We start from the raw sequence: 57,671 nt of genomic DNA, 5'->3' as shown, positions 1-57,671 counted from the left end.
ACGGCGCTTCCCCGGGGCGGCCACCGGCCGGATCGTGCCAAGCGATGTGGCGGGCGAGGGGGTACGGCTAGCATGACCGGGGCAGTGGTGAGCGGCACGCGGGTGCCGTCCGTGGGAAGACAACAGGCAGGAGGGCGGGTCCTGGTGCAGAAGGCGAAGATCCTCCTGGTCGACGACCGGCCGGAGAACCTGCTGGCGCTGGAGGCGATCCTCTCGGCGCTGGACCAGACGCTGGTGCGCGCGTCCTCCGGTGAGGAGGCGCTGAAGGCGCTGCTCACGGACGACTTCGCGGTCATCCTGCTGGACGTCCAGATGCCGGGCATGGACGGCTTCGAGACCGCCGCCCACATCAAGCGCCGCGAGCGCACCCGGGACATCCCGATCATCTTCCTGACGGCGATCAACCACGGCCCGCACCACACCTTCCGGGGGTACGCGGCCGGTGCGGTGGACTACATCTCCAAGCCGTTCGACCCGTGGGTGCTGCGCGCCAAGGTGTCGGTCTTCGTCGACCTCTACATGAAGAACTGCCAGCTCAAGGAGCAGGCCGCGCTGCTGCGGCTGCAGTTGGAGGCGGGCGAGGCGGCCAGTCTCGGCGGCGGGCTGCTGGGTGAGCTGTCGGCCCGGCTGGCCGCGGTCGAGGAGCAGGCCGAGGCGCTGACCAAGCAGCTCGACGACTCCGCGGATCCGGGTGCCGCCGCGACCTCGGCGCACCTGGAGCGCAAACTGGCCGGCCTGCGGGCGGCGCTCGACGCCCTGCGCCCCGGCGCGAACTGAGCGGCGCACCACCCCCCTGCGCCCCGGTGCGCCCGCCGGGTGGCGCGATGACGGCCGGTCCGGTGACCGCCCGTCAGGCGATCAGGTGTTCGGCGACACGCTCCGGGCCGGAGCGGTCGGGCGTGTCCAGCCGCCCCGGCCGCCGGTAGGCTGCTGACCCATGGCCACACGTACGCCCGGCAGCGCGGCACGCAACCCGAAGCCCGGGCCGGCCAAGAAGGCACCGGCCGGCCGGACACCCGCCAAGAAGGCCGCTCCCGCCGCCAAGAAGGCGGCGCCGGCGGCGAAGAAGGCCGCGGCGCGCAAGAGCGCCGCCAAGCCCCCCGCGGCCCCGCCGCCGCCCCCGCCGCGCCCGATACTCTTCCGGGCCGTCCGGGCCGTCTGGCTCGGCCTCGCGCACGCCGTCGGCGCGGTCTTCCGCGGCTTCGGCGACGGCGCCAAGAACCTGCACCCGGCGCACCGCAAGGACGGCCTGGCGCTGCTGCTGCTGGCGCTCTCGCTGGTGACCGCGGCCGGGACGTGGTTCAGCCCGCAGGGCTGGCTCGGCGAGGTCGCCACCAACGTGGTCTCCGGCCTGTTCGGCCGGCTCGACGTGCTGATCCCGTTCCTGCTCGGCGCGGTCGCGGTACGGCTGATGCGCCACCCCGAACTCCCCGAGGCCAACGGGCGGATCCTGATCGGCCTGTCCACCCTGGTGGTCGGCGTCCTCGGCCTGGTCCACATCGGGTGCGGCGCCCCCGGCATGGGCAGCGGCGCGACCCGGATACGGCTGGCCGGCGGCATCCTCGGCTGGGCCGCGTCCACCCCGATGATGGCGGCGGCCGGGCCGCCGCTCGCGGTGCCGCTGCTGCTGCTGCTCGCCTTCTTCGGGCTGCTGGTGCTCACCGCCACCCCGGTCAACCGGATCCCCGAGCGGATCCGGCAGGCCGGGGTGCGGCTCGGCGTGGTCGAACCCGCCCTCGCCGACGGCCCGGAGGGCGAGGCGCTGTCCGGCGCCCGGGACCTGTCCACCGAACCGCCCGAGGACGCCGACCCCGACGCCCTGCCCTTCACCATCGAGGACACCGACGGCGACGAGCTGTCCCGCCGCCGGACCCGCCGGCGCCGCAAGGACGAACCGGCCGAGGAGCCGGTCTCGTTCGAGAAGGACCCGTACCGGACCAGGGACCTGGCCGCGGGCGTTGCGGCCGACCTGGACGGCGCGCTCACCTGGGGCGTGCCCGGCAGCCCGGCCGTGGCGAGCATGATCCACCAGGTCCGGGACAACACGGCGCCGCCCGAGGAGCCGGCCGTGCCGCCGGCCCGCAGCGCCGGCGCACCCGAGGAGCACGGCCCGGCCCCGGCCCGGATGGAACAGCTCCGGCTCGCCGGCGACATCACCTACGCGCTCCCGCCGCTGGACCTGCTGGACTTCGGCGCCCCCGCCAAGTCCCGCTCCAAGCTCAACGACGAGGTGGTCGCCCAGCTCACCGGCGTCTTCGCCGAGTTCAAGGTGGACGCCAGGGTCACCGGCTTCACCCGCGGCCCGACGGTGACCCGCTACGAGGTCGAGCTCGGCCCCGCGGTCAAGGTCGAGCGGATCACCGCGCTGGCCAAGAACATCGCCTACGCGGTGGCCAGTCCGGACGTGCGGATCATCAGCCCGATCCCCGGCAAGTCCGCGGTCGGTGTGGAGATCCCCAACCGGGACCGGGAGATGGTCAACCTCGGCGACCTGCTGCGCTCGCGCGCGGCCGCCGACGACGACCATCCGATGGTGGTCGGCATGGGCAAGGACGTCGAGGGCCACACCGTGATGGCCAACCTCGCCAAGATGCCGCACATCCTGGTGGCCGGCGCGACCGGCGCCGGCAAGTCCTCCTGCATCAACTGCCTGATCACCTCGGTGCTGGCCCGGGCCACCCCGGACGAGGTCCGGATGGTGCTGGTCGACCCCAAGCGGGTCGAGCTGACGGCGTACGAGGGCATCCCGCACCTGATCACGCCGATCATCACCAACCCCAAGAAGGCCGCCGAGGCCCTGCAGTGGGTGGTGCGCGAGATGGACCTGCGCTACGACGACCTGGCGGCGTTCGGCTTCCGGCACGTGGACGACTTCAACGCGGCGGTGAAGGCCGGCACCGTCAAGCCGCCGCTCGGCAGCGAGCGCGAGCTGACGCCGTACCCGTACCTGCTGGTGATCGTCGACGAGCTGGCCGACCTGATGATGGTCGCGCCGCGGGACGTCGAGGACTCGGTGGTGCGGATCACCCAGCTGGCCCGGGCGGCCGGCATCCACCTGGTGCTGGCCACCCAGCGGCCCTCGGTGGACGTGGTGACCGGCCTGATCAAGGCCAACGTGCCGTCCCGGCTGGCCTTCGCCACCTCGGCGATGGCCGACTCCCGGGTCATCCTGGACCAGCCCGGCGCCGAGAAGCTGATCGGCAAGGGCGACGCGCTGTTCCTGCCGATGGGGGCCAGCAAGCCGGTCCGGATGCAGGGGGCGTTCGTCACCGAGGCCGAGATCGCCAAGATCGTCCAGCACTGCAAGGACCAGATGACGGCGGTCTACCGGGACGACGTCACGGTCGGCGGCGGCCCGAAGAAGGAGATCGACGAGGAGATCGGCGACGACCTGGACCTGCTGATCCAGGCCGCCGAGCTGGTGGTCTCCACCCAGTTCGGTTCGACCTCGATGCTCCAGCGCAAACTGCGGGTCGGCTTCGCCAAGGCGGGGCGGCTGATGGACCTGATGGAGTCGCGTGGGATCGTGGGCCCGAGCGAGGGCTCCAAGGCCCGCGACGTCCTGGTCAAACCGGACGAGCTGGACGGGGTGCTGATCACGCTCCGGGGGTGACCTCCGGGGTGGGCGACGCACCCGGCTCACTCGTTCGGAGGAACCTCCCGGCCGGTGGCCGGGAGGCGGGGAACCGGCCGCAGGGACCGGGCGTCCATCGAGGCACGGACGCCCGGGCCGCCGCGGCGTCTGACCGGATGTCAGCGGCCGAAGGGCCCGGATGCCCGTTCGGGCCCGTCCGCTTGAGAAACGTTCCTCCCCCGCCCCTAGACTGTCTTCTCAGCAGGTGGCCAACGCTCGAAAGGCGCGCCCAGTGACCATCGGCAAGTCCCCTCGTCGCGACAGCCGCGGACCCTCCGCGCCCAGCGCCGTGCCCGGCCAGAGCGGCAGCGGCGAGTACCCGGCGGACCCGTCCGTGGGCGAAGGCTCCGGCGGGCAGCCGGGCATCGGCGCGCTGCTGGCCTCGGCCCGGCTCGCCGCGGGCCTGACGGTCGACCAGGTCAGCGCCGCCACCCGGGTCCGGGTCCCGATCGTGCACGGCATCGAGGAGGAGGACTTCAGCCGCTGCGGCGGCGACGTCTACGCCCGGGGCCACATCCGCGCCATCGCCCGGGCCGTCGGCGTCGACGGCGACGCGCTCGTGGTCCGCTACGACGCCGCCCACGGCGGCGCGCCCGGCCCCGCGCGCGCCACCCAGCTGCTGGACACCGGCCCGATCAAGGTGACCGACCACCGGCGGCCGAACTGGACCGCCGCCATGATGGTGGCCATCGCCGCCGTGGTCGCGCTGATCGGCTTCAACCTGTTCACGGACGGCTCCGGCGAGGCCGGCGCCGGCTCCGCCAGCGAGCCGCTGCCCAGCAGCGCCGCCGCCCCGGTCACCGCCTCCGCCCAGCCGCCCGCCCCGGCCACCAGCGCGCCGGCCGCGATCGCCGCCGCCCCGGTCGACAAGGTCACCGTGAAGCTGGTCGCCGAGAAGGACAAGAGCTGGGTCACCGCCAAGGACGGCAAGGGCAAGTCGCTCTTCTCCAACAACCTCGACGCCGGCCAGGACCAGACCTTCACCGACCCCGCGAAGATCACCCTGGTGATCGGCAACGCGGGCGCCGTCCACGTGTACGTCAACGGCAAGGACCTCGGTCCGGCCGGGACGGACGGGCAGGTGGTGCATCTCACCTACACCCCCGGTGACCCGCAGGCGGGCTGACCGGGAACCGGCCGCGAGGCCGGACGATCTAGGCATACGGGCTCCGGGGCGAACGGCACCGGGGCCCGCGCGTTAATCTTGGCGTCATGCCTGAACCCCGCACTGTCGCCCTGGTCACGCTCGGATGCGCCCGCAACGAGGTCGACTCCGAGGAACTCGCCGGGCGACTGGAGGCCGACGGGTGGCGGCTGGTCGACGACGCCGCCGACGCCGACGTCGCCGTGGTCAACACCTGCGGGTTCGTCGAAGCCGCCAAGAAGGACTCCGTCGACGCCCTGCTGGAGGCCAACGACCTCAAGGGCCACGGCCGCACCCAGGCCGTGGTCGCGGTCGGCTGCATGGCCGAGCGCTACGGCAAGGAGCTCGCCGACGCCCTGCCGGAGGCCGACGGCGTCCTCGGCTTCGACGACTACACCGACATCTCGGACCGCCTGCAGACCATCCTGTCCGGCGGCCACCACGCCCCGCACCTGCCGCGCGACCGCCGCAAGCTGCTGCCGCTAAGCCCGGTGAAGCGCCAGGAGGCCGCCGCCGAGGTCGCGCTGCCCGGCCACGGCGCCCCCGAGGACCTCCCCGATGGCGTCGCCCCCGCGTCCGGCCCGCGCACCCTGCGCAAGCGCCTGGACGACAACCCGGTCGCCTCGGTCAAGCTGGCCTCCGGCTGCGACCGGCGCTGCTCGTTCTGCGCCATCCCGGCCTTCCGCGGCTCCTTCATCTCGCGCCGCCCGTCCGACGTCCTGAACGAGGCCGTCTGGCTGGCCGGACAGGGCGTCCGCGAGGTCGTCCTGGTCAGCGAGAACAACACCTCGTACGGCAAGGACCTGGGCGACATCCGGCTGCTGGAGACGCTGCTGAGCGAGATCGCGGCGGTCGAGGGCGTCGAGCGGGTCCGGGTCAGCTACCTGCAGCCGGCCGAGATGCGGCCCGGGCTGATCGACGTGATGACCGGGACGCCCGGCGTGGTGCCCTACTTCGACCTGTCCTTCCAGCACTCCGCCCCGGCGGTGCTGCGCCGGATGCGCCGCTTCGGCTCCACCGACCAGTTCCTCGGGCTGCTGAAGACCATCCGGGACAGGGCGCCGCAGGCCGGCGTCCGGTCCAACTTCATCGTGGGCTTCCCCGGCGAGAGCGAGGAGGACTTCGCCGAGCTGGAACGGTTCATCACCCACGCCGGCCTCGACGCGATCGGCGTCTTCGGCTACTCGGACGAGGACGGCACCGAGGCGGCGGGCTTCGACGGCAAGCTGCCCGAGGACGTGGTCGCCGACCGGCTCGCCAAGCTGTCCCGGCTGGCCGAGGAGCTCACCGCGCAGCGCGCCGAGCAGCGGATCGGTGACGAGGTCGAGGTGCTGGTCGAGTCGGTGGAGGACGGCGTGGTCGAGGGCCGGGCCGCGCACCAGGCCCCCGAGACGGACGGCCTGACCACCCTGCTCGGGGCCGAGGACGCGGTCGTCGGCCGGTTCTACCGGGCCAGGGTCACCGGCACCGAGGGCGTCGACCTGGTCGCCGAGGTGCTGGACGCGGAGCAGGCCGGCGCCGGCCGGACGGAGGCGGCCGACGGGGCCGGGTCCCAGGGAGCCGGGGTATGACAAGAAGCGGGCCCGGGGCCCCGACCGCGACCGGCCCCGACCGGTCGGCGGCCGCGCCGCCCCCGCCCCCGGGCATCTGGAACATCGCCAACGTGCTGACGATGGCCCGGCTGCTGCTGGTGCCGGTCTTCGTCGCGCTGCTGTTCGCCGACGGCGGCCACAACCCCAAGTGGCGCGCGGTCGCCTGGGCCGCCTTCGCCATCGCGATGATCACCGACCTGTTCGACGGCGAACTGGCCAGGCGCAAGGGACTGATCACCGACTTCGGCAAGATCGCCGATCCGATCGCCGACAAGGCGATCATGGGCGCGGCGCTGATCGGCCTGTCCGTCCTCGGCGACCTGCCCTGGTGGGTCACCGCCGTGATCCTGGCCCGCGAGCTCGGCATCACCCTGATGCGCTTCTGGGTGATCCGCTACGCCGTCATCCCGGCCAGCCGGGGCGGCAAGCTGAAGACCCTCACCCAGGGCATCGCGGTCGGCATGTACGTGCTGCCGCTGACCGGCTGGCTGGCCACCGCACGGGCCGTGCTGATGGCCGTCGCGGTGCTCCTGACCGTCGGCACCGGGCTGGACTACGTCGGGCAGGCGCTGCGGCTGCGCCGCGAGGGCCGGGCCGCGGAACGGGCCGGCCGGTGAACGAGCGGGCGGCCGAGGCGCACGCCGCCCTGCGGGAGCGCGGCGCGACCCTGGCGGTCGCCGAGTCGCTCACCGGCGGGCTGCTGGCCGCGGAGCTGGTCGCGGTGGCGGGCGCCTCGCAGACCTTCCGCGGCTCCGTGACCGCCTACGCCACCGACCTGAAGGCGTCCGTGCTCGGCGTGGACGAGGGCCTGCTGGCCGTCCACGGCGCCGTGCACCCGGTGGTGGCCCGCCAGATGGCCGACGGCGTACGCCGGCTCCTGCGGGCCGACTACGCCCTCGCCACCACGGGCGTGGCGGGCCCCGACCCGCAGGACGGACAGCCGGTCGGCACCGTGCACCTGGCCGTCTCCGGGCCCTCGGGAACATTGACGGCCTCTGTGAGGTTGTCAGGTGACCGCACGGTCGTCCGGCGGACCGCGGTGACGGCGGCACTGGAACTGCTGCTGGAACACCTAGCGTCCGCGGAGCCGTCCCGCTGAGGTTTGCTGAAATCGCTGAACTGGCCGCCTCGCCGGGGGGATCGTGTTAGATCGGATGGTCCGGCTGGGCAGATACCAGTCAGGGGACGCGCTGCGCGGCCCCGGCCGGACGCCCCGCGAGGGGAACCGGCGGGGTCCTACCGGGGTCCTTGCGGGGAACAGACAGGGGAGGGGGCAGCCTTGCAGCCCAGAGTGAACACGACCATGGTCCCCGCACGCGATGCGGACAAGGCGGTACGGTGGGGGCGTGACATCTCGATTCGCAGTCCGAGGAGGGAGGCACCGATGATCCTGCTCCGTCGCCTGCTGGGCGATGTGCTGCGTCGGCAGCGCCAGCGCCAGGGCCGCACACTCCGCGAGGTGTCGGCAGCTGCCAGGGTTTCGCTCGGCTACCTCTCCGAGGTGGAGCGGGGGCAGAAGGAGGCCTCGTCCGAGCTGCTCTCCGCCATCTGCGACGCGCTCGACGTCCGGATGTCCGAAGTCATGCGCGAGGTCAGCGACGAGCTGTCGCTCGCCGAACTTGCGGCGATGGCCACCCTCTCGGAGGGTGATCTGCTGAGGCCGGTCCTCGAACCGGTGTCGCTGCCGGCTCCCGGGGTCGACCGGGCCGGAACCATGTCGTCCAAGGCTGCCGCCATGGACGTGGTCGCGGCCTGACCCGGTCTCGCCCTCCCCGCGCCCTGCGCGGGGCCGAGCGAAGGAGACCGGAGTGCGGCGTACCTGGTCGGACCGTGGGTTCTCGTACCGCGCGTGGTCGTGGCGTGGGTGGTCGTGCCGTGCCCGGCCGATGTGCGAGGCCGGTGTGAAGGCGTTGCTCCGGTCGGTGGCCGGGCGGCCCGACGGCCTTGGTGCCGCTCTGCTGCTGGCGACCGTCGCGGGGCTGTGGGTGCTGCTCACCGGTGGTGCGGCCGGGCTCGGTGGTGCCGCGCTCGGCATGCTCGCCGGCGGCTGGGGCCTAGGCCTGGTCCCCGTGCACAGCAACCGACTGCTCACCGGGCCGCGGCGCCGCCCGCCCGGCGATGCCCCGGCCGGAGTTGCTCCGGCCGACGCTGCTCCGGCCGATATCGGTCCGGCCGATCCAGCCCTTCTGACGGCCGAGGACGCTTCCCGGCCCTGACCGGGTCCTGCCGGGCCCGCTCCCTCGAACGGCCCTCGGGCCGGGCTAGCGCGGGGCTCGTACCGCGCTCGGGTCGTGCTCGGGCATCCTCGGGCCGGGCTCGGGGCCTGCTCGGGCCGCGTGGCGCCCCGGAGCGGGGCTGGGGTGCGTCCGCGAGGCTCCGCCGGGGTGGTGGAGCCCTCCCCGCCTCCGGCGGTGAGTCGCCGCCCGGGTGGTTCAGCCGCGGAGGCGGTAGCCGCGCGGGGTCGGGTGGAAGCCCGCCTCCTCCAGGAGCCGGCCCAGCGGTGAGGTCAGGGCGCTCTCGCCGTTGGCCCGCTCGACCGTGACGCTGCCCAGCGCACCCCGGCGGACGGCCTCCGCCAGCGCGGCGGTCGCGAGCCCCGCCTCGCCCCAGGCCAGCAGCGACTTTCCGCCGCGCTCCACGTACAGCGACAGCTCCCCGTCGACCAGCACCACCAGGGCGCCCGCCTTGCGGCCCGGCCGGTGCGCGGCCACCGTCTTCGCCGGGCCGGGAGCCGTCGGCGGCTCGGGCCAGGGCAGCGCGGCGCCGTACGCGTTGGCCGGGTCCGCCGCCGCCAGCACCAGGATCTGCGGCGGCTCCGCCGAGGCGGCCGCCGTCCACCCCTCGGAGCCGGCCCGCTCCAGCCGCCCGTTGACCGACCGCAGCCGGTCGGCTGCGCCGTCCATCGCGAACTGGGCGCCGCCCAGGCCCTCCACGAAGTACCCCCGGCGGGCCCGGCCGCGCTCCTCGAACGCCGACAGCACCCGGTACACCCCGGCGAAGCCGCCCGGCACCCGCTCGGCGGCCACCGCGCCCCGGGTGAGCAGGCCGTGGCGGTCCAGCAGGTTCTGGGCCTGTGCGGCGGCCCGGGCGGTCGGCTCGGCGTCGTACGCGGGCAGCAGCGACCAGCGGCCGACGGCGGTCGGCGGGCCCGGGCGCAGCGTGCCCGGCCGGTTCAGGGCCCGTCCGGCGCCGCCGTAGCGGCCGCGCGGGGTGGCCCTGGGCGCCCGGTGGGCCGTCGACCCGGCGGTGCGGCCGGAGCCGAGCAGGGCGCGCAGCGGGGCGAGGGTGTCGTTGGTGACGTAGCCGGCCCAGACCAGGTCCCACAGGGCTTCGGTGAGCTCGCTCTCCGGGGTGTCCGGGGTGCGTTCGGCCAGCTGGCGGAAGAACAGGCCGTAGCCGCCGGCCAGCGCCTCCAGCAGGGTGGTGTGGACGGGCGTCAGCGCCGGCTGGACGGGCTCGGGGCGGATCAGGTGCGCGTCCTCGGGCAGGTGCAGGCCGATCCAGCCGTCCTTGCCCGGCAGGGCGCCGGCGCCGGACCAGCCGATCTCGCCGGCCGCCATCAGCTCGTCGAGCAGGCCGGGGGTGTAGTCGGCCAGCCGGGCCGGCAGGATCAGCTTCTCCACCGCGGAGGCGGGCAGCGCCGTGCCCTGGAGCTGTTCGACCACCCGCAGCAGGCCGTCGGGGCCGCGCAGGCGGTGGCCCGCCAGGTGCTGCCACTGCGGCAGGAACGCCGCCAGCGCCCGCGGCGGGACCGGCTCGACCTCCTGCCGCAGCGCGGCCAGCGACCGGCGGCGCAGCCGGCGCAGCACCTCGGCGTCGCACCACTCGACGGTGGCGGTGTGCCCCTCGACCGGCCGGAACTCGCCCTGGACCAGCCGGCCGGCGGCGGTCAGCCGGTGCAGGGTGCCGGTCACCACGGCGGTGCCGAGCCCGAACCGGGCGGCCGATTCGGCGGCGGTGAACGGGCCGTGGGTGCGCGCGTAGCGGGCCAGCAGGTCGCCGAGCGGGTCCTTGACCGGCTCGGTGAACGCCTCGGGGACGCCGACCGGCAGCGGGGTGCCGAGGGCGTCCCGCAGCCGTCCGGCGTCCTCGATCGCGGCCCAGCGCTGCTCGCCGCCGACCCGGACCTGGATCAATCGGCGGGCGGCCTCCAGCTCCAGCGCCCACAGCGGCTCGGCGCCCCGGGCGGTCAGCTCGGCCTCGCTCAGCGGGCCGAGCAGCCGCAGCGCGTCGGCGACGCCCTCCGCGTCCTTGATCCGGCGCTCGGGGGTGAGCCGCTGGAGCTCGGCCTCCAGCTCGGCCAGGACGGCCGGGTCCAGCAGCTCCCGCAGCTCGGCCTGGCCGAGCAGTTCGGACAGCAGCCGGGAGTCCAGCGACAGGGCGGCGGCGCGGCGCTCGGCCAGCGGGGAGTCGCCCTCGTACAGGAACTGGGCGACGTAGCCGAACAGCAGGGAGCGGGCGAAGGGTGACGGCTCCGGCGTGGTGACCTCGACCAGGCGTACCGCGCGGGACTCCAGATCGCCCATCAGCTCGACCAGGCCCGGCACGTCGAAGACGTCCTGGAGGCACTCGCGGACGGCCTCCAGCACGATCGGGAAGGAGCCGTACTCGCCGGCCACCTCCAGCAGCTGGGAGGCGCGCTGGCGCTGCTGCCACAGCGGGGTGCGGCGGCCGGGGCTGCGGCGCGGGAGCAGCAGGGCGCGGCCGGCGCACTCGCGGAAGCGGGAGGCGAACAGGGCCGAGCCGCCGACCTGGTCGGTGACGATCTGCTCGATCTCGGTGCGGTCGAAGAGAACGGCGTCGGCGCCGACCGGGGCGTCGTCGGCGGGCGCGCGGTCCGTGGCGGGCCGGTCGACGGGGAAGTCGAGCAGGTCGGCGTCGGGCAGGCGGAGCACGATGCCGTCGTCGGCGTGCATCACCTGCGGGTCGAGGCCGTGCTTCTCGCGCAGCCGGGCGCCGATCGCCAGCGCCCAGGGGGCGTGCACCTGGGCGCCGAAGGGGGAGTGGATGACGATCCGCCAGTCGCCGAGCTCGTCCCGGAAGCGCTCGACCACGATGGTGCGGTCGTCCGGCAGGTGGCCGCAGGCGGCGCGCTGCTCGGTGAGGTAGGTGAGCAGGTTGCCCGCCGCCCAGTCGTCGAGGCCGGCGGACCGGAGCCGGGCGGTGGCGGCGGCCGGCTCCAGGCCGCCGAGTTCGCGGACGAAGGCGCCGAGGGCGCGGCCGAGCTCCAGCGGGCGGCCGAGGGTGTCGCCCTTCCAGAACGGCAGCCGCCCCGGGATCCCCGGTGCGGGGGAGACCAGCACCTTGTCGTGGGTGATCTCCTCGATCCGCCAGGAGGTGGTGCCCAGGGTGAACACGTCGCCCACCCGGGACTCGTAGACCATCTCCTCGTCGAGCTCGCCGACCCGGCCGCCGCCCTTCTTGGGGTCGGTGCCGACGATGAAGACGCCGAACAGGCCGCGGTCGGGGATGGTGCCGCCGGAGGTGACGGCGAGCCGCTGGGCGCCGGGCCGGCCGGTGACCGTGCCGGCGACCCGGTCCCAGACCAGGCGGGGCCGTAGCTCGGCGAAGGCGTCGGACGGGTAGCGGCCGGCGAGCATGTCCAGGACGGCGTCGAAGGCGGACTGCGGGAGGGTGGCGAAGGGGGCTGCCCGGCGGACCAGGGTGAGCAGCTCGTCGACGTCCCAGGTGTCCAGGGCGGTGATCGCGACCAGCTGCTGGGCCAGTACGTCGAGCGGGTTGCGGGGGATCCGCAGCGCCTCGATCCGGCCGTCCCGCATCCGCTCGGTGACCACGGCGGACTGGACCAGGTCGCCCCGGTACTTGGGGAAGAACACGCCGGTGGAGACGGCGCCGACCTGGTGGCCGGCCCGGCCGACCCGCTGCAGGCCGGAGGCGACCGAGGGCGGCGACTCGACCTGGACCACCAGCTCGACCGCGCCCATGTCGATGCCCAGCTCCAGGCTGGAGGTGGCGACCACGGCGGGCAGCCGGCCGGCCTTCAGCTCCTCCTCGACCAGGGCGCGCTGCTCCTTGGAGACCGAGCCGTGGTGCGCCCGGGCGAGCACCGGTGGTGCGCCGGCGGCCGCGCCGGAGCCGCCCATCAGCTGGGCGGGGGCGTGCGCGGCGGGCAGGGCGGCGCCGGTGGCGCGCTCGACGGCGATCTCGTTCAGGCGGTTGCACAGGCGTTCGGCGAGGCGGCGGGAGTTGGCGAAGACGATGGTGGAGCGGTGGGCCTGGACCAGGTCGACGATCCGCTCCTCGACGTGCGGCCAGATCGAGGCGCCGCCCTGGCCGGGCGGGGCGCCGGCGCGGGCCGGGTCCTCGGCGGGGGCGGGCAGCTCGTCCAGGTCGGCGACCGGGACCACCACGGAGAGGTCGAACACCTTGGCGGAGGGCGGTTGGACGACCGCCGCGCCGCGCTGCGGGCTGAGGAAGCGGGCCACCTCCTCGACCGGGCGGACGGTGGCCGACAGGCCGATCCGGCGGGCCGGGTGGTCCAGCAGTTCGTCCAGCCGCTCCAGGGTGAGGGCCAGGTGGGCGCCGCGCTTGGTGCCGGCGACGGCGTGCACCTCGTCCAGGATCACCGTGTCGATGCCGCGCAGCGCGTCCCGGGCGGCACTGGTGAGCAGCAGGAACAGCGACTCCGGGGTGGTGATCAGGATGTCCGGCGGGTGGCTGGCGAAGCGGCGCCGGTCCGCGGCCGGGGTGTCGCCGGAGCGGATCGCCACCTCGACCTCCGGCTCGGGCAGGCCGAGCCGGACCGCGGCCTGGCGCAGTCCGGCCAGCGGGCCGCGCAGGTTGCGCTCGACGTCGACCGCGAGGGCCTTGAGCGGCGAGATGTAGAGCACCCGGCAGCGGCGTTTCGGATCGGCCGGGGGCGGGGTGCTGCTGAGCCGGTCGAGGGCGGAGAGGAACGCCGCCAGCGTCTTGCCGGAGCCGGTCGGTGCGACCACCAGGACGTCGGTCTGCCGCTGGATGGCGGCCCAGGCCCGGGTCTGGGCCTCGGTGGGCGCGTCGAAGGCACCGGTGAACCAGGCCCGGGTGGGCGGGGCGAAGCCGGCCAGCGGGTCGGGCGATCCGCCCTGGCCCGGCGATCCGTCCTGCGGGGCCTCGGTGTCGTCGTGGGGCGCCATGCCCCCATGGTGCCTGCCGCCACTGACAGCCGACGCCCGGACGGGCGGTGGGCGGCGGGTCATGGGCGGCAGGTCATGGGCGGGCGGCGGGCGCGCCGGGCGGCGCAGTCCAGGAGGGCGAGTCGGACATTCTGCTCATATGGTGATGATCCAGACGTCCCGCCCGGCCGTCCGACCGCCGCCCGGGCCGGCCCGACGAGCGGAGGCCGCACGATGGAGCAGGTGAGCCCGGCCGGCGGGGACCACGCCCGGCACCGTCGCGGCCCGGCCCGGATCCTGCTGGCCATGCTGCTGACCGCCCTCCTGCTCGGCGGCGCCGTGCCGTACGTCTCGGGATCGGGCCACGGCTACCTCAGCTACCTGGTGCTCGCCGACCGGCAGGACGCCGAGGGCGCCGAACTCGCCGCCGAACAGGCCACGGCGGCCGGCGGCCAGGTGGTCCAGGACTACCCGCAGATCGGCGCGGTGCTCGCCTACGCCACCGGCCAGTTCGCCGAACGCCTGCGCGGCCGGCCGGGCATAGCCGCCGTCGGCGCCACCCGGACGGCGGCCGTGCCCGGACCGCCCCGGCCGCTCGACGGCACCAGCGACTTCCGCCCCGCCTCGGACAGCGCCCCGGCGCGGGGGGCGGCCCGGGGCCCGGCCGGCGACTCGACCGACGACTCGACGGCGACCGTTCCTGATCCGGCCGAACAGAGCGACTGGAACCTCGGCATGATCGGCGCCACCGAGGCCCCGGCCCGCTTCGCCACCCTGCTGCGCTCACCCGGACTGGCCCCGGTGGCTGCCCGGACCGCCGGCGCGGCGCCGCTGCCCTCGCCGCAGACGCTGCACGGCGTCCTGGTCGCGGTGCTCGACTCGGGCGTCGACGACACCCACCCCGACCTGCGCGCCGCGGTCGACCCGGAGGCCTCCGCCTCCTGCGCCGACGGCCGGCCCGACGCCCGGTTCGGCGCCTGGCGGCCCGACCCCGGGGTGACCGAGAGCGGGCACGGCACCCACGTGGCCGGCATCGTCGGCGCGGCCCGCGACGGCCACGGCGTGACCGGCGTCGCCCCCGGCGTACGGATCGCCGCGGTTCGGCTGCTCGGGCCGCTCGGCCAGTACTACGCCGAGAACATCGTCTGCGGCATGCTGTGGTCCGCCGACCACGGCGCGAAGGCCGTCAACGACAGCTACTTCGCCGACCCGTGGAAGTACAACTGCCCCGAGGACCCCGACCAGGCGGCGCTGATCGCGGCCGTCGGCCGGGCGGTGGCCTACGCCCAGAAGCAGGGCGCCGTGGTGGTCGCCTCGGCCGGCAACGACGGCCAGGACCTCGGTTCCTCCCGCCCCGACCGGCGCAGCCCCAACGACCGGCTGTCCGGCCCCGGCCAGGACCGGCTGCTCGGCACCGAGTGCATCCGGCTGCCCGGCGAACTCCCCGGCGTCCTGACGGTGAGCGCCGTCGACCGCCGCGGCCTGCCCGCCGGCTACTCCAACTACGGGCGCGGCCGGATCTCGATCGCGGCCCCCGGCGGCGACCCGGACGGCAGCTCCCAGAGCGCGGTCGTCTCCGACTGGCCCGGCGGGCAGTACGCGGCCCTGGCCGGGACCTCGATGTCGGCCGCCCACGTCACCGGCGCGGCCGCCGTCACCGCCGCCGTCCACCCCGAGTGGGGCCCGGCCGAGGTGGCCGACCAGCTGACGGCCGCCGCGGCGGCCGGCTGCGAGCGGGCGGCCGCCGTCTGCGCGGACCCGGCGTACCGGGAGTACTACGGCGCCGGGGTGCTGGTGCTGCCGGACTGACCGGCGAGGAGCGGCCCGCGGGCGAGGACCGGCATGAACGGACCGGCACGGGCCCGGCCCGCGGACCGGGCGGGAAAACGGGGGGCGGGGGCCGGGCCCGGTGGGGCAGGATCGGGCGGTGTCCACGTACCTGATGACCGATCGGCTGGTGCTACGCCCCTTCACCGGTGCCGCCGCCGACGTCGACCTGCTGACGGAGCTGAACTCCGACCCCGCCGTGATGCGGTACCTCACCGGTGGCCGGCCCGTTCCCCGCGAGGTGGTGGAGCGGGAGGTGCTGCCGGGCTACCTCGACACCTACCGGCGGAACCCCTCGTTCGGGCACTGGGCCGCGATCGATCGCGCCGGCGGGGAGTTCCTCGGCTGGTTCGAGTTCCGGCTGGACCCGGCGCCGGGCCCGGACGGGCGCCAGGAAGGCGGCCGGGACCAGGGCCGGGACGTCGAACTCGGGTACCGCCTGCGGCAGGCCGCGTGGGGGCGGGGGTACGCGACCGAGGGTTCGCTGGCGCTGATCCGGCACGGATTCACCGCACTCGGCGTGGCGCGCGTCCACGCCGTCACCATGGCCGTCAACCGGGGTTCGCGCCGGGTCATGGAGAAGGCCGGTCTGCGGCTGGTGCGGACCTTCCACGAGGACTGGGACGAGCCCGTCGAGGGGGCCGAACACGGCGAGGTCGAGTACGCGCTGGAGCGCGCCGACTGGCGGCCCTGACCGGGCGGTGGCCCGGTTTGGGATACTGGGGCCATGAGGCTGACGGAGTTCTGGCGACGGATGTACGAGCACTTCGGCGAGGCCTACGCCGAGTCGTTCGCGCAGGACCACCTGATGAGCGAACTCGGCGGACGGACCGTCCGGCAGGCGCTGGCGGACGGCTGGGAGGCCAAGGACGTCTGGAAGGTCGTCTGCCGGACCCAGGGGGTGTCGGCGCTGCTGCGCTGACGGCCACTGCCGGGCGTATGGCCCGCGGGTGGGTGTACAGCTCCGGCCGACGCACCCGGGGTGAGCGATCCGTCCGGTTTCTCCCGGTTGATGGGTGAGACTGGCCCGGTGGTGAGCAGCTCGGAGACCCAGCAGACCCAGCAGACCCAGCAGGCCGCGGATCCCGCCCCCGCGCGCCGGTCCCCGGTGCCCCGGACGTCCGACGGCCGCACCCGGCTGACCGGCGGGGCGATGCCCAGGTGGCTGCCCCGGGCGCTGGTGCTGGCGCTGGTGCTGGCCGGGCTGTTCAAACTGGCCGACTGGGCGTTCCACCAGCTGATCGACCTGTTCGTGATGCTGCTGGTGTCCTTCTTCCTGTCGCTCGCGATGGAACCCGCGGTGGACCGGATGGCGGCCCGCGGGGTGCGGCGGGGGCTCGGGACCTTCCTGGTCTTCATCGGCCTGGCGGTCGCCGTGGCGGGTTTCCTGGCCGCACTCGGCACCCTGCTGGTGGACCAGGTCACCCAGGTCGCGGGCCGGCTGCCGCACCTGCTCGACGATCTGATCGAGTGGATCAACCGGACCTTCCACCAGAACCTGTCGCTGGACCAGCTCCAGCACCAGGTGCTGCAGGACTCAGGCACCATCGAGAAGTACGCCCAGCAGGCCGCCGACAACGCCTGGGGCGTCTCCAGCACCGTGATCGGCGGGCTGTTCCAGGCCTTCACGGTCGGGCTGTTCACCTTCTACTTCACCGCCGACGGCCCCCGGGTACGCCGCACGGTCTGTTCGCTGCTGCCGCCCGACAAGCAGGGCGAGGTGCTCCGGGCCTGGGAGATCGCGCTCGCGAAGACCGGCGGCTACCTGTACTCCAGGGCGCTGCTGGCGCTGGTGTCGACCGTCGCGCACTGGATCATGTTCCAGATCCTGGGTCTGCCGTACGCGGTGGCGCTGGGCGTCTGGGTCGGCGTGATGTCGCAGTTCGTGCCGACCATCGGCACCTACATCGCGGGCGCGCTGCCGGTGCTGGTGGCGCTGACCGTGCAGCCGTCGGACGCGCTCTGGGTGCTGGCCTTCGTGATCGTCTACCAGCAGGTCGAGAACTACCTGCTGCACCCCAGGATCACCGCGCGGACGGTGGACGTGCACCCCGCCGTCGCGTTCGGCTCGGTGATCGCGGGCGCGGCGCTGCTGGGCGCGGTCGGCGCACTGATCGCGATCCCGGCCGCCGCGACCCTGCAGGGCTTCGTCGGCACCTACGTGCGGAGGTACGAGGTGACCACCGATCCGCGGATCGACCGGGGAACGGCGTGGCGGGAGCGCCGTCGGCTGGCCGCCCGGCGGCTGCGGCGGATGGTCGGGGCCCCGGACACGGAGGAGCCGGCGGGCGGGGGCGACCTCGGGTCGCAGGGTGAATCCGCAGGTCAGGGGGTGGGCGGCGGGGAGAGGTAGGGCGGAACGCGGCAATCGAACAGGTGTTCCCTATACTCGGGCATGACGAGTTTTCCACAGGCGGAGCCCGATCGGGGCCGATTGTCAGTGGGACGCGCTAGCGTCGAGGACGATGAAGCGCACAGCACAGAACCCGAGGGTGGAAGCCATGGCAGCAACGGACCGCGAGAAGGCTCTTGAAACCGCGCTCGCCCAGATCGAGCGGCAGTTCGGCAAGGGCTCGGTGATGCGCCTCGGCGACCAGGCCCGCACGCCGATCGACGTGATCCCGACCGGATCCACGGCGCTGGACGTCGCGCTCGGGGTCGGCGGCATCCCGCGCGGCCGGGTGGTCGAGATCTACGGCCCGGAGTCCTCCGGCAAGACCACCCTGACCCTGCACCTGGCCGCCAACGCCCAGCGGCTCGGCGGCACCGTCGCGTTCGTCGACGCCGAGCACGCGCTCGACCCGGAGTACGCGCGCAAGCTCGGGGTCGACACCGACGCCCTGCTGGTCAGCCAGCCGGACACCGGCGAGCAGGCGCTGGAGATCACCGACATGCTGATCCGCTCCGGCGCGATCGACCTGGTGATCATCGACTCGGTCGCGGCGCTCGTGCCGCGGGCCGAGATCGAGGGCGAGATGGGTGACTCGCACGTCGGTCTGCAGGCCCGGCTGATGAGCCAGGCGCTGCGCAAGATCGCCGGTGCGCTCAACCAGTCGAACACCACGGCCGTCTTCATCAACCAGCTCCGCGAGAAGATCGGCGTGATGTTCGGCTCGCCCGAGACCACGACCGGTGGCCGCGCGCTGAAGTTCTACGCCTCGGTCCGCCTGGACATCCGCCGGATCGAGACGCTGAAGGACGGCACCGAGGCGGTCGGTAACCGCACCCGCGTCAAGGTGGTCAAGAACAAGGTCGCCTCGCCGTTCAAGCAGGCCGAGTTCGACATCCTCTACGGCGTCGGCATCAGCCGCGAGGGCGGCCTGATCGACATGGGCGTGGAGCACGGCTTCATCCGCAAGTCCGGCGCCTGGTACACCTACGAGGGCGACCAGCTGGGCCAGGGCAAGGAGAACGCCCGCAACTTCCTGCGGGACAACCCGCAGCTCGCCGACGAGATCGAGGCCAAGATCAAGGGCAAGCTGGGCATCGGTCCGAAGACCGAGACCCCCGCCGACGCCGAGGGCGGTGCGCCGGCGGCTGCCGAGGCCGCCGCCCCCGCCGCCGCGCCGGCCAAGGCCGCGGCGAAGAAGACGGCGGCGGCCAAGGCCTGAACCGTTGACGTACCACCCCGAGGACCAGTCACCGGGCCGCTCCGAGGAGCCCGGTGACTGGGGACCGCCCGACTGGTTCGCCGCCGTCGCGGAGCCCGCACCCCCGGCGGAGCCCCGATCCGCGGCCCGGTCAGGGGACCGGCCTTCAACGGGCGGCGAGGCCGTGCCGGAGCTGGATCTGTCGGAGCTGGTGTCCGCCTCGCAGTTGCCGGGCGGGCGCCGGCGTCGGCGCAGCGCCCTCCAGGAGGAGTCGGCCGACGGGTCGCCGGACGGGTCGGCGGGCGTGCGGGCCACGGCGCGAGGCCGGGCACGGGCCGGCACGTCCGCGGACGCGGACGGGCCCGATGCCGACGGCGGCCCGGCGGGGCGCCGTGGCCGGTCGGGGCGTCCGGGAGGCGGGTCCGGCCGGCGCGAGCGGGACCACCACGACGAGCGGGACGAGCATGAGGACCGGCGCGAGCGGGGCCGGCCAGCGGGGGCGCCCGATGCCGAGTCGGCCGACCCGGAGACCCGGGCGCGGGACATCTGCCTGCGGCTGCTGACCGGGGCGGCGAAGACCCGCAAGCAGCTCGGGGACGCGCTGCGCCGCAAGGAGATCCCCGAGGAGATCGCCGAGCAGGTGCTCGACCGCTTCGAGGAGGTCGGGCTGATCGACGACGGCGCGTTCGCGAACGCCTGGGTCGAGTCCCGGCAGGACCGCCGCGGCCGGCGCGCGCTGGCCCAGGAACTCCGTACCAAGGGGGTGGCCGGGGAACTGGTCGAGCAGGCGGTCGCCCAGGTGGAGGCCGAGGACGAGACCGACTCCGCCCGGGCACTGGTCGACCGCAAGCTGCGGGCCACCCGGGGACTGGACCGGCAGGCCAGGATCCGTCGCCTGGTCGCGATGCTCGCGCGGCGGGGTTACCCGGAGGGGCTGGCGTTCCGAGTCGTGCTGGCGGCGCTGGCCGACGAGGGCGGGGCCGGTGGTGCAGGCCGGGCCGGTGAGGACGACGACAGCGGTGACGACTCCGGGGCATGGTGACGTCACCTCAGATCACCGAAGTCAACTCTCGATCGCATCTTGACCGTTTCGTAACCTGCGCCTAGCCTCGCAAGCAGTGAGGGATCACTCCGACCATCCCGTCGGTGCGCCGGGCCGTGCCATCGGCCGGAGTCGGTTCCGTACAGTCGTCCGCCCCGTGCGGTCCCCGGTCGACTCCCTCACCGCCGCCACGGCAGAGTGTGCGCAGGGACGGGGGAGTGACTCGGATGACGATCGCGACTGATGCCGGTTCGGGGCCCGTCATGCTGGTGACCGGCCTGGTGCTCGCGGCGGCGCTCTGCCTGGTCCTGGCGGCCGGCTGGCTGATGCTGCGCCAGCGCCGCGCGGAGCTGGACCGGCGCGAGGAGCGGCTGGCCGCCGAGCTGCGGCGCCTGCACCAGCAGGAGGACGAGCTCGCTGCGCGCTCGGCCGAACTGGTCGTCGCCCAGGCCGAGCTGCGGGAACTCGACACCGGCCACCGGCAGGCGCTCGAGCGGATAGCCGGGCTGACGGCGCGCCAGGCCAAGGCGGAACTGGTCCACGAGGTCGAGGACGAGGCCAGGCACGAGGCCGCGGTGACCGTCCGGGAGCTGGAGCGGCAGGCCAGGGCGGAAGGCGAACTGCGGGCCCGGGAGATCATCGCGACCTCCGTCCAGCGGCTGGCCGTGGAGCAGACCGCCGAGTCGGTGACCACGGTCTTCCGGCTGCCGAACGAGGACATGAAGGGCCGGATCATCGGCCGTGAAGGGCGCAACATCCGCGCCTTCGAGACGGTCACCGGCGTCAACCTGCTGGTCGACGACACCCCGGGCGTGGTCCAGCTCTCCTGCTTCGACCCGGTCCGGCGGGAGGCCGCGCGGCTGACCCTGGAGACACTGGTCGGCGACGGCCGCATCCAGCCCGCCCGGATCGAGGAGGTCCACGAGCGCAGCCGGACCGAGATCGAGCGGCTGTGCGTGCGGGCCGGTGAGGACGCGCTGCTGGCCGTCCGGATCGGCGAGATGGCCCCGGAACTGGTCCGGGCGCTCGGCACGCTCCACTACCGGACCTCCTACGGGCAGAACGTCCTCGGGCACCTGGTCGAGTCCGCCCACCTGGCCGGGACGATGGCCGCCGAACTGGGGGTGCACGAGGGCCTGGTACGGCGCGCGGCGCTGCTGCACGACGTCGGGAAGGCGCTCAGCCACGAGGTGGTGGGCAGCCACGCGGCGGTCGGTGCGGAGTTCGCGCGACGGCACGGGGAACCGCCGGAGGTGGTACACGCCATCGAAGCGCACCACGGCGAGGTCGACCCCGCAACGGTCGAGGCGGTGCTGGTGCAGGCGGCCGACGCCTGCTCGGGCGGGCGGCCCGGGGCGCGGCGCGAGTCGGTGGAGACGTACGTGCGGCGGCTGGAGCGGCTGGAGGAGATCGCCCGCGGCCACGACGGGGTGTCGAAGGTGTTCGCGATGCAGGCGGGGCGCGAGGTGCGGGTGATGGTCCAGCCGGAGGTGGTGGACGACCTGCGCGCGCAGGTGATCGCCCGCGAGGTGGCCCGGCAGGTCCGGGAGGAGCTGACGTACCCGGGGCAGATCAGGATCACGGTGGTGCGGGAGAGCCGGGCGACGGAGTTCGCCCGGTGAACACGCCCTAGCTCCCCGCGCCCGCCAGCGCCCCCGGGCCGCCCCGCGCGTTGTCGGCCAGGGCCAGCAGCGCGTCGGCCCGGCACCCCTGGGTGGCGCCGACCAGGTGCCCGTCGGGCCGGACCAGCAGCACGGTGTGCGGGTCGGCGCCCGGGTACTGCTCGGTGACCAGCACCTCGGCCGGTACCGGCAGCGCCGTCGCGACCTCCGCCAGCCGCGGCATCAGCCCCGCGCCCAGCCAGTGCCGGGACGCCCAGACCGCCGTCCCGGGCGCCACCAGCAGCAGCAGGAAGCCGCCGCCGAGCCGCGAGCGGAGCTGGTCGGGGGTACCTTCCATGGTCACCACCGGCAGGTCCGGCACCAGCACCCCGGGCGCGGTAGCGGGCAGGCTCTCGGTGAGCGAGGTGCCCCGCCCGGGCCCCCGCTGCACCGGTACCCGCCCGGGTACGCCGGAGGGCGCGGCCGGGTACGCGGGCGCGCCGCCGAACCGTCCGGTGCCGAGCTGACCGTCCGCCAGCAGCGGCGCGTGCTTGCGGAAGGACCCGGTGAGCAGCGAGCGGCGGGTCTGCTGCCAGCCGCGCAGCGGTCGCAGCAGCGGCATCGTCTGGTCGACCGCGCGCAGCCGCGCGCCGACCGCGCCGCGGCGCTCGGTCTCGTACCCGTCCAGCAGGGAGCCGCCGGGCTGCGGCCCGCCGGAGTGCAGGTGCCAGGCCAGGGCGAGCCGCCAGGCGAGGTTGTCGGCGTCGCGCAGTCCGTCGGTCAGGTTCTGCATGCCGAGGGCGCCGTGCAGGTGGGCGGCGTCGCCGGCCAGGAAGCAGCGGCCGGAGCGGAACCGGGCGGCCAGCCGCTGCTGTGCGGTGTGGTCGGCGGCGGCGAGCAGCTCGTAGCGGGGCAGTTCGCCGCACCAGCCGGTGAGGGTGGCCTTGACCCGGGCGAGCAGGGTGTCGCCGGTGACGATGCCGGGCCAGGTGGCGTGCGGGTCGACGGGTTCGCTGGGCTGCGGGCGGCCCGGGGGCAGCCGCCAGTCCAGGCGCCACAGGCCGTCCGGCAGCGGGCGGGCGCAGGCCTCGCGGTCGCCGCGCCACGGGGGTTCGCGGTGCAGCCGGGCCTCGCCGGCGAACGGCAGGTCGACCCGGACGGTCGCCACCGCGTGCCGGTCGACGGCCGGCCGCCCCGGAAAGCGGATCTTGAGCAGCCGGCGGACGGTGGAGCGTGCGCCGTCGCACCCGACCAGGTGGCTGCCGCGCCACCAGGTGCGGGTGCCGTCCTGGGTGTGCTCGGTGCGGACGCCGACACCGTCCCGGTCCTGCTCCAGCTCGGCCACCCGGCTGTGCGGTACCAGCTGGATCAGCGGGGTCGCGGTGACGGCGTCCCGCAGACCGCGCTGCAGGCGGTGCTGGGCCAGGTGCAGCACCGGGGAGTCGGCCAGGGGCAGCCGCAGCACCTCGGAGCGGCGGCGCCAGATGGTGAACGCCTCCCAGCGGGCGGCGTCCGACTCGGCCCGGGAGTAGCCGATCCGTCCGAGGAAGGCGGTGGTCTCGCCGCCGAGCACCACGGTGCGCGGGCTCTCCGGGCACAGCCCGGCGCCCTCGTCCAGCACGATCGAGGGCACCTCGTTGCGGGCCAGGGCGAGGGCCAGGGCCAGGCCGACCGGCCCGGCCCCGACCACGATCACCGGGTCCACGTCGAAACCTCCGCGCGGCGGGCGCGACGGGGCCCGGCTTCAGTGCTCAGGGCTGGGGAGGCTCCGGGTGGTGTCACGAAGAGCAATGCAACAGATCACCCGGGTGTCCGTCAAGCAGCGGCAGGTGTGCGCCGGTTCGTGCCGCGACGGCCGCGCGCCTCGATCCACTTGGCCAGCGCGGTGAGCGCCAGGCACATCGCGATGTAGATCGGGCCGATCACCAGGACCACCGGGATGTACGGGTAGCCGTCCGGGGTGGAGGTGTTGCTGGCGATCAGCTTGCCGGCGTAGAGCAGCTCGCTGTAGGTGATCACGTAGCCGAGCGAGGTGTCCTTGAGGGTGACCACCAGCTGGCCGATGATGGCCGGCAGCATCGACCGGACGGCCTGCGGCACCAGGATGGTCATCATCACCGAGGTCTTGCGCAGGCCCAGCGCGTAGGCGGCCTCGGCCTGCCCGCGCGGGACGGCGTTCACGCCGGAGCGGATGATCTCCGCCTGGACGGCCCCGTTGTAGAGGCTGAGGCCGACCACCAGGGCCCAGAACGGATCGGCGCTGAACACCGCCCGGTACAGCGCGAAGATCATGATGAGCAGCGGCATCGCCCGGAAGAACTGGACGACCGCGGTGGCCACGGCCCGCACCGGCCGGTGGTCGGAGAGCCGGCCGGCCGCCAGCAGCGCGCCGAGGACCAGCGAGAACAGCGCGGACAGGCCGAAGACCTTCAGGGTCTCCAGCATGCCGTCGACGATCCGCTGCTGGACCCTGGCGTACTCGAACGGCGACCACATCGCGGCCGAGAACTGGCCGGCGTCGGCCAGGCTGGAGTAGGCGAACCAGAGCAGCGCGGCGATCCCGACGACCGAGAGCACCCCGAAGACGCGGTAGCGCAGCCGGGCCCGCGGGCCGGGCGCGTCGTACAGGACGGAGGCGGAACCGGCGCTCATCGGGCCACCGCCATCCGCTTCTCGGCGAAGCTGAACAGCTGCTGGACGGAGAAGCTGATGCACAGGTACGCCAGCGCCACCCAGAAGAAGATCCCGAAGATGGCGTACCCCTTGTCGGTCATCGTCTGTTGCCAGTTGTAGAGCTCGGCGACGCTGAACGCGCCGGCCACCGCGGAGTTCCTCGGCAGGGCGATGAAGATCGAGCTCATCGGGGACATCACCGAGCGGACGGCCTGCGGCAGGATCACCAGGCCGAGCGTCTGGCCGAAGCCCATGCCCAGGCTGCGGGCGGCCTCGGCCTGGCCGAGCGGCACGGTGTTGATGCCGGCCCGCAGCACCTCGCAGACGAAGCTGCCGGTGTACGCGCTGAGCGCGATCACCGCGAAGGTGAAGGAGTCGAGGTGCACGTCCAGCCGCGGGAGCCCGAAGGTGACCGCGAAGAACAGCAGGGTCAGCGGGGTGTTGCGGAAGATGTTGACCCAGACGGTGCCGAACACCCGCAGGGCCGGCACCGGGGACACCCGGAAGGCCGCCAGGACTATGCCGAGCAGCAGGGCGAGCACCGCGCTGACCGCGCTGAGCTCGACCGTGCGCAGGAAGCCGTCGCGGAACAGCGCGAGGTTCCCGTCCTCGAACAGAACACCCATACCGGCGGCCCTCCTCTCATTGGTGGTTACGTGGTGGCGCGTGGCGGGCGGGCGAGCCCGTGAAGGTCCGTGAGGACCCGGCCCGTGAAAGACCCGGCTCCCCGCCCCGGCGCCGGCCGGCACCGGGACGGGGAGCCGGGGTGGGATCAGTACCGCTCGAGCGCGGGGACGGCCGGGGCGGCCGAGCCGGAGAGGCCGAGGGTGGCGTCGTAGGCCTTCTTCCAGTCGCCGTTGTCCTCGTGGGCCTTCAGGGCGTCGCTGATCGCGTCGCGCAGCGCCTTGTCGTCCTTGCCGAGGCCGACGCCGTAGTTCTCGGTCGAGAAGGTCTTGCCGACCACCTTGAGCTTGCCGGCGTTCTTCGCGGCGTAGCCCTTGAGGATCGAGTCGTCGGTGGTGACCGCGTCGACCTCGTCGGTGAGGAGCTTGTCCACGCACTGCGAGTACGAGTCGTACTGGGTGACCTTGGCGCCGTACTTCTTGATCTGGTCGACCGAGGTGGAGCCGGTCACTGTGCAGACGTTCTTGTCCTTGGTGCTCTCCGGGCCGGTGATGGAGGTGTTGTCCTTCTGCACCAGCAGGTCCTGGCCGGCGATGTAGTACGGGCCGGCGAAGGAGACGCTCGCCTTGCGCTTGTCGTTGATGCTGTAGGTGCCGACGTAGAAGTCGACCTGGCCACCGGAGATCGCGGTCTCGCGGTTGGCGGAGGCCACCGTCTGCCAGGTGATCTGGTTCTCGGCGAAGCCCAGGTCGGCGGCGATCATCTTGGCGATCTCGATGTCGAAACCGCTGCGGGTGCCGGTCTGGACGTCCTCGAAGCCGAGGAACGGCTGGTCGGACTTGGCGCCGATGGTGATCTTGCCGGCCTTCTTGGCCTTGGTCCACGCGGGCGAGGCGTCCAGCTTGACGTCGGACTTCACGGTGTACGTCGGCAGCTGCGGCTTGGCGCTGCCGGCCGCGTCGTCGTTCGGCGAGCCCTCCTTGCCGCAGGCGGCGACGGCCGTCAGGGTCAGCACGGACAGGGCGACGGCGATGGTGCGACGGGTCCTCATGAGGGTTCGTACTCCTGGGATCTGGCCACGGGTCAACCGGGCACTGGGGTCGGGAGAGTTCCGCTGGGCGCGGCGGTCCCCCTTCGGTCCGCCGTGCCGGGTCGGCACTGACGCTAGATCACGTGGCCCACTCAGTGGTGCAGGATCTTCGACAGGAAGTCCTTGGCCCGGTCGGTGCGGGGGGCGGTGAAGAACGCCTCCGGGGTGTTCTCCTCCACGATGCGGCCGTCCGCCATGAACAGGACCCGGTTGGCGGCGGAGCGGGCGAAGCCCATCTCGTGGGTCACCACGACCATCGTCATGCCCTCGGCGGCGAGCGAACGCATCACCTCCAGCACCTCGTTGACCATCTCCGGGTCGAGGGCCGAGGTGGGCTCGTCGAAGAGCATCACCTTGGGCTTCATGGCCAGTGCGCGGGCGATCGCCACCCGCTGCTGCTGGCCGCCGGACAGCTGCGCGGGGTACTTGTCCGCCTGCGCGCCGACCCCGACCCGCTCCAGCAGCTCGCGGGCGGTCGCCTCGGCCTCGGGGCGCTTGACCTTGCGGACCTTGACCTGGCCGAGGACCACGTTCTCCAGCACGGTCTTGTGCGCGAACAGGTTGAAGCTCTGGAACACCATGCCGACCTCGGCCCGGAGTTCGGCGAGCGCCTTGCCCTCGGCGGGCAGCGGACGGCCGTCGATCAGCACGGTGCCCGCGTCGATGGTCTCCAGCCGGTTGATGGTCCGGCACAGCGTCGACTTGCCGGAGCCCGAAGGGCCGATCAGCACCACGACCTCGCCGCGGGCGATCTCCAAGTTGATGTCCTGGAGCACGTGCAACGCGCCGAAGTGCTTGTCGACGCCGCTCAGCACCACCAGGGGAGCCGGCCCGGTGACGGAGTCGGTGACAGTCTTCTCGGTCATCGCGCCTTGCTCCCTCGTGTCCGGTCCCAGGGGTGAACTCCCTTGGGCTGCGCCGCCGGTGCCGGGACGGTGGTCCCGGTACGGCCGGTCGGCGCTTGGTACCGGGGGCCGGAGCCGGCGGAGCCCGCGGCCCCCGGTGGGGCGACCTTAGGAAAGCCGACGATGCCATGTCAGCCGATCTGAGCGGAACTTGAGCATCACGATCCGGCCACACCCACCGTCACGGCGGATCCGCGGCCGGCCGGCGGGGAACGGGACGGACGGATCGGCCGGGTGCGCGGGCGGCCGGCCCGCCGCCGGACGGGTACCCGCGGCCCGCCGTCCGCCGTGCCGTCCGCGTGCCGTCCGCGTGCCGTCCGCCGTGCCGTCCGCCGGCCCGGCGGGACGGTCGCGGGGGACCGCTCCCGCCCCGGTGGATCACCGCCGGAACGGGGGCGTGGCCGAGACCACCGTGACAATGGTGGACCGGGGCCGGAGAATACTGCGATCCGGTCGGTGAAGGCCGGGCCGCGGTCCCGCGGCAGCCACCCGCGGGCTACCGGCCGGTCACCCCGGCGGACAGCCCCCGTCGGACAGCTCCCGCCGGGACGCGGGCAAGGAACGAGTGAGAGGAGTGCGATGCGCCTGCTTCTGGTCGAGGACGACGACCGGGTCGCCGCCGCGCTGAGCGCCGTCCTGGGCCGGCACGGCTTCCAGGTCCGGCACGCCCGCAGCGGGCACGAGGCGCTGGACGCCCTCGTCCCCGACGGCCAGGACCCCTACCGGGTGGTCCTGCTCGACCTCGGCCTGCCCGACCGGGACGGCTTCGAGGTGTGCAGCCGGATCCGGGCCGCCAGCAGCGTTCCGGTGATCATGGTGACCGCCCGGGCCGACATCCGCTCCCGCATCCACGGCCTCAACCTGGGCGCCGACGACTACGTCACCAAGCCGTACGACATGGGCGAGCTGCTGGCCCGGATCCACGCCGTGGCCCGCCGCGGGGTGGCCGCCGCGTCCGCACCGGCGGACGGGACGCAGGAGGCGGCCCCGCGCGGGCCGCTGGAGGCCCGCGGGGTGGTGATCGACCGCGAGCGCCGCCGGGTCAGCGTGCAGGGCCGGGACGTGCCGCTGACCCGCAAGGAGTTCGACCTGCTCGCGCTGCTCGCCCAGAGCCCGGGCGTGGTCTACCGGCGCGAGCAGATCTTCAGCGAGGTCTGGCGCAGCGGCTGGGAGGGCAACGGCCGGACCCTGGAGGTGCACATCGGTTCGCTGCGCACCAAGCTCGGCCTGCCCGGCCTGGTGGAGGCCGTCCGCGGGGTCGGCTACCGGCTGATCCCCGAGCAGCCGGCCGACGGCCCGGCCGAGGCCGGACCGACCGTCGACACCGACGCGGACACCGACACCGCCGGGCGCGGCGAAGCGGAGCGCTGACCACCACGTGCGCACCCGCCTGCTCAGCATCCTGCTCACCCTGATGGCGGCCGTCCTGGCCGCCCTCGGGGTGCCGCTGGGCTATCTCTCGGCGGCCTCCGAGCAGAGCGAGGTGGTGGTCGACCGGATCGACGACGCGGCCCGTTTCGCCCAGGACCTCCCCACCCCTGGCCGGTCCAGCGGCATCAACACCGCGATCAAGGGTGACTACCAGCCGGTGGCGGGCGACACCGGCCGGCTCAGCGCGCTGAACGGCGAGGTCACCCGGTACCACGAGCTGTACGGCATCAGGATCGGCATCTTCTACCGCGACGGCGACGCCGTCGCGGTCGCCCCGCACGGCTGGCAGGCCACCACCGGTCCCGGCGCCGAGGCCTTCCAGGAGGCGCTGGACGGGCGGCGCAGCCACAACCCGCGCCAGGTCTGGCCGTGGAACTCGGACGACACCCTCACCGTGGCACTGCCGGTGGTCCGCGACGGCGACGTGGTCGCCGTGGTGATCACCGAATCGCCCACCGGGCCGCTGCGCGCCAGGGTGCTGCAGAAGTGGATGGTGATCGCCGGCGGGGAGGTGCTCGCCATGATCGTGGCCATCCTGTTCGCGGTGCTGCTCACCGGCTGGGTGCTGCGCCCGGTCCGCACCCTCGACCGGGCCACCCACGACATCGCGACCGGCCGGATGAACGCCCGGGTCGCGCCCAGCGGAGGACCGCCGGAGCTGCGCCGGCTGGCCCGCTCGTTCAACGAGATGGCCGACCACGTGGTGCTGGCCATGGACCAGCAGCGGGCCTTCGTCGCGGACGCCTCGCACCAGCTGCGCAACCCGCTGGCCGCGCTGCTGCTGCGGGTCGAGCTGCTCGGCCTGGAGCTGCCGGAGGGACACGACGCGGAACTCGGCGCGGTCCGCGAGGAGGGCACCCGGCTGGCCCGGGTGCTGGACGACCTGCTGGGCCTGGCCACCGCCGAGCACGCCAGGCCCGAACCCGAGCCGGTCGACCTGACCCGGCTGGTGATGGCCCGGGTCGACGCCTGGCGCCCGACCGCCGAGCAGCGCGGTCTGAGCCTGGAGCGGCGCTCCCCGGCGCTCGCCCACGGCCTGGCCGATCCGATCGGCTTCGGCAGCGCGCTGGACGCCGTGCTGGACAACGCGCTCAAGTTCGCGCCCGCCGGCTCGGCGGTCACGGTCGCCGTCGAACTGCACAAACGCGAGGTGGTGGTGAGCGTCACCGACCACGGGCCCGGCCTCACCGAGGAGGAGCTGGCCAGGATCGGTGACCGCTTCTGGCGCAGTTCCCGGCACCAGAACGTGGACGGCTCCGGCCTCGGCCTGTCCATCGCCCGCACCCTGCTGCTGGCCGGCGGCGGTTCGCTGGACTTCGCACCGGCCGAGCCGACCGGGCTGACGGTCGCCCTCACCGTCCCCAGGCAGCGTCCGGGCCGCTGAGACGCCCGCCGAGGCCTTCGTCGAGCCTTTCGGGTGGCGCGTCGGGCGTCAGGGTTTGACCGAGGTGTAGTAGCGGCGGGCGCCCTCGTGCAGCGGCAGCGGGTCGGTGTAGACCGCGGTCCGCAGGTCCACCAGCTGCGCCGCGTGCACCTGGGCGCCGATGGTGTCGCGGCTGTCGATCACCGCTCTGGTCACCCCCTGGACCAGGGCCGGGTCCACGTCGTCCCTGGTCACCAGCAGGTTGGGCACGGCGACGGTGGGCACCGGGGTGTCGGCCGGCCGGATGCCCGGGTAGGTGTTGGCGGGGATGGTGGCCGCCCGGTAGGCGGCGGCCCCGCCGCCCTCCTGGCGCTGCAGCGGCTCGGCCAGCTCGGCCAGCGGCACGATCCGGATCGGGAAGCGGCCGGCCAGGTCGGTCAGCGCCGCGGTGGGCAGTCCGCCGGACCAGAAGAACGCGTCCAGCTGGCCGCCCCTGAGCTGGTCGGCGGCGTCGCCCACGCCGAGGCCGAGCGGCACGATGTCGTGGTCCGGGTCCAGCCCGGCCGCGCCCAGCAGCCGCCGGGTGACCAGGTTCACCCCGGACTTGCCCTGGCCGACCCCGACCCGCAGCCCGCGCAGGTCGGCGACGTGCTCCACCTTGGACCCGGCCGGGACCACCAGCTGGAGGTAGTCGTCGTACAGCCGGGCGATGGCCCGCAGCTTGGGCTTGCCGGGCTTGTCGAAGGAGGTCACCGCGTCCGCGGTGGCGATGGCGAAGTCGTCCCGGCCGGCCACCACCCGCTCCAGGTTGTCGACCGAGCCCTGCGAGTTGTCCAGCCGCAGGTGCAGGCCGGGGACGCTCTCCCCGACGTACCGGCGCAGCAGCTGCCCGTACAGGTCGTAGACCCCGCGCGGGACCCCGGTGGCGAAGCCCGCCTCCCGCTGCGGCCGGCCGCCCGAGCCGGCGTCGGAGACCCGCCAGCCGGTCAGCACCGCGGCCACCACCAGCAGCAACGCCACCACCACCGGCACCGGGCGGCTGCGGAGGGCGGCGCGCACGGCGGCGCCCGGTCGGGCGGGGAGCGGAGTGTCGGCCATGCAGGGATACTGCCAGGCCCGGCGGCCGGACGGGAGGCCCGGCCGGTGCCCTTACCCTTGCAGTTGTGGGTATGGAGGAGAGCTTGCGAACTTACAAGGTCGTCACGTACGGCTGCCAGATGAACGTCCACGACTCCGAGCGGCTGTCCGGGCTGCTGGAGGAGGCGGGGTACGCCAAGGCCGACCAGGACGGCGATCCCGACCTGGTGGTCTTCAACACCTGTGCCGTCCGCGAGAACGCCGACAACAAGCTGTACGGCAACCTCGGCCGGCTCGCTCCCGCCAAGCAGAGCCACCGGGGCATGCAGATCGCCGTCGGCGGCTGCCTGGCCCAGAAGGACCGCGACACCATCGTGCGCAAGGCGCCGTGGGTCGACGTGGTCTTCGGCACCCACAACATCGGCCACCTGCCGGCCCTGCTGGAGCGGGCCAGGATCGAGCAGCAGGCCCAGGTGGAGATCCTGGAGTCGCTGGAGACCTTCCCCTCCACGCTGCCCACCCGCCGCGAGTCCGCGTACGCGGCCTGGGTGGCGATCTCGGTCGGCTGCAACAACACCTGCACCTTCTGCATCGTCCCCGCGCTGCGCGGCAAGGAGGAGGACCGCCGGCCCGGCGACATCCTCGCCGAGGTGGAGGCGCTGGTCGCCGAGGGCGTGGTCGAGGTCACCCTGCTCGGCCAGAACGTCAACTCCTACGGCTCCGACCTCGGCGACCGCGAGGCGTTCTCCAAGCTGCTGCGAGCCTGCGGGCAGATCGAGGGCCTGGAGCGGGTCCGGTTCACCTCCCCGCACCCGCGCGACTTCACCGACGACGTGATCGCGGCGATGGCCGGGACGCCGAACGTGATGCACCAGCTGCACATGCCGCTGCAGTCCGGTTCGGACACCGTGCTCAAGGCGATGCGCCGCTCGTACCGGCAGGAGCGTTTCCTCGGGATCATCGAGAAGGTGCGCGCCGCGATGCCCGACGCCGCCATCTCGACCGACATCATCGTGGGCTTCCCCGGCGAGACCGACGAGGACTTCGAGCAGACCCTGCACGTGGTCCGCCAGGCCCGGTTCGCCAACGCCTTCACCTTCCAGTACTCCAAGCGGCCCGGCACCCCCGCGGCCGAGATGGACGGGCAGATCCCGAAGGCCGTGGTGCAGGAGCGCTACGAGCGCCTGGTCGCCCTCCAGGAGGAGATCTCCTGGGAGGAGAACAAGAAGCAGGTCGGCCGCCGGCTGGAGATCCTGGTCGCCGAGGGCGAGGGCAAGAAGGACGACCGGACCGACCGGCTCTCCGGCCGGGCCCCCGACAACCGGCTGGTGCACTTCCCCCGGCCCGCCGAGCCGGTCCGCCCGGGCGACATGGTCACCGTGGAGATCACCTACGCGGCCCCGCACCACCTGCTGGCCGAGGGCCCGACGCTGGCCGTGCGCCGTACCCGGGCGGGCGACGCCTGGGAGAAGCGGCAGGCCGCCCCGGCCGCCAAGCCGGCCGGGGTGATGCTCGGGCTGCCGAGCATCGGCGTCCCCGCACCCTCGCCCGCCCCGGCGGGCAGCGGCTGCGGCTGCGACTGAGCGCAACGGCTCCCGGCGGTGCCCGGCCGGTGCGGCCGGGCACCGCTAGAGTGATCGACATGCTGGTCGCCGCCGCCGTCTGCCCCTGTCCGCCGCTGCTCGTCCCGGTGGTCGCCGCCGGGGCCGCCCCCGAGCTCGAACCGCTCCGCGAGGCCTGCCGGGCGGCGGTCGGCGAGCTGCTGGCGTCCGGTGCCGAGCTGATCGTGGTGGTCGGGACCGGCCCGCGGGCGGAGGTCTGGACCGAGGGCGGGGTCGGCACCTTCCAGCGGTACGGCGTCGAGCTGGCCGCTCGGCTGCCGCTCGGCGGCCCCGGCGAGGGCGAGCTGACGCCGGCGCTGACCGTCGGTGCCTGGCTGCTGGAGCAGTCCGGTGCCACCGTGCCGACGCACGCCTGCGCGGTGCCTTCCGACACCGCCCCCGACCGGCTGCTGGGCCTCGGCAAGGGTCTGGCGGACCTCGCCGACCGGGTCGGCCTGCTGGTGATGGGCGACGGCAGCGCCTGCCGCTCGGTCAAGGCGCCCGGCTACCTGGACGAGCGGGCCGAGGGCTGGGACGCCGCGGTGGCCGCGGCCCTGGGGTCGGCCGACACCGAGGCGCTGGCCGCGCTCGACGCCGGCCTCGCCGCCGAACTGCTGGCCGAGGGCCGGGCCCCCTGGCAGGTCCTGGCGGGCGCCGCCGAGGGCGCCGGCCTCCGCGGCCGGCTGAGCTACGACCACGCGCCCTACGGCGTCGGCTACTTCGTCGCCTCCTGGCACTGAGGGGCGACTCAGTCCTTCGGCTTGGCGGCGAAGTCGTCCACGGCGTGCTTGGCCTTGGACGCGGTGTTCTCGATCTTGTCGCTGTACTTGTGCTTGGTGGCCTTGTCCACCGCCGAGCCGGTCTTGTCGACCATCTCGTCGATCTTCTGGTTGTGCTTGCCCGCGAGCTCGCCGGCTTTCTCCTTGAGCTCCTCGGCCTTGCCCTTGAAGCTGTCCATCAGACCCATGTCGCTCTCCCTGTCCGAGGCCGTCGCACCTGATCCGTCGCCGGGACCTGCCCGGACGTCCGCCGCTGCAAACCTCACATACCTCTCCATATGCATCTGAAACACCCGAACCGGTGGCCGGCCCGGCCCGGCCCTTTGCGAGACTTGGAACCGTGACCAGCACCCACCCGCTCCCGCCCCGCGTCGTCTCGGTGGTCGGCGCGACCGCCGCCGGCAAGTCCGACCTGGCGGTCGCCATCGCCCGCAGCCTCGGCGGCGAAGTGATCAACACCGACTCGATGCAGCTCTACCGCGGCATGGACATCGGCACGGCGAAGCTGACCGTCGAGGAGCGCGGCGGCATCCCGCACCACCTGCTGGACATCTGGGACGTCACCGAGGCCGCGAGCGTGGCCGAGTACCAGCGGCTGGCCCGGGCCGAGATCGACCGGCTGCTGGCGGCCGGCCGCACCCCCGTCCTGGTCGGCGGCTCGGGGCTGTACGTCCGGGCGGCCATCGACGAGATGGAGTTCCCCGGCACCGACCCCGCCGTGCGGGCCCGGCTGGAGGCCGAGCTGGAGGCGGACGGCCCCGGCCTGCTGCACCGGCGGCTGGCCGAGCTGGACCCGCCCGCCGCGGCGGCGATCCTGCCGAGCAACGGGCGCCGGATCGTCCGCGCGCTGGAGGTCATCGAGATCACCGGGCTGCCCTTCACCGCCAACCTGCCCGGCCACACCGCCGTGTACGACGCGGTGCAGATCGGCGTCCAGGTGCCGCGTCCGGAACTGGACGAGCGGATCGGGCTGCGGGTCGACCGGATGTGGCAGGCCGGGCTGCTCGACGAGGTGCGCGCCCTGGAGCTGGCCGGTCTGCGCGAGGGCCGCACGGCCGCCCGCGCGCTCGGCTACCAGCAGGTGCTGGCGCACTTCGCGGGGGAGTGCACCGAGGACGAGGCGAAGGCCGAGACGGTCCGGGCGACCAGGCGGTTCGCCCGCAGGCAGGAGTCCTGGTTCCGGCGGGACGACCGGATCCACTGGCTCTCCCGGCCGGCCGGGACCGACCCGGTGGCGCTGCTGGAGCGCTCGCTGGAGCTGATCGCGGATCACCCGGCGGCCTGACCCGGCCCTCCCGGGGACGGTTTTCGGCCATCGGCCCGTGCAGGTGCACCGGCAGCCGCAGAATCGTCGCGAACCGGGGGTTACAGGCCGATCACGTCCTGGCCACGGATCACCCGACGACCCCCGCGAGGTCCTGTCGGCGACCCTGGACATGCCATCATCGGTAGCACCTGGGGTCGGACGCATCCGCTCGGCCCCACCGTCCGCGAGCCCGTCAGCTCGTGTCGAAGCGTCAGGGGGAGGCCGCGTGTCGACCGGTACCGGCCCCGAGACCGAGCAGCTGCCCGGCGACGCCCAGCGCGTCGACGACCAGCTGCCGGAGCTCGTGGCGCCGACCACCTCGTACGCGGTGGCCCTGCCCGTCCTGGACCAGCTCACCGGCGTGGTGCACGAACGCGAGATCCGCCCGCGCCGCCGGCTGCGCTGGTGGCAGCTGCTGCCGATCGTGGTGATGGCCACCCTCGGCTCGCTGATGTTCGCCTTCCCGCTCGCCTTCGGCCCCGACAGCGCCTCCCCGATGATCGGGATGCTCGGCCTGCTGCTGACAGCGGCCTCCACCGGCTGGGGGGCGATGGCCGCCCGCCGGGTCGGCTACAAGTGGCCGGGCGTGCCGCGCCGCGGCAGCGGCCGACGGGCCGGCTGGCGGGCGATCCTGGTCTACACCCTGGTGGCCTGCGTCGCGGTGGCCCTCGCGGTCTGGCGCGTGGTCCAGCTCCGCGGCTGACCCGGTTCCGCCCCGGCCGTCCGTGGGCCGGACCGACCGCCCGCGCGGATGGCCGGATCAGTACGATCGTGGCGTGAGCGATTCCACCCCGGCGGGCCTGCCCTTCCTCAAGGGCCACGGCACCCAGAACGACTTCGTCATCCTCCCCGACTTCGACGGCCGGCTCGACCTCGGCCCGGCGCAGGTCGCGCTGGTCTGCGACCGGCGGGCCGGGATCGGCGGCGACGGGATGCTGCGGGTGGTCCGCTCCGCCGCCGACCCGGCCGCGGCACACCTGGCCGACCGGGCCGAGTGGTTCATGGACTACCGCAACTCGGACGGCTCGATCGCCGAGATGTGCGGCAACGGCGTGCGGGTGTTCGCCCGCTACCTGGTGCAGGCCGGCCTCGCGAAGCCGGGCCCGCTGGCGGTCGCCACCCGGGCCGGGGTGCGGCAGGTCTCGGTGGCCGAGGACGCGCCGGACGGCACCCCGGGCGAGGTCACCGTGGACATGGGCCGGGCCGCGCTGCCCGGGCCGGACGGGATCGAGGTCGCGGTCGGCGCCCGCCGCTGGCCGGCCCTGAACGTCAACATGGGCAACCCGCACGCGGTCGCCTTCGTGGCGGGCCTCGACGACGCGGGCGAGCTGTACACCGCGCCGCTGACCAGCCCGGAGGGGGTCTACCCGGAGGGTGTCAACGTCGAGTTCGTGGTCGACCGCGGCCCGCGGCACGTCGCGATGCGGGTGCACGAGCGGGGCTCCGGCGAGACCAGGTCCTGCGGCACCGGCGCGTGCGCCGTCGCGGTGGCCACCGCCCGGCGGGACGGCGCCGACCCCGCCGTCACCGGCGAGCCGGTCGCGTACACCGTGGACGTGCCGGGCGGCCGGCTGGTGATCGAGGAGTTCCCGGACGGCCGGGTCGAGATGACCGGTCCCGCCGTGATCGTCGCGTCCGGCACCCTGGACCGGGCCTGGCTGGGCCTGCCGGCGAGCTGAGGACGCCGCACCGCGGGCCGAGGGGGAGTGCGGCCGCTTTGCCCCGTTCTGTTGTCCGTGAATCCCCCTGATCGGGTGATTCGGCTGACGGAGTGGGAGCAGGCGGTCGCGGAACGTGCTGTGCTCGGTAGCATGGACCACCGGGTCGGACTTCGCTCCGGTGATCGCTGCCGGAGGTGCAGATGACCATCGAAGCCGGCCAGCACGGGGCCGTCCCGTACACCGTGCCCAAGCGCCCGCTGCCCCGGCTCAGCCGGGCCGCACTCGGCCGGGCCGGCCGCGCCGCCCTGCTGGCGACCGGCCGGGGCCCGGTCCCGGACGCGATCGAGCCGATCGTGCAGGCCCACCGGGTGCACCATCCGCAGGCCGACCTCGCCCTGCTCGGGCGCGCCTACCGGACGGCCGAGGAGAGCCACCGCGGGCAGACCCGCAAGAGCGGCGAGCCGTTCATCACCCACCCGCTCGCCGTCACCATGATCCTCGCCCAACTCGGCGCCGGGACCACCACCCTGGTCGCCTCGCTGCTGCACGACACCGTCGAGGACACCGAGGTGACGCTGGATCAGGTCAGCGCCGACTTCGGCCCCGAGGTGGCCTACCTGGTCGACGGCGTCACCAAGCTGGAGAAGGTGGACTTCGGCGCCGCCGCCGAGGCCGAGACCTTCCGCAAGATGCTGGTGGCCACCGGCGACGACGTCCGGGTGATGGTGATCAAGCTCGCCGACCGGCTGCACAACATGCGGACGATCCGTCACATGAAGCCCGCCAGCCAGGTCCGGATCGCCAAGGTCACCCGGGACGTGCTGATCCCGCTCGCCGACCGGCTCGGCATCCAGGTGGTCAAGGCCGAGCTGGAGGACATCGTCTTCGCCACCCTCCACCCGGAGGAGTACGCCCGCACCGGCGCACTGCTGGACGCCCACGGGGCCCGCCCGGACGGCGTCCTGGAACCCTTCGCCCGGGCGCTCGCCCGGCAGCTGACCGAGACCGGGGTGCCGGCCTCGGTCACCGTCCGGCCGCGCCACCACGTCTCGGCGCACCGGGTCCTGCTCGGCCGCAGCGCGGTGGCGGGACCGGACGGCCGCCCGCAGGGACTGCTCCCCTCCGACCTCGGCCGGCTGCTGGTGGTGGTCGAGGAGAAGGCCGACTGCTACGCCGTCCTCGGCGAGCTGCACACCTGCTGGACCCCGCTGCCCGGCGAGTTCAAGGACTTCATCGCCGCCCCCCGGTTCAACCTCTACCAGGCGCTGCACACGGCGGTCTCGCTGCCCGGCGGCGAGGTGGTCGAGGTGCTGGTGCGCACCCGCCGGATGCAGCGGGTGGCCGAGTTCGGGGTGGTCGCGCTCGGCGACCCGGACCAGGCGGATCCGGCGCAGGGCGGCCCGGACGACCCGGAGTCCGACCGCACCGACCCGGCCCGACCGGGCTGGCTCAGCCGGCTGCTCGACTGGCAGCAGGAGGCCCCGGACCCGGACGCGTTCTGGTCGGCGCTGACCGCCGACCTCTCCGACGACCGGGAGATCACCGTCGTCACCGAGACCGGCGGGACCCTGCAACTGCCCGCCGGGGCGAGCTGCGTGGACGCCGCGTACCTGCTCGGCGAGGAGAGCGGGCACCGATGTATCGGGGCCCGGGTCAACGGCCGGCTCACCGCGCTGTCCACACCGCTGCGCGACGGCGACGTGCTCGCCGTCCTGACCGGCGGCGGTGACGCCTCCGGCCCGGACGCCGGGTGGCTGGAGTACACCCGCACCCCGGGGGCGCGGCTCGCCATCGAACGCTGGCTGGCGGACCACCCGGCCGGCGCGCCGGTGGTGGAGGCCGGCCGGCCGGCCGGGCAGCCCGTCTCGCCGGACCGGCCCGCCGCCGGGCCCGCGGGTCCGCCCGCCTCGGTCGCGGGCCGTCCGGGTGGGCCGGTCCGCCTCGCCCGCTGCTGCACCCCGGTACCGCCGGACCGGGTCACCGGCTTCGCGATCCGCGGCGGCGCGGTCGCGGTGCACCGCGCCGGCTGCCAGGTCGGCGGGCAGATGCGCGAGGCCGGCCGGGAGGGGCTGGAGACGGCCTGGATCCCCGGTGCCGAGCCGGCCGGCGGGTACCGCGCCACGCTGTACGCCGAGGCGCTCAACCATCCCCGGCTGCTCGCCGACCTGACCGGGGTGATCTCCGCCGAGGGCGTGGACATCGTCTCCGCCGAGGTCGGGCCCCCGACCGAGCTGCGGGTCCGGCACAGCTACACCGTCGTCCTGCCCGCGGCCGGTGCGCTGCCGGCGGTGATGCGGGCGATGCTGCGGGTGTCCGGCGTGTACGACGTGTACCGGCCGGGCGGGGGTAATCCGGATGACCCCGGCGGGCCCGGCGTGCGACCATCGTGGGGAATTCACGGCCGGTCCGCGGCGTTGACGCAAGGCAGCAGTAGTGCCGGTGCGGCCCGCGGTCCGCAGGGGTAGCCCGTCCTCGGTGGTTTTCCGAGCGGTCAAGGGGCAGACTCCTGGTGTGTCCGCCATCGGGCGGATCCAGCCGGCCTCCGACCAGCAAAAGGATGAGATGACCTCCACGTTCGACAGCCGCACCCCGGCGGGCAGCTCCCGCCGACTCACCGACATCAAGGCCGACGCCCTGATGGACGAGGACCTCGCGGCGATCGACGAGGACCTCGGTTCCTACGACGGCGACCAGTACGACCGCTCCGAGCGCGCCGCCCTGCGGCGTGTGGTGGGCCTGTCCACCGAACTCCAGGACGTCACCGAGGTCGAGTACCGCCAGCTGCGGCTGGAGCGCGTGGTGCTCGTCGGTGTCTGGACCAGCGGGACGGTCGAGGAGGCCGAGAACTCGCTGGCCGAGCTCGCGGCCCTGGCCGAGACGGCCGGTTCCGAGGTGCTCGACGGTGTGATCCAGCGCCGCGACAAGCCCGACCCCGCCACCTACATCGGCTCCGGCAAGGCCCGGGAGCTGGCCGACATCGTCGCCGCCACCGGCGCCGACACCGTGGTCTGCGACGGTGAGCTCACCCCCGGCCAGCTGATCCAGCTGGAGGACGTGGTCAAGGTCAAGGTGGTCGACCGGACCGCGCTGATCCTGGACATCTTCGCCCAGCACGCCAAGTCCCGGGAGGGCAAGGCGCAGGTCTCGCTGGCACAGATGCAGTACATGCTGCCGCGTCTGCGCGGCTGGGGTCAGTCGCTGTCCCGGCAGATGGGTGGCGGTGGCTCGGGCTCCTCGGGCGGCGGCATGGCCACCCGTGGTCCCGGTGAGACCAAGATCGAGACCGACCGGCGCCGGATCCGCGAGAAGATGGCGAAGCTCCGCAAGGAGATCGCCGAGATGAAGAAGGGCCGCGACACCAAGCGCCAGGAGCGCCGTCGCAACCACGTCCCCTCCGTCGCCATCGCGGGTTACACCAACGCCGGGAAGTCCTCCCTGCTCAACCGGCTCACCGGTGCGGGCGTCCTGGTGGAGAACGCGCTGTTCGCCACCCTGGACCCGACCGTGCGCCGGGCCCAGACGCCGAGCGGCCGGGTCTACACCCTGGCCGACACCGTCGGCTTCGTCCGGCACCTGCCGCACCACCTGGTCGAGGCCTTCCGCTCCACCATGGAGGAGGTCGCCGACGCCGACCTCATCCTGCACGTGGTGGACGGCTCGCACCCCGAGCCGGAGACCCAGCTGGCCGCGGTGCGCGAGGTGATCGTCTCGGTCGAGGCACAGAACGTGCCGGAGATCGTGGTGATCAACAAGGCGGACGCCGCCGACCCGCTGGTGCTCCAGCGGCTGCTGCGCCGCGAGCCGCACGCCCTGGTGGTGTCGGCCCGCACCGGGCAGGGCATGGACGAGCTGCTCAAGCTGATCGACGACGAGCTGCCGCGCCCGGCCGTCGAGGTGCAGGTGCTGGTCCCGTACACCCGGGGCGACCTGGTCTCGCGGGTGCACGCGGAGGGCGAGCTGCTCTCCACCGAGCACACCGGCGACGGCACCCTGGTGCACGCCAAGGTGGCGGCCGAGCTGGCCGCCGAGCTGGAGCGCTACGCGGTGGCCGTCCGGCGCTGAGCCGCTTCCGCTTCCGTACGCGCGACGCACGCGGGCCCGGACCCCCTCGGGGGTGCCGGGCCCCTTGCGTGTCCGGGCCGGGTCCCCTCGCGGCCGGGCCCCCGCGCTCAGGTCGCCACGCTCAGGTCCTCGTGCGGCCGGTCACTGGTTCTTGCTGACGTAGGTGAAGACCTTCTCCGCCTCGCTGCCGAGGGTGGGGCCGGCCAGGAAGGTGCCGGCGTCGTTGCCGACCGAGGTGTTGCTGATCAGGGCCGGCCTGCCGCCGCGCTGGGCGAACCAGCCGCCGCCGCTGGCGCCGCCGGTCATGGTGCAGCCCATCGCGTTCATCGGCGGCCGGGCCGCGTCGTAGACGTACGGGGTCAGCTTGACCCGGGAGTCGCAGTGTTCCAGTTCCAGGCCGTCGAAGGGCGCGTCGGCCGGGTAGCCGTAGGCGGAGGCGGCGGTGACCTGGTCGGCCGGGGCGTTGAACCAGACCGGGACCGAGCCGCCGATGGTCTCCTCCAGCGAGCGGCCGTCGCCGTCCTCGTTGCGCACCCGGACCACGGCGAAGTCGTACTGGCTGGCCGGGCCGCCCCGTTCGTCGCCCTCCTCGCTCCAGCCGGGGCCGGTCAGCCCGCTCTCGACGGTCCACACGCCGTACGGCGCGAGCTGGCTGAGGGTGGCCTTGCGGCCGCCGCTGGCGGCGCCGGCGCGGTTGTACGAGGGGACGAAGCTGATCTTCTTGAACCAGCTGCCGCCCTTGCCCTCGTGCACGCAGTGCGCGGCCGTCCAGACCAGGTTGCTCCTGCCGGGGCGGGCCGGGTCGGCGACCACCGTGCCGGAGCACTCGGCGTCCGCGGTGGGGCTGACGCTCATGAAGATCTTGCCCACCACGGCGGTGCCCGGGCTGTAGGGGTGCTTCTCCGCGGCCGCCGGGATGGCGGGCGGCAGCTGGACCTCGGAGCGGCTCGGGGACTTGGCGGCGGCGATGTTGGCCTCCTTGGGCTTGACGCCCTTGGCGGCCTCCATCCGGACCTGGTCCCAGTAGCCCTTCAGCACCTCGGGCTTGAAGCCGTGCTCCTTGGCCCAGTTGGCGAGGTCGTCCGCGCTCCAGTTCTTCAGGTCCTTCAGCGAGTCCGGCAGCTTGAGGCCCGGCTTGGCACTGCCGGACGCGGCGGCCGAGGCCGGAGCGGCGGCCGGCGGCGCGGCCTTGGGGGCCGCGTCGTCCTCGCAGGCGGTGGCGGTCAGGGCCAGCACGGTGAGCAGGGCGGCCGAGGCCGCGGCGGAACGCCGGTGGGTGGATGACATGTCGGTGGTCCCCGTTGCGTCAGTGGGAGTCGGTCGGGTGGGCGGGCTACTTCCTGGAGAGGTAGTCGAGCGCCTGGCGGGCCACGCTCTCCAGGTAGGGGCCGTTCAGCGAGGTGTGGTCGAGGGTGCCGATCGAGGTGTTGCTGACCAGCGCCTGCCGGCCGTCCGGCCCGGTGGCGAACCAGCCGCCGCCGCTGGCACCGGAGGTCATGGTGCAGCCGATGGTCAGCATCGCGGGCCGCGCCGGGTCGAAGGACAGCTGCCCCGGCGGGCCGGCGTCGCAGCGGTCCAGTTCCTGGCCGTCGAAGGGGCGGCCGACCGGGTAGCCCCAGGCGGAGACCGAGAGCTTCTCGCGCGGGGCGTCGAACCAGACCGGGACCGCGGTGCCGACCACCTCCTCCAGGGACTTCCCGGAGCCGTCCGGGTTGTGCACCTTGAGCACCGCGAAGTCGTACTGGTTGGCCGAGTTGCCGGAGTGCCCGCCCTCGGCCGTCCACTGCGGCGAGGTGATCACCCGGTCCGCCCACCACTGGCCGAGCGGCGCGACCTCCGGCAGGGTCGCCTTCCGGCCGCCGCTGGCGGCGCCCGAACTGTTGTAGGCGGGCACGAAGATGATGTTCTTGAACCAGTCGCCGTCCTTGCCCTCGTGCACGCAGTGCGCGGCTGTCCAGACCAGGTTGCTCCTGCCGGGGTGGGCCGGGTCGGCGACCAGGGTGGCGGAGCACTGGCCGGTGCCGCCGGCCGGCGCCGTCATGAAGACCTTCCCGGAGGCGGCGTACTGGGTGTACGGGCGGGGCACCGGTACGGCCTCGACGACGGCCGGCACGGGGGACGCGGCCGGGCCGGCGGAGGCGGTGGCGGTCCCGGTGGGGGCTGTGGTGGCAGCGGCGGTGGTGGGGCCGCCGGGTGGTGCGGACGGCGGTGCGGCCGAGGCCGGGGAGGGCTGCTGCGCCGGGGCGCCGCCCATGGTGTCCGGGTCCCAGACCCCGCCGGCCTCCGGGTTGCGGAAGACGTGCCGGGAGGCCCAGCGGTCCCAGTCCTCGAAACGCCAGTGCTTCAGCTCGTCCCAGCTGCGGGGCAGGCCCGAGGCGCGGGTGCCGTCACCGTCCGGGCCGCAGGCCGGGACGGTCACCAGGACCGCGAGGGCCAGCGCGGCGGCGCCCGCCCCGCGGCGTATCGATGCCATCGTCTCGTTGCCCCCGGATCCTCGGCCGACGTTCCCCCGGGGCAGTCTCCCATCCGGCCGGGGCGGCGGGGCGGGCCGTGTCGGGCTGTTGACGAGTGGTCACCGATTCGTGACTGCCTACCGCCATCAGGGTGACGGCGGTCACCCGCAGGGCTGAGTGATGGGTCGTCATTCACCGGAAGGAGTGACCCGATCTTGTGCTCGCGCAGGCGGGATAGGTAGCCCTTACCTGTACTCCAGCCCGTCCGAAGGAGCAGCCTTGAGCACCGCCCTCACCGGAGCCCCGCCGGCCGTACCGTTCCACCCGGCCGTTGCGGCCGTACCGGCCGTCCCGGGGGAGCCGGTGCTCGACCCCGACCCGCTGCTCCACCCCGACCCGGCCGTCGCCGCCGAACAGGCCGCCACCGAGAGCCTGCTGCGGTGCTGGACCCGGGAGACCGGCGCCCGCCCCGACGGCGACGGACGGCTGCGGATCGCCGTCCTCGGCGGGGCCGCTGAACTGACCGCACCGGTCCGGCACTGGTCGCGCTGCGGCTGGCACCGGTTCGGCCGGATCACCGTCACCGCCGGCAGCGGGACGCGCAGCCCGGTGGACGCCGTCACGGTGGCCGCCCTGCTGGCGGGCGCCGCCGCCGAACGTCCCGAAGCCGGGCAGATCGCCGACCTCGCCGCCCGGGTGGCCGACTCGGCCGGGCGCACCGCCGAGTTCCTGGCCCACCGCAGGGCCGCCCCCGCCACCGCACCGACCCCGTTCCTGCGGACCGAGCAGTCCCTGCTGCTGGGCCACCCGCTGCACCCCACCCCCAAGAGCCGCGACGGCCTCGCCCCCGCACAGAGCGCCGCGTACTCGCCCGAACTCGACGGCAGTTTCCGGCTGCACTGGTACGCCGTCGACCGGGAACTGCTGGCCGCCGACTCCGCCGGGCAGCCCGCCGAAGCGCTCACCGCCCGGCTGCTCGGCCGCCCCGACCTGCTGCCGCCCGGCACCGCCGCACTCCCGCTGCACCCCTGGCAGGCCGGGGAGCTGGCCCGGCGCCCGGCCGTCGCCGGGCTCCTCGAGGCCGGTCTGCTGCACGACCTCGGCCAGCACGGCGGACCCTGGCACCCCACCTCCTCGGTCCGTACGGTCTGCCGCCCCGGCACCCCGTGGATGCTCAAGCTCTCGCTCGCGCTGCGGATCACCAACTCCCGCCGGGAGAACCTCCGCAAGGAACTGCACCGCGGCCTGGAGGTGCACCGGCTGCTGGAGGCCGGCCTCGGCGCCGAGTGGCGGGCCGCGCACCCCGGCTTCGACATCGTCCGCGACCCCGCCTGGATCGGCGTCGACCACCCCGCGCTCGGCGACCCGGGCGGCCTGGACACCGTGCTGCGCCGGCAGCCCTTCGGCCCCGCCGACCGCGCCCTGTGCGTGGCCGGCCTGATCGCCGAACAGCCGCTGGAGCGGATGCACTCCCAGCTCTCCGACATCCTGCGCGAGCTGGCCGCCCGCACCGGCGACGCGCTGCCCGCCGTCACCGCCGAGTGGCTGCGGCGCTACCTGTACGCCGTGGTGCTGCCCGTGCTGTGGCTCGACGGCCGGGCCGGCATCGCGCTGGAGGCCCACCAGCAGAACAGCCTGGCGCTGCTCGACGCGGCCGGCTGGCCGGTCGGCGGCCGCTACCGGGACAACCAGGGCTACTACTACCGCGCCTCGCACGAGCGGCGCCTCACCGCCCGGCTGCCCGGCCTCGGCGCGCACAGCGACACCTTCGTGGCCGACCAGGTCGCCGACGAGCGGTTCGCCTACTACCTGGGCATCAACCACCTCCTCGGGCTGGTCGGCGGACTCGGCTCGCAGGGCCTCGCCGACGAGGGCGCCCTGCTCGCGGTGGTGCGCACCTTCCTGGCCGGGCCCGCCGCGGCCGCCACCGGCTCCTCACTCCCCGCCCACCTGCTGGACTCGCCGACCCTGCGCTGCAAGGCCAACCTGCTCACCCGGCTGCACGGCCTCGACGAACTGGTCGGCCCGGTCGAGACCCAGTCCGTCTACGTGACCATCGCCAACCCGGTGGCGGTGGCGTGACACCCACCGGCCCACCCACCGGCCCGCCGCCAATCGGCCCGCCCACAGGCCCGCCGTCCGATCCGCCGTCCGATCCGCTGGACGGCGTCGCCCACTGGGGGCCGATGCCCACCGCCGCCGGCGAGTTCCGGCTGCGCCCGGTCCGCCCGGCCACCGACCTCGCCCTGCTCACCCGGTGGATGAACGACCCGGCCGTGGACGCCTACTGGGAGCTGGCCGGGCCACCCGCCACCACCGCCCGGCACCTGCGCGCCCAACTCGACGGCGACGGCCGCAGCGTCCCATGCCTCGGCCTGCTGGACGGTGTCCCGATCGGCTACTGGGAGGTCTACCGGGCCGATCTCGACCCGCTCGCCCTGCACTACCCGGCCCGTCCGCACGACACCGGCGTGCACCTGCTGCTCGGCCCCGCCGAGGCGCGCGGCCGCGGACTCGGCAGCCTGCTGCTGGCCGCACTGGCCGACCGGATCCTGGCCCGCCGCCCGGCCTGCGAGCAGGTGGTCGCCGAGCCGGACCTGCGCAACACCCCCTCGGTGCGGGCCTTCCACCGGGCCGGCTTCGACCAGGCCGCCGAACTGCGGCTGCCCGGCAAACGGGCCGCGCTGATGGTCCGCCGCCGCGCCGGCTGACCGCCGTTCCGGCCGGCCGCACCCGGCCGATCCGCGCCCCGGCCCCGACCCCTCTCCCCGAACTGGATGGCATGGACAACCCGCAGCCCGATCCGTACGACCTCCTGGGTGTCGGCATCGGCCCCTTCAACCTGTCCCTCGCCGCACTCGCCGACCGGGCCGACGGCCTGCGCACGCTGTTCTGCGAGGCCCGGCCGGAGTTCCGCTGGCACCCCGGCATGCTGGTCGACGGCGCGCGGATGCAGGTGCCGTTCCTGGCCGACCTGGTCACGCTGGTCGACCCGACCAACCCGTGGTCCTTCCTCAACTACCTGCGCGACCAGCAGCGGCTGTTCCCGTTCTACTTCGCCGAGCGCTTCCAGCTGCCCCGCCGCGAGTACGACCACTACTGCCGCTGGGCCGCCGAACGCCTGCCCAACTGCCGCTTCGCCACCGAGGTCACCGCCCTGCACTGGGACGCCGCCGAGCGGCTCTACCGGGCCGAGACCGCCGCCGGGCCGCTGCACGCCCGCGCCGTGGTGCTCGGCGTCGGCACCGGGCCGGTCAGCCCCGAGGCCTTCGCCGGGCTGGCCGGCCACCCCATGGTTCGGCACAGCGCCGACTACCTGCAGCAGCGGCCGGCCCTGGCCGCCGCCCGCGACATCACGGTGATCGGCTCCGGCCAGTCGGGCGCCGAGGTCTTCCTCGACCTGCTGCGCACCCGCGGCGACGACGGCACCCGGCTGCGCTGGCTCACCCGCAGCCGGGCCATCGCCCCGATGGAGTACTCCAAACTCGGCCTGGAACACTTCACCCCCGACTACACCCGCTACTTCCACGGCCTGCCCGCCGACACCCGGGACCGCCTGGTACCGGCCCAGTGGCAGCTCCACAAGGCCGCCAGCGCCGAGACCCTGGCCGCCGTCCACGACCACCTCTACGAGCGCACCGTCGGGTGCCCGCTGGACGCCGACCCGGTGGAGATCGTCCCCGGCACCGCCGTCACCGACGCCCAGGCCGGCCCCTGCGGCGGACTCGAGCTGCGCTGCCGGCACACCGACTCCGGTGTCCAGCACCTGGTCCGCACCGACGCGGTGGTGCTCGCCACCGGCTACCGGGCCGTCCGCCCCGCGCTGCTCGACCCGATCGCCGCCCTGATCGACTGGGACGACCAGGGCCGCTACCGGGTCGACGCCGACCACCGGGTGGCCACCCGCCCGGGTCTCACCGGCGCCCTGTACGTCCAGAACGCCGAGCTGCACACTCATGGGGTCGGCGCCCCGGACCTCGGTCTGGGCGCCCACCGCGCCGCCGTCATCCTCAACGCCGTCGCCGGAAGGCCGGTCCACCAGCTGCCCACCCGCACCGCCTGGACCAGCTTCGCCCCGCCCACCGCCGCCCTGCTCCCTCGACCCCAGGAGGAGAACCGTGCCGCAGCCATCCGCTGAGCAGCCACTGAGGCTGCCTCCGCACCTCACCCAGGAGCACTGGCAGCGGGCCGGGCGGCGGCTGCTCGCCAAACTGCTCGGCGAGTTCGCGTACGAGGAGCTGATCACCCCGGTACCGGACGGACCCGGGGACGGCGACCGGTACGTCCTCGAACTCCCCGGCGCCGCCTACCGGTTCCGGGCCCGCCGCGGCGCGTACGGCAGCTGGCAGGTCGACCCGGACTCGGTGCACTGCCCGCCGGAGGGGGACGCCGACCCGCTGCGCTTCGTCCAGCGGGCCCGGCACCTGCTCGGCCTGACCGGCGACACCGCCGGCCACCTGGTCCGCGAACTCACCGCCACCCTGATCGCCGACACCCGCCTGCTCGGCACCGAACTCACCGCCGCCGAACTCGCCGGACTCGGCCACGTCGAACTGGAGGGCCGGCAGAGCGGCCACCCCTGGATCGTGCCCAACAAGGGCCGGATCGGTTTCTCCGCCCAGGACGCCGCCCGCTGGGCGCCCGAGGCCCGCACCCCCGCCGAGCTGCCCTGGATCGCCGTGCACCGCAGCCTCGCCGAGTTCCGCGGCGCCGCCGACCTCTACGAGCGCGAGCTCGACGCCCCGGACCGGCTGCGCGCCCCGCTCGGCGACCGGGCCGGCGAGTACCTGCTGCTGCCGGTCCACCCCTGGCAGTGGGACGAGGTGGTGGTGCCGCTGTTCGCGCCCTGGATCGCCGACGGCCGGATCGTCCCGCTGGGCGGCGACGGCGACCTGCGGCTGCCGCAGCAGTCCATCCGCAGCTTCTTCAACCTCACCCGGCCCGAGCGCTGCACCGTCAAGCTGCCGCTCTCCGTCCTCAACACCCTGGTCTGGCGCGGCCTGCCGACCGACCGCACACTGGCCGCGCCCGCCGTCACGGCCTGGGTGCACGGCATCCGGGACCGCGACCCGTTCCTGCGCGAGGAGTGCCGGGTGGTCCTGCTCGGCGAGATCGCCTCCGTCACCGTCGACCACCCGCTCTACCGCGATCTCCCCGAGGCGCCCTACCAGTACAAGGAGCTGCTCGGCGCGATCTGGCGGGAGTCCCTGGACGGCCACCTGGAACCCGGCGAGCGCGGCCGCACCCTGGCCGCGCTGCTGCAGACCGGCTCCGACGGCCGCGCCCTCGCCGCCGAACTGGTCGCCCGCTCCGGTCTCACCCCCACCGCCTGGCTGCAGCGGCTGTTCGCGGTGATGCTGCCGCCGCTGCTGCACTTCCTGTACCGCTACGGCACGGTGTTCTCCCCGCACGGCGAGAACGCGATCCTGCTCTTCGACGAGCACGACGTCCCGGTCCGGCTCGCCGTCAAGGACTTCGTCGACGACATCAACCTCACCGACCAGGACCTGCCCGAGCTGGAGCGGCTGCCGCCCGAGGTGGCCGGCGTCCTGCTGCGCCAGCGCCCCGACCAGCTCTGCCAGTTCCTGCACGCCGGGCTGTTCATCGGGGTGTACCGCTACCTCGCGGCGCTGTTCGAGCAGCAGCTGCGGGTGCCCGAGCCGCAGTTCTGGGCGCTGCTGCGCGAGGAGGTACTGGCCCACCAGCGGCGCTTCCCGGAGCTCGCCGAGCGGTTCGCGCTCTTCGACCTGCTCACCCCGCGGATCGACCGGCTCTGCCTCAACCGCAACCGGCTGCTGCTCGACGGCTACCGCGACCGGCCCGAGCGCCCGCACGCCGCCGTCCACGGCCAGGTCGACAACGCGCTCCACCCCGCGGCCCCGATCGGGCTGCCCGTCCAACGGGCCCGGATTGTCACTCCCGCCCCGTAGGCTTGGCCCGTCATGACGAACGACTCCGCATCCCTCACCGGGCCGGGCGACGACGCACCGGCCGACGAAGCCCCGGACGACCTGCCGGGCGCCGTCCCCGCCTCCCGGCTCCCGGAGCTGCTGCACGCCGCCGTCACCGCCGTCGGCGGCGTCGAGCGGCCCGGCCAGGTCAGGATGGCCGAGGCGGTCTCCGCCGCGGTCGACACCGGCGAGCACCTGCTCGTCCAGGCCGGCACCGGCACCGGAAAGTCCCTCGCCTACCTGGTGCCCGCGCTCGCCCACGGCGACCGCGTGGTGGTCGCCACCGCCACCCTGGCGCTGCAACGCCAGCTGGTGGAGCGGGACTTGCCCCGGACGGTGGACGCGCTCCACCCGGTGCTGCGCCGCCGCCCGCTGTTCGCGATGCTCAAGGGCCGCTCCAACTACCTCTGCCTGCACCGGGCCAACGAGGGCACCCCGGCGGACGAGGGCGAGGGCCTGTTCGACCCGGTCGAGGCGCTCGGCGGACCGTCCGGCAAGCTCGGTCAGGACGTGCTGCGGCTGCGCGAGTGGGCCGGCGAGACCGACACCGGCGACCGCGACGACCTCACCCCGGGCGTCTCCGACAAGGCCTGGGCCCAGCTCTCGGTCACCTCCAAGGAGTGCCTGGGCGCCACCCGCTGCCCGTACGGCGGCGAGTGCTTCGCCGAGGCCGCCCGCGAGCGGGCCAAGCTCGCCGACGTGGTCGTCACCAACCACGCGATGCTGGCGATCGACGCCATCGAGGGCGCCCCGGTGCTGCCCGAGCACGGTCTGCTGATCATCGACGAGGCGCACGAGCTGGTGAACCGGGTGACCGGCGCCGCCACCGCCGAGCTGTCGGTGCACGCCGTCAACCGGGCCGTGCGGCGGGCGGCCAAGCTCGCCAACGAGAAGGCCGTGGACGCCCTCCAGGCCGCCGCCGAGAACTACCACGGCCTGATGGAGACCGCCCAGCCCGGCCGGGTCGAGGAACTCCCCGAGTACCTCGCCTACGCGGTCGCCGGGATCCGGGACGCCTGCCGCCAGGTGATCACCTCGCTCGGCGAGACCAGGGACCGCTCGCTCAGCGACGAGGACGCCGTCCGCAAGCAGGCGATGGCCTCCGCCGAGACCCTGCACGAGACCGCCGACCGGCTGCTCCAGGACTCCGAGTACGACGTGGTGTGGATCGAGCGGGCCGACCGCTTCGGCCTCGGCGCGGCCTCGCTGCGGGTCGCCCCGCTGAGCGTGTCCGGGCTGCTGCGGGAGAACCTCTACAAGGACCGCTCGGTCGTCCTCACCTCCGCCACCCTCAAGCTCGGCGGCGACTTCAACGGCGTGGCCGGCTCGCTCGGTCTGCCCGCCGAGAGCCGCCTGCCGGACCAGCGCTCGGCCGCCGAACCCGAGCCCGAACAGGGCGAGGATGCCCCGCCGTACTGGCGCGGCATCGACGTCGGCTCCCCGTTCAGCTACCCCAAGCAGGGCATCCTCTACGTCGCCAAGCACCTGCCCGCGCCCGGGCGCGAGCCCGACCGGCCGGAGATGCTGGACGAGCTCACCGAGCTGATCGGCGCGGCCGGCGGGCGCACCCTCGGTCTGTTCTCCTCGATGCGGGCCGCCCAGGCCGCCGCCGAGGCGCTGCGCGGGCGGCTCGACAACCGGATCCTGCTGCAGGGCGAGGACACCCTCGGCGAGCTGATCCGCGAGTTCGCCTCGGACGCCACCACCTGCCTGTTCGGCACGCTCTCGCTGTGGCAGGGCGTGGACGTACCGGGCTCCGCCTGCCAGCTGGTGGTGATGGACCGGATCCCGTTCCCGCGGCCCGACGACCCGCTGATGAGCGCCCGGCAGAAGGACGTCGAACAGCGCGGCGGCAACGGCTTCATGGCGGTCGCGGCCAACCACGCCGCCCTGCTGATGGCGCAGGGCGCCGGCCGGCTGGTCCGCGCGGCCGACGACAAGGGCATCGTCGCGGTCCTCGACCCGCGGCTCGCCACCGCCCGGTACGGCGGCTACTTCCGGTCCTCCATGCCGGACTTCTGGTACACCACCGACCGCAACCAGGTCCGCCGCTCGCTCGCCGCCATCGACGCCTCCGCCCCACCGGTCCGCCCGGTCACCAAGCGCACGACGACGCCCACCACCTGAGCCGGGGCGCCCCCGCGGGGCGCGCCCCCGGTCCGGGGAATGCCGCGGGGGCCCCGGCCGCGGTGGGTGCGGCCCGGAGCCCCCGGGGGTGGTGCGCGGGTCCGTCAGAGGCGGCGCAGGACCGCCACGACCTTGCCCAGGATGGTCGCGTTGTCGCCCGGGATCGGCTCGTACGCGGGGTTGTGCGGCATCAGCCAGATCTTGCCGTCCTCGCGCTTGAGGCGCTTGACGGTGGCCTCGCCGTCGATCATCGCGGCGACGATGTCGCCGTTCTCGGCGACCGGCTGGCGGCGGACGGTGACCCAGTCGCCGTCGCAGATGGCGGCCTCGATCATCGAGTCGCCGCGGACGGTGAGCGCGAACAGCTCGCCCTCGCCGACCAGCTGACGGGGGAGCGGGAAGACGTCCTCGACGGTCTGCTCGGCGAGGATCGGGCCGCCGGCCGCGATCCGGCCGACCAGCGGCACGTACGAGGTGGAGGGCCGGCCGGCGGTCTCCGCGGTGTTCGGCCGGGCGACCTCGACGCCGCGGACCTCGTAGGCGCGCGGGCGGTGCGGGTCGCGCCGCAGGAAGCCCTTGCGCTCCAGCGCCATCAGCTGGTGCGCGACCGAGGAGGTGCTGGACAGGCCGACGGCCTGGCCGATCTCGCGCATGCTCGGCGGGTAACCCCGGCGCTGGACGGAGTCCCGGATCACCTCGATGACCCGGCGCTGGCGCTCGGTCAGTCCGGCCTCGTCGGTGCGGATGCCCGGGGGGCGGCCGGGCATCGCGCGGGGCGGGGCGGTCGGGACGAGCACGGCGTCCTGCGCCGAGGCGTGCTCGATCGGCTGGCTCTGGCTCATGCTGTGGTCCATGCTCTGGTCCGCGGTGCGCGCAGAGCGCTCCTGCACCGGAATGGCGGTCCTTGCTTCTACCGTGTTCATGGCGGCCCTCATTCGACAGGCGTTCTCCCTTGTGCAGCTCAACTGGTGCACCTATCGAAAGGTTGCGCCAAACACACGTTCGAGTGAATTATCAAGGAGTTAGCTGACTCGATCAAGGCTTTGGGTGTACATCGATTAAATGTTCGACCCGAACAGTGTATTCCGCTCCGCGCAGGGATCTCGACCCGTTCCGGCGCGTCGCGCCTCGACTCCCAGATCTAGTGGCTAGTCTCCTCGCTCGTACCCACAGGTTGTGGTCCGGTAGAGTGTCGGAGTCCGATGTCTTGCCGCCAGGGAGGAAGTCCTCAGGTGCACTGCCCCTTCTGCCGGCACCCGGACAGTCGCGTGGTGGACAGCCGCGCCAGCGATGACGGAAGTTCGATCCGCCGTCGCCGTCAGTGCCCGGACTGCAGCCGCCGTTTCACCACCGTGGAGACGGCCACTCTGATGGTCATCAAGCGCAGTGGTGTCACCGAGCCGTTCTCCCGGGAGAAGGTGATCTCGGGCGTCCGCAAGGCCTGTCAGGGCCGGCCGGTCACCGAGGACGCACTGGCGCAGCTCGGCCAGCGGGTCGAGGAGTGCGTGCGGGCCAGCGGCAGCGCCGAGCTCTCCACGCATGACGTGGGTCTGGCCATACTCGGGCCGCTGAAGCAGCTCGACGTGGTCGCCTACCTGCGGTTCGCCAGTGTCTACAAGGCCTTCGACGGTCTGGAGGACTTCGAGGCCGCCATCGCGGAGCTGCGCGTCGAGCGGCCCCGCGACGCGGAGGACTGCGCACCCGTGCCGGTCCCCGCCGCCGCCCCCTAGCGGGCGGCCGTACCCTTGCGGCCCTCCGGGGCCCCCGCGCGCCCGAAGAACGCGCACAAACCGTAGTAAAAGGTGCACGGCGGCCGGCCGACCGGCTGCCCGCACACCAGGAGAAGCGAACCAGTGGTGCCCGGAAGGTTCGGGGCGCCCAGGGCGTTTGCCCAGGAGGAGGACCAGAAGTGACAGACACGACGAGCGGTTCCGCGCGCGGGTCGAAGGCCGGCAAGGCGACCAAGGCGGCCGGCAAGGCCCCCGAGGGCGGCCTGCGGATCGGGCGCATCTACACCACCCCTGGCGTGCACCCCTACGACGAGGTCAGCTGGGAGCGGCGCGACGTCGTCATGACCAACTGGCGGGACGGCTCGGTCAACTTCGAGCAGCGCGGCGTGGAGTTCCCCGACTTCTGGTCGGTCAACGCGGTCAACATCGTCACCTCCAAGTACTTCCGCGGCGCCGTCGGCAGCCCGCAGCGCGAGTGGAGCCTGAAGCAGATCATCGACCGGGTGGTGCTGACCTACCGCGCCGCCGGCGAGAAGAACGGCTACTTCGCCTCCCCGCAGGACGCCGAGGTCTTCGAGCACGAGCTGACCCACGCCCTCCTCCACCAGGTCTTCAGCTTCAACTCGCCGGTCTGGTTCAACGTCGGCACCAAGCAGCCCCAGCAGGTCTCCGCCTGCTTCATCCTGGCCGTCGACGACTCCATGGAGTCGATCCTCGACTGGTACAAGGAAGAGGGCATGATCTTCAAGGGCGGCTCGGGCGCCGGCCTGAACCTCTCCCGGATCCGCTCCTCCAAGGAACTGCTCTCCTCCGGCGGTAACGCCTCCGGCCCGGTCTCCTTCATGCGCGGCGCCGACGCCTCGGCCGGCACCATCAAGTCCGGCGGCGCGACCCGCCGGGCGGCCAAGATGGTCGTCCTGGACGTGGACCACCCGGACGTCGAGGCCTTCATCGAGACCAAGGTGAAGGAGGAGGAGAAGATCCGCGCGCTGCGCGACGCGGGCTTCGACATGGACCTCGGCGGGGACGACATCACCTCCGTCCAGTACCAGAACGCCAACAACTCGGTCCGGGTGTCCGACGAGTTCATGACCGCGGTCGAGAACGGCACCGAGTTCGGCCTGCGGGCCCGGATGACCGGCGAGGTCATCGAGACCGTCGACGCCAAGAAGCTGTTCCGCAAGATGGCCGAGGCCGCCTGGGCCTGCGCCGACCCGGGCATCCAGTACGACTCGACCATCAACCACTGGCACACCTGCCCGGAGTCGGGCCGGATCAACGCGTCCAACCCCTGCTCCGAGTACATGCACCTGGACAACTCCAGCTGCAACCTCGCCTCGCTCAACCTGATGAAGTTCCTGAACGACGACGACACCTTCGACGCCGGGCGCTTCGCCAAGGTGGTCGAGCTGGTCATCACCGCGATGGACATCTCCATCTGCTTCGCCGACTTCCCGACCGAGAAGATCGGCGAGACCACCCGCGCCTACCGCCAGCTGGGCATCGGCTACGCCAACCTCGGCGCCCTGCTGATGGCCACCGGCCACGCCTACGACTCCGAGGGCGGCCGCGCGCTGGCCGGTGCCATCACCTCGCTGATGACCGGCACCGCCTACCGCCGCGGCGCCGAGCTGGCCGGCGTCGTCGGCCCGTACGAGGGCTACGCCCGCAACGCGGCCCCGCACCAGCGGGTGATGAAGCAGCACGCGGACGCCAACGCGGCGGCCGTCGCGGTCGACGACCTGGACGCCCCGGTGTGGGCCGCCGCCACCGAGGCCTGGGCCGAGGTGCTCCGCCTCGGCGCGCACAACGGCTTCCGCAACGCGCAGGCCTCGGTGCTCGCCCCGACCGGCACGATCGGCCTGATGATGGACTGCGACACCACCGGTGTCGAGCCCGACCTCGCCCTGGTCAAGTTCAAGAAGCTGGTCGGCGGCGGCTCGATGCAGATCGTCAACGGCACGGTGCCGCGGGCGCTGAAGCGCCTCGGCTACCAGGACGAGCAGATCGAGGCGGTCGTCGCCCACATCGCCGAGCACGGCAACGTGGTCGACGCCCCCGGCCTGAAGCCCGCGCACTACGAGGTCTTCGACTGCGCGATGGGCGAGCGGGTCATCTCCGCCATGGGCCACGTGCGGATGATGGCGGCGATCCAGCCGTGGATCTCCGGCGCGATCTCCAAGACGGTCAACATGCCCGAGGCGGCCACCGTCGAGGAGATCGAGGAGATCTACTTCGAGGCGTGGAAGCTCGGCGTCAAGGCGCTGGCCATCTACCGCGACAACTGCAAGGTCGGCCAGCCGCTCTCGGCGAAGACCAAGACCCCGGCGGCCGCGGTGGCCGGGGCCGCCCCGGCGGCCGAGAAGACCGTCGAGAAGGTCATCGAGTACCGCCCGGTCCGCCGCCGGCTGCCCAAGGGCCGGCCCGGCATCACCACCTCCTTCACGGTCGGTGGCGCCGAGGGCTACATGACCGCCAACTCCTACCCGGACGACGGCCTCGGCGAGGTCTTCCTGAAGATGTCCAAGCAGGGGTCCACCCTCGCGGGCATGATGGACGCCTTCTCCATCGCGGTCTCCGTGGGCCTCCAGTACGGCGTCCCGCTGGAGACGTACATCTCGAAGTTCACCAACATGCGCTTCGAGCCGGCCGGTCTGACCGACGACCCGGACGTGCGGATGGCCCAGTCGATCGTCGACTACATCTTCCGCCGCCTGGCGCTGGACTTCCTGCCGTTCGAGACCCGTTCCGCGCTCGGCATCCACTCCGTCGAGGAGCGCCAGCGCCACCTGGACACCGGCTCCTACGAGCCCGTCGAGGAGGACCTGGACGTCGAGGGCCTGGCCCAGTCGGCGCCGCTGGCCGCCGCCCCCAAGCCGGCCGCCGAGCAGCCGAAGGCCGTCGCCCCGGCGACCGCGAAGGCGCACAACTCCATCGAACTGGCGGAGATCCAGCTCGGCCTGAGCGCCGACGCACCGCTGTGCTTCTCCTGCGGGACGAAGATGCGGCGGGCCGGCAGCTGCTACCTCTGCGAGGGCTGCGGCTCGACCAGCGGCTGCAGCTGACCGACACCGGACCGCCCGGGGCCGGACCGGCCCGGGTGACCGGTACTGACGGTTGGGACGGCTCGGACGGTTGGGACGGCTCGCGGGGCTCGCGCGGGTGAGCGACCACGTCGCACGGGAGGGATCGGCTTCGGCCGGTCCCTCCCGTTCTGCTGTCCGGCGCCCGGGCCCTGCCCGGCCGCCCCGTTCCGGCGATCGCCGTGGTGGGGTGGGTGCATGATCGTGGAGACGCTCTGGGAGCGGGCACTTCATCAGTCGGGGGCGCACTCGGCGGTGGCGGCGGGCGATGGCCTGGTGGTGGTGCACGAGCGCCGGACCCGGCTGGTCGGTCTGGACGCGGGCGACGGGGCCCCGCGCTGGGACGTGCCCGGGGGGACCTGGCTGCGCGCGGTGGTGGTCGCCGACGGGCGGTGCCTGGTGCTGCCCCAGGCGCCGGACACCCTGGACTGCCGCGACCTGGCCGACGGAACGGTGGTGTGGAGCGCCCGGCTGCCCCGGCACACCGGTCATCTGGTGGTGGCGGACGGCGTGGTGCTGGTCGGCGGGTGGCGCGGATACACCCCGCTCGCCGCGTTCGACCTGGGGGACGGGCGGCCGCTGTGGCGCGGAACGGAGCCCGTGCGTACGGGGCACCCGCTGTCTGGGGCGGCGGGGTGCTGTGCGGCTCGGGCCTCGATGTGTGGCTGGTCGACCCGCGCACCGGCGCGGAGCTCGCCCGGGGGCGCCTGCCCGGAGCGGCAGCCCACGGGGCGGTGGCGGACGCGGAGTTGCAGCCCGTGTTCACCGCGCTCGACCCCGACCGCTGCGTGGTGCGGTGCGACCCGCGGGCGTTGGTGCTGCTGCGGCGTTCGGCGGGGACGGCCGGGAGCTGGTTCTCGCACGACGCGGACCTGGCGGCTCGGGCACCCGAGCTGTGCGGCGCGGTGCTGTGGCTCCGGGAGCGGCGGGCCGGGTGGGTGGCGGTGGATCCGGCCGACGGACGGCGGCTGTGGACCGTGGCCGGCGGTCGCGCGTCGGCGTGGGGTGTCGCCGAGGTCGGCGGTGGCTTCGTGGTGGCCGACGAGGGCGGGTCGCTGCTGAGGCTGGACGCCGACGGCCGGGTGCTCGGGCGGCAGCCGGTGGGCCGGCGGATCTCCGCGCTGCACGGCTTGGGTGGGGGCCGGGTGGCCGTCTCGGGGAAGGGGACGCTGAAGGGGCTGGCGCTGGGGTGGGCCACGGGTGCGGCAGGGTTGTCAACGAGGGTTGACACATCCGGGTCGTCAACCTAGGTTGACATCATGAGCGAAACGAAGCAACTCGCGGAGGCCGCGGGCGGCAGCGACCCGGCCGTCGGGCTGCGGGCGGTGCGGGCCCTGCGGGACCTGGCGGACCGGCTGGAAGAGCTCCAGGTGGGCAATGCCCGTGGCCGGGGCTGGTCCTGGCACGAGATCGCGGTCTGCCTGGGGGTCACCCGGCAGGCCGTGCACAAGAAGTACGCGCGCAAGCTGTCGGGAATCGGAGAGGACTGACCATGTTCGAGCGATTTTCGGAGGGTGCTCGCCAGGTCGTGACCCTGGCCCGGCTGGAGGCCGAGCGGATGGGGCACCCGTACGTCGGGACCGAGCACCTGCTGCTCGGCGTGCTCGGCCGCAGGCCGGACCCGGCCGCGGCGGTCCTCGTCGACGCCGGGCTGGACCAGGAGGCCGCCCGCCGGGCGGTGCTGCGGCTGCTCGGCGGCCCCGGGGGCGAGGTCGACGGGCAGGCGCTGGCGGCGATCGGCATCGACCTCGCCGCGGTTCGGGAGGCGGTCGAGGCGAATTTCGGGGCGGGGGCGCTCGATCCGGCGCCCGGACCGTCCACGAACCGGCGCCGGGGTGCGATCCGGTTCACGGACCGCGCGAAGAAGACCCTGACGCTGGCCCTGCAGGCGGCCGTCGGCCGGGGGAGCCGCCGGCTGGAGGCCGGTGACCTGCTGCTCGGCCTGTTGCGTGAAGGTGGTGGGCTGGCGGTGCGGGTGGTGCGTGACGCGGGTCTCGATCCGGCGGAGGTCGAGCGGGACGTGGAGGTCGCTCTGGGGTGAATGGCGACTGTTCATGTGCAGTTGTACGGATGCAGAGGGTTCGGTTTGCACAACGGAACGTCAACTGGTCGGTTGAGTCCGTGTGCTGAATCGATATGATCTGATGACCGCGTGTACTGATCAACCGCCCGGGGCGCGCCCCTGCAGCGCACCCCGGGCGGTCGCGCGA

At 73.9% G+C, this 57,671-nt stretch carries 45 protein-coding genes and 1 pseudogene; 35 read left to right on the top strand and 11 right to left on the bottom strand.

Annotation, left to right across the window (positions count from 1 at the left end; all coding sequences use genetic code 11):
• Positions 1 to 141: 141 nt before the first annotated feature.
• From AA75_RS07690 to AA75_RS07655, 8 genes are all read left to right on the top strand, one after another.
• Entirely contained in the window at positions 142 to 777 is a 636-nt protein-coding gene (locus AA75_RS07690; protein WP_033819055.1) for a response regulator, read from the top strand.
• 160 nt (positions 778 to 937) lie between these two features.
• Positions 938 to 3,613, top strand: a complete 2,676-nt coding sequence (locus AA75_RS07685) for a DNA translocase FtsK (protein ID WP_033819041.1) — start codon at positions 938 to 940, stop codon at positions 3,611 to 3,613.
• Between the two features lie 355 nt (positions 3,614 to 3,968).
• Positions 3,969 to 4,760 (top strand): helix-turn-helix domain-containing protein, encoded by a 792-nt coding sequence (locus AA75_RS07680; RefSeq protein ID WP_033819054.1) that lies wholly within the window; start codon positions 3,969 to 3,971, stop codon positions 4,758 to 4,760.
• An 86-nt stretch (positions 4,761 to 4,846) separates the two neighbouring features.
• Positions 4,847 to 6,349, top strand: a complete 1,503-nt coding sequence (gene rimO / locus AA75_RS07675; protein WP_033819040.1) for a 30S ribosomal protein S12 methylthiotransferase RimO — start codon at positions 4,847 to 4,849, stop codon at positions 6,347 to 6,349.
• Positions 6,346 to 6,987, top strand: coding sequence for a CDP-diacylglycerol--glycerol-3-phosphate 3-phosphatidyltransferase (gene pgsA, locus AA75_RS07670; RefSeq protein ID WP_063794300.1), 642 nt, complete (start codon positions 6,346 to 6,348; stop codon positions 6,985 to 6,987). The genes rimO and pgsA overlap by 4 nt, the downstream gene beginning before the upstream one ends.
• Positions 6,984 to 7,469: a CinA family protein gene (locus AA75_RS07665; RefSeq protein WP_033819039.1), complete on the top strand. Its 486-nt coding sequence runs from the start codon at positions 6,984 to 6,986 to the stop codon at positions 7,467 to 7,469. Before pgsA ends, AA75_RS07665 begins: the two co-directional genes overlap by 4 nt.
• Positions 7,470 to 7,754: 285 nt before the next feature.
• Entirely contained in the window at positions 7,755 to 8,126 is a 372-nt protein-coding gene (locus tag AA75_RS07660; protein WP_033819038.1) for a helix-turn-helix domain-containing protein, read from the top strand.
• A 145-nt stretch (positions 8,127 to 8,271) separates the two neighbouring features.
• The gene (locus tag AA75_RS07655) at positions 8,272 to 8,586 is read left to right on the top strand and encodes a hypothetical protein (protein WP_149038002.1); all 315 of its coding nucleotides are present in this window, start codon (positions 8,272 to 8,274) and stop codon (positions 8,584 to 8,586) included.
• Positions 8,587 to 8,802: 216 nt separating this feature from the next.
• Here the strand turns inward: AA75_RS07655 and AA75_RS07650 are convergent, their stop codons facing one another.
• Positions 8,803 to 13,506 carry an ATP-dependent helicase gene (locus AA75_RS07650; RefSeq protein ID WP_051811980.1) on the bottom strand — a complete coding sequence of 1,568 codons (4,704 nt, stop codon included), beginning with the start codon at positions 13,504 to 13,506 and terminating at the stop codon, positions 8,803 to 8,805.
• 213 nt (positions 13,507 to 13,719) lie between these two features.
• Here AA75_RS07650 and AA75_RS07645 point away from each other — a divergent pair, with 213 nt between their 5' ends.
• The 7 genes from AA75_RS07645 (at position 13,720) to rny (ending at position 21,566) form a co-directional block, all read left to right on the top strand.
• On the top strand, positions 13,720 to 15,294 hold the full coding sequence (locus AA75_RS07645; RefSeq protein WP_033819036.1) for a S8 family serine peptidase: 1,575 nt from the start codon (positions 13,720 to 13,722) through the stop codon (positions 15,292 to 15,294).
• Positions 15,295 to 15,412: 118 nt separating this feature from the next.
• Positions 15,413 to 16,006 (top strand): GNAT family N-acetyltransferase, encoded by a 594-nt coding sequence (locus AA75_RS07640; protein ID WP_149038000.1) that lies wholly within the window; start codon positions 15,413 to 15,415, stop codon positions 16,004 to 16,006.
• A 33-nt stretch (positions 16,007 to 16,039) separates the two neighbouring features.
• Entirely contained in the window at positions 16,040 to 16,234 is a 195-nt protein-coding gene (locus tag AA75_RS07635) for a DUF3046 domain-containing protein (protein WP_033819035.1), read from the top strand.
• A gap of 231 nt (positions 16,235 to 16,465) precedes the next feature.
• On the top strand, positions 16,466 to 17,665 hold the full coding sequence (locus AA75_RS07630) for an AI-2E family transporter (protein ID WP_033819050.1): 1,200 nt from the start codon (positions 16,466 to 16,468) through the stop codon (positions 17,663 to 17,665).
• Between the two features lie 148 nt (positions 17,666 to 17,813).
• Positions 17,814 to 18,923, top strand: a complete 1,110-nt coding sequence (recA, locus tag AA75_RS07625) for a recombinase RecA (RefSeq protein ID WP_033819034.1) — start codon at positions 17,814 to 17,816, stop codon at positions 18,921 to 18,923.
• A gap of 4 nt (positions 18,924 to 18,927) precedes the next feature.
• Positions 18,928 to 19,944, top strand: coding sequence for a regulatory protein RecX (locus tag AA75_RS07620; protein ID WP_233288954.1), 1,017 nt, complete (start codon positions 18,928 to 18,930; stop codon positions 19,942 to 19,944).
• Between the two features lie 227 nt (positions 19,945 to 20,171).
• Complete coding sequence (gene rny, locus AA75_RS07615; protein ID WP_033819033.1) at positions 20,172 to 21,566, top strand: ribonuclease Y; 1,395 nt, start codon at positions 20,172 to 20,174, stop codon at positions 21,564 to 21,566.
• A 7-nt stretch (positions 21,567 to 21,573) separates the two neighbouring features.
• Here rny and AA75_RS07610 read toward each other — a convergent pair whose 3' ends face one another.
• The 5 genes from AA75_RS07610 to AA75_RS07590 form a co-directional block, all read right to left on the bottom strand.
• Complete coding sequence (locus AA75_RS07610) at positions 21,574 to 23,250, bottom strand: FAD-dependent monooxygenase (protein WP_033819032.1); 1,677 nt, start codon at positions 23,248 to 23,250, stop codon at positions 21,574 to 21,576.
• 110 nt (positions 23,251 to 23,360) lie between these two features.
• Entirely contained in the window at positions 23,361 to 24,197 is an 837-nt protein-coding gene (locus tag AA75_RS07605; RefSeq protein ID WP_033819031.1) for an amino acid ABC transporter permease, read from the bottom strand.
• A complete protein-coding gene (locus AA75_RS07600; protein ID WP_033819030.1) occupies positions 24,194 to 24,844 on the bottom strand; it encodes an amino acid ABC transporter permease in 651 nt (216 codons plus the stop codon). The genes AA75_RS07605 and AA75_RS07600 overlap by 4 nt, the downstream gene beginning before the upstream one ends.
• A 146-nt stretch (positions 24,845 to 24,990) precedes the next feature.
• Positions 24,991 to 25,893, bottom strand: coding sequence for a glutamate ABC transporter substrate-binding protein (locus AA75_RS07595; RefSeq protein WP_033819029.1), 903 nt, complete (start codon positions 25,891 to 25,893; stop codon positions 24,991 to 24,993).
• Positions 25,894 to 26,024: 131 nt separating this feature from the next.
• Positions 26,025 to 26,753 (bottom strand): amino acid ABC transporter ATP-binding protein, encoded by a 729-nt coding sequence (locus AA75_RS07590; protein ID WP_233288957.1) that lies wholly within the window; start codon positions 26,751 to 26,753, stop codon positions 26,025 to 26,027.
• A gap of 663 nt (positions 26,754 to 27,416) precedes the next feature.
• Between AA75_RS07590 and AA75_RS07585 the strand changes: the two genes are divergently transcribed.
• Together AA75_RS07585 and AA75_RS07580 are read left to right on the top strand one after the other, a co-directional pair.
• Entirely contained in the window at positions 27,417 to 28,208 is a 792-nt protein-coding gene (locus AA75_RS07585) for a response regulator transcription factor (protein ID WP_051811979.1), read from the top strand.
• Between the two features lie 7 nt (positions 28,209 to 28,215).
• Positions 28,216 to 29,652, top strand: a complete 1,437-nt coding sequence (locus AA75_RS07580; RefSeq protein WP_033819027.1) for a HAMP domain-containing sensor histidine kinase — start codon at positions 28,216 to 28,218, stop codon at positions 29,650 to 29,652.
• A gap of 48 nt (positions 29,653 to 29,700) precedes the next feature.
• On the opposite strand, the gene AA75_RS07575 is transcribed toward AA75_RS07580, so the two are convergent.
• Entirely contained in the window at positions 29,701 to 30,729 is a 1,029-nt protein-coding gene (locus AA75_RS07575) for a TAXI family TRAP transporter solute-binding subunit (RefSeq protein WP_033819026.1), read from the bottom strand.
• A 71-nt stretch (positions 30,730 to 30,800) separates the two neighbouring features.
• On the opposite strand from AA75_RS07575, the gene miaB reads away from it, so the two are divergent.
• Positions 30,801 to 32,291, top strand: coding sequence for a tRNA (N6-isopentenyl adenosine(37)-C2)-methylthiotransferase MiaB (miaB, locus tag AA75_RS07570; RefSeq protein WP_149037999.1), 1,491 nt, complete (start codon positions 30,801 to 30,803; stop codon positions 32,289 to 32,291).
• 59 nt (positions 32,292 to 32,350) lie between these two features.
• Entirely contained in the window at positions 32,351 to 33,049 is a 699-nt protein-coding gene (locus AA75_RS07565; protein WP_033819047.1) for a class III extradiol dioxygenase subunit B-like domain-containing protein, read from the top strand.
• An 8-nt stretch (positions 33,050 to 33,057) separates the two neighbouring features.
• On the opposite strand, the gene AA75_RS07560 is transcribed toward AA75_RS07565, so the two are convergent.
• Positions 33,058 to 33,276: an antitoxin gene (locus AA75_RS07560; RefSeq protein ID WP_033819024.1), complete on the bottom strand. Its 219-nt coding sequence runs from the start codon at positions 33,274 to 33,276 to the stop codon at positions 33,058 to 33,060.
• A gap of 152 nt (positions 33,277 to 33,428) precedes the next feature.
• Between AA75_RS07560 and miaA the strand changes: the two genes are divergently transcribed.
• From miaA to hflX, 5 genes are all read left to right on the top strand, one after another.
• On the top strand, positions 33,429 to 34,373 hold the full coding sequence (miaA, locus tag AA75_RS07555) for a tRNA (adenosine(37)-N6)-dimethylallyltransferase MiaA (protein ID WP_033819023.1): 945 nt from the start codon (positions 33,429 to 33,431) through the stop codon (positions 34,371 to 34,373).
• A gap of 247 nt (positions 34,374 to 34,620) precedes the next feature.
• Positions 34,621 to 35,097 (top strand): hypothetical protein, encoded by a 477-nt coding sequence (locus AA75_RS07550; protein WP_033819022.1) that lies wholly within the window; start codon positions 34,621 to 34,623, stop codon positions 35,095 to 35,097.
• 73 nt (positions 35,098 to 35,170) lie between these two features.
• Positions 35,171 to 36,073, top strand: coding sequence for a diaminopimelate epimerase (gene dapF / locus AA75_RS07545; protein ID WP_033819021.1), 903 nt, complete (start codon positions 35,171 to 35,173; stop codon positions 36,071 to 36,073).
• A gap of 182 nt (positions 36,074 to 36,255) precedes the next feature.
• Positions 36,256 to 38,520 (top strand): bifunctional (p)ppGpp synthetase/guanosine-3',5'-bis(diphosphate) 3'-pyrophosphohydrolase, encoded by a 2,265-nt coding sequence (locus AA75_RS07540; protein WP_051811978.1) that lies wholly within the window; start codon positions 36,256 to 36,258, stop codon positions 38,518 to 38,520.
• Positions 38,521 to 38,617: 97 nt separating this feature from the next.
• Entirely contained in the window at positions 38,618 to 40,117 is a 1,500-nt protein-coding gene (hflX, locus tag AA75_RS07535) for a GTPase HflX (RefSeq protein ID WP_033819020.1), read from the top strand.
• 141 nt (positions 40,118 to 40,258) lie between these two features.
• Here hflX and AA75_RS07530 read toward each other — a convergent pair whose 3' ends face one another.
• Both AA75_RS07530 and AA75_RS07525 read right to left on the bottom strand, forming a co-directional pair.
• Entirely contained in the window at positions 40,259 to 41,404 is a 1,146-nt protein-coding gene (locus AA75_RS07530; RefSeq protein ID WP_033819019.1) for a serine protease, read from the bottom strand.
• A gap of 46 nt (positions 41,405 to 41,450) precedes the next feature.
• Complete coding sequence (locus AA75_RS07525; protein WP_033819018.1) at positions 41,451 to 42,590, bottom strand: serine protease; 1,140 nt, start codon at positions 42,588 to 42,590, stop codon at positions 41,451 to 41,453.
• A 343-nt stretch (positions 42,591 to 42,933) separates the two neighbouring features.
• On the opposite strand from AA75_RS07525, the gene AA75_RS07520 reads away from it, so the two are divergent.
• From AA75_RS07520 to AA75_RS07500, 5 genes are all read left to right on the top strand, one after another.
• Entirely contained in the window at positions 42,934 to 44,652 is a 1,719-nt protein-coding gene (locus AA75_RS07520; RefSeq protein ID WP_233288956.1) for an IucA/IucC family siderophore biosynthesis protein, read from the top strand.
• Positions 44,544 to 45,281, top strand: coding sequence for a GNAT family N-acetyltransferase (locus AA75_RS07515; RefSeq protein ID WP_033819045.1), 738 nt, complete (start codon positions 44,544 to 44,546; stop codon positions 45,279 to 45,281). Before AA75_RS07520 ends, AA75_RS07515 begins: the two co-directional genes overlap by 109 nt.
• 71 nt (positions 45,282 to 45,352) lie before the next feature.
• Positions 45,353 to 46,708, top strand: coding sequence for a lysine N(6)-hydroxylase/L-ornithine N(5)-oxygenase family protein (locus AA75_RS07510; RefSeq protein ID WP_033819016.1), 1,356 nt, complete (start codon positions 45,353 to 45,355; stop codon positions 46,706 to 46,708).
• Positions 46,689 to 48,500: an IucA/IucC family siderophore biosynthesis protein gene (locus tag AA75_RS07505; protein WP_233288953.1), complete on the top strand. Its 1,812-nt coding sequence runs from the start codon at positions 46,689 to 46,691 to the stop codon at positions 48,498 to 48,500. Before AA75_RS07510 ends, AA75_RS07505 begins: the two co-directional genes overlap by 20 nt.
• A gap of 12 nt (positions 48,501 to 48,512) precedes the next feature.
• Positions 48,513 to 50,648, top strand: coding sequence for an ATP-dependent DNA helicase (locus AA75_RS07500; protein WP_304441486.1), 2,136 nt, complete (start codon positions 48,513 to 48,515; stop codon positions 50,646 to 50,648).
• 104 nt (positions 50,649 to 50,752) lie between these two features.
• On the opposite strand, the gene lexA is transcribed toward AA75_RS07500, so the two are convergent.
• Positions 50,753 to 51,502, bottom strand: coding sequence for a transcriptional repressor LexA (gene lexA, locus AA75_RS07495; RefSeq protein WP_033819042.1), 750 nt, complete (start codon positions 51,500 to 51,502; stop codon positions 50,753 to 50,755).
• A gap of 378 nt (positions 51,503 to 51,880) precedes the next feature.
• Here lexA and nrdR point away from each other — a divergent pair, with 378 nt between their 5' ends.
• The 6 genes and pseudogenes from nrdR to AA75_RS07470 all read left to right on the top strand — a co-directional run bounded on the left by nrdR (position 51,881) and on the right by AA75_RS07470 (position 57,502).
• Positions 51,881 to 52,378, top strand: a complete 498-nt coding sequence (gene nrdR, locus AA75_RS07490) for a transcriptional regulator NrdR (RefSeq protein WP_033819015.1) — start codon at positions 51,881 to 51,883, stop codon at positions 52,376 to 52,378.
• 179 nt (positions 52,379 to 52,557) lie between these two features.
• Entirely contained in the window at positions 52,558 to 55,443 is a 2,886-nt protein-coding gene (locus tag AA75_RS07485; RefSeq protein ID WP_033819014.1) for a vitamin B12-dependent ribonucleotide reductase, read from the top strand.
• A 216-nt stretch (positions 55,444 to 55,659) separates the two neighbouring features.
• Positions 55,660 to 56,028, top strand: a pseudogene (locus AA75_RS53925) (PQQ-binding-like beta-propeller repeat protein); the annotation flags it as partial.
• 14 nt (positions 56,029 to 56,042) lie between these two features.
• Complete coding sequence (locus tag AA75_RS49110) at positions 56,043 to 56,711, top strand: PQQ-binding-like beta-propeller repeat protein (protein WP_082526320.1); 669 nt, start codon at positions 56,043 to 56,045, stop codon at positions 56,709 to 56,711.
• Positions 56,712 to 56,720: 9 nt separating this feature from the next.
• Positions 56,721 to 56,951: a hypothetical protein gene (locus AA75_RS07475; protein ID WP_033819012.1), complete on the top strand. Its 231-nt coding sequence runs from the start codon at positions 56,721 to 56,723 to the stop codon at positions 56,949 to 56,951.
• Between the two features lie 2 nt (positions 56,952 to 56,953).
• Positions 56,954 to 57,502 carry a Clp protease N-terminal domain-containing protein gene (locus tag AA75_RS07470; RefSeq protein WP_033819011.1) on the top strand — a complete coding sequence of 183 codons (549 nt, stop codon included), beginning with the start codon at positions 56,954 to 56,956 and terminating at the stop codon, positions 57,500 to 57,502.
• Positions 57,503 to 57,671 lie beyond the last annotated feature (169 nt).

The organism is Kitasatospora sp. MBT63, from assembly GCF_000710465.2.
In the GTDB taxonomy this organism is placed as follows: domain Bacteria; phylum Actinomycetota; class Actinomycetes; order Streptomycetales; family Streptomycetaceae; genus Kitasatospora.
This window is presented reverse-complemented; position numbering and strand designations above follow the sequence as displayed.

What these genes read in the sequence shown, in the direction of transcription:
- AA75_RS07600 (WP_033819030.1), bottom strand. Translation starts at nt 24,844, where the DNA reads ATGGGTGTTCTGTTCGAGGACGGGAACCTCGCGCTGTTCCGCGACGGC.
- lexA (WP_033819042.1), bottom strand. Translation starts at nt 51,502, where the DNA reads ATGGACCACAGCATGAGCCAGAGCCAGCCGATCGAGCACGCCTCGGCG.
- rimO (WP_033819040.1), top strand. Translation starts at nt 4,847, where the DNA reads ATGCCTGAACCCCGCACTGTCGCCCTGGTCACGCTCGGATGCGCCCGC.
- AA75_RS07685 (WP_033819041.1), top strand. Translation starts at nt 938, where the DNA reads ATGGCCACACGTACGCCCGGCAGCGCGGCACGCAACCCGAAGCCCGGG.
- AA75_RS07560 (WP_033819024.1), bottom strand. Translation starts at nt 33,276, where the DNA reads ATGGGTCTGATGGACAGCTTCAAGGGCAAGGCCGAGGAGCTCAAGGAG.
- AA75_RS07645 (WP_033819036.1), top strand. Translation starts at nt 13,720, where the DNA reads ATGGAGCAGGTGAGCCCGGCCGGCGGGGACCACGCCCGGCACCGTCGC.
- AA75_RS07540 (WP_051811978.1), top strand. Translation starts at nt 36,256, where the DNA reads ATGACCATCGAAGCCGGCCAGCACGGGGCCGTCCCGTACACCGTGCCC.
- rny (WP_033819033.1), top strand. Translation starts at nt 20,172, where the DNA reads ATGACGATCGCGACTGATGCCGGTTCGGGGCCCGTCATGCTGGTGACC.
- AA75_RS07650 (WP_051811980.1), bottom strand. Translation starts at nt 13,506, where the DNA reads ATGGCGCCCCACGACGACACCGAGGCCCCGCAGGACGGATCGCCGGGC.
- AA75_RS07575 (WP_033819026.1), bottom strand. Translation starts at nt 30,729, where the DNA reads ATGGCCGACACTCCGCTCCCCGCCCGACCGGGCGCCGCCGTGCGCGCC.
- AA75_RS07660 (WP_033819038.1), top strand. Translation starts at nt 7,755, where the DNA reads ATGATCCTGCTCCGTCGCCTGCTGGGCGATGTGCTGCGTCGGCAGCGC.
- miaB (WP_149037999.1), top strand. Translation starts at nt 30,801, where the DNA reads ATGGAGGAGAGCTTGCGAACTTACAAGGTCGTCACGTACGGCTGCCAG.
- AA75_RS07585 (WP_051811979.1), top strand. Translation starts at nt 27,417, where the DNA reads ATGCGCCTGCTTCTGGTCGAGGACGACGACCGGGTCGCCGCCGCGCTG.
- AA75_RS07530 (WP_033819019.1), bottom strand. Translation starts at nt 41,404, where the DNA reads ATGTCATCCACCCACCGGCGTTCCGCCGCGGCCTCGGCCGCCCTGCTC.
- AA75_RS07635 (WP_033819035.1), top strand. Translation starts at nt 16,040, where the DNA reads ATGAGGCTGACGGAGTTCTGGCGACGGATGTACGAGCACTTCGGCGAG.
- AA75_RS07605 (WP_033819031.1), bottom strand. Translation starts at nt 24,197, where the DNA reads ATGAGCGCCGGTTCCGCCTCCGTCCTGTACGACGCGCCCGGCCCGCGG.
- AA75_RS07565 (WP_033819047.1), top strand. Translation starts at nt 32,351, where the DNA reads ATGCTGGTCGCCGCCGCCGTCTGCCCCTGTCCGCCGCTGCTCGTCCCG.
- AA75_RS07475 (WP_033819012.1), top strand. Translation starts at nt 56,721, where the DNA reads ATGAGCGAAACGAAGCAACTCGCGGAGGCCGCGGGCGGCAGCGACCCG.
- pgsA (WP_063794300.1), top strand. Translation starts at nt 6,346, where the DNA reads ATGACAAGAAGCGGGCCCGGGGCCCCGACCGCGACCGGCCCCGACCGG.
- recA (WP_033819034.1), top strand. Translation starts at nt 17,814, where the DNA reads ATGGCAGCAACGGACCGCGAGAAGGCTCTTGAAACCGCGCTCGCCCAG.
- AA75_RS07510 (WP_033819016.1), top strand. Translation starts at nt 45,353, where the DNA reads ATGGACAACCCGCAGCCCGATCCGTACGACCTCCTGGGTGTCGGCATC.
- AA75_RS07470 (WP_033819011.1), top strand. Translation starts at nt 56,954, where the DNA reads ATGTTCGAGCGATTTTCGGAGGGTGCTCGCCAGGTCGTGACCCTGGCC.
- AA75_RS07500 (WP_304441486.1), top strand. Translation starts at nt 48,513, where the DNA reads ATGACGAACGACTCCGCATCCCTCACCGGGCCGGGCGACGACGCACCG.
- AA75_RS07525 (WP_033819018.1), bottom strand. Translation starts at nt 42,590, where the DNA reads ATGGCATCGATACGCCGCGGGGCGGGCGCCGCCGCGCTGGCCCTCGCG.
- hflX (WP_033819020.1), top strand. Translation starts at nt 38,618, where the DNA reads ATGACCTCCACGTTCGACAGCCGCACCCCGGCGGGCAGCTCCCGCCGA.
- AA75_RS07630 (WP_033819050.1), top strand. Translation starts at nt 16,466, where the DNA reads ATGCCCAGGTGGCTGCCCCGGGCGCTGGTGCTGGCGCTGGTGCTGGCC.
- AA75_RS07595 (WP_033819029.1), bottom strand. Translation starts at nt 25,893, where the DNA reads ATGAGGACCCGTCGCACCATCGCCGTCGCCCTGTCCGTGCTGACCCTG.